This is a genomic window from Saccharopolyspora indica (assembly GCF_027853965.1).
Taxonomy (GTDB): domain Bacteria; phylum Actinomycetota; class Actinomycetes; order Mycobacteriales; family Pseudonocardiaceae; genus Saccharopolyspora; species Saccharopolyspora indica.
This window is the reverse complement of record NZ_JAQGLB010000008.1, coordinates 227,201-282,544: the sequence shown is the minus strand read 5'-3', so window position 1 is coordinate 282,544 and position 55,344 is coordinate 227,201. Positions and strand designations below refer to the sequence as shown.

59 protein-coding genes and 1 tRNA gene (2 of these 60 only partly in view) are annotated in these 55,344 nt (G+C 70.9%); 20 read left to right on the top strand and 40 right to left on the bottom strand.

Annotation, left to right across the window (positions count from 1 at the left end):
- From OU416_RS19985 to OU416_RS19965, 5 genes are all read right to left on the bottom strand, one after another.
- A protein-coding gene (locus OU416_RS19985) for a succinate dehydrogenase/fumarate reductase iron-sulfur subunit (protein WP_270928507.1) crosses the window boundary here: on the bottom strand, positions 1-165 show its start. It extends 579 nt beyond the left edge of the window; 165 of the gene's 744 nt are visible here — the first part of the coding sequence; its start codon is at positions 163-165; its stop codon lies off the left edge, out of view.
- Entirely contained in the window at positions 165-2,063 is a 1,899-nt protein-coding gene (locus tag OU416_RS19980; protein WP_270928506.1) for a fumarate reductase/succinate dehydrogenase flavoprotein subunit, read from the bottom strand. Before OU416_RS19980 ends, OU416_RS19985 begins: the two co-directional genes overlap by 1 nt.
- A gap of 10 nt (positions 2,064-2,073) precedes the next feature.
- A complete protein-coding gene (locus tag OU416_RS19975; protein ID WP_270928505.1) occupies positions 2,074-2,874 on the bottom strand; it encodes a hypothetical protein in 801 nt (266 codons plus the stop codon).
- A gap of 328 nt (positions 2,875-3,202) precedes the next feature.
- Complete coding sequence (locus OU416_RS19970) at positions 3,203-3,487, bottom strand: hypothetical protein (RefSeq protein WP_270928504.1); 285 nt, start codon at positions 3,485-3,487, stop codon at positions 3,203-3,205.
- A gap of 116 nt (positions 3,488-3,603) precedes the next feature.
- A complete protein-coding gene (locus OU416_RS19965) occupies positions 3,604-4,251 on the bottom strand; it encodes a TetR/AcrR family transcriptional regulator (RefSeq protein WP_270928503.1) in 648 nt (215 codons plus the stop codon).
- Positions 4,252-4,335: 84 nt separating this feature from the next.
- Between OU416_RS19965 and OU416_RS19960 the strand changes: the two genes are divergently transcribed.
- The 4 genes from OU416_RS19960 to OU416_RS19945 all read left to right on the top strand — a co-directional run bounded on the left by OU416_RS19960 (position 4,336) and on the right by OU416_RS19945 (position 9,067).
- Positions 4,336-5,337, top strand: a complete 1,002-nt coding sequence (locus OU416_RS19960) for an LLM class flavin-dependent oxidoreductase (RefSeq protein WP_270928502.1) — start codon at positions 4,336-4,338, stop codon at positions 5,335-5,337.
- A 98-nt stretch (positions 5,338-5,435) separates the two neighbouring features.
- A complete protein-coding gene (locus OU416_RS19955) occupies positions 5,436-7,694 on the top strand; it encodes a xanthine dehydrogenase family protein molybdopterin-binding subunit (protein ID WP_270928501.1) in 2,259 nt (752 codons plus the stop codon).
- A gap of 81 nt (positions 7,695-7,775) precedes the next feature.
- Entirely contained in the window at positions 7,776-8,249 is a 474-nt protein-coding gene (locus OU416_RS19950; protein ID WP_270928500.1) for a (2Fe-2S)-binding protein, read from the top strand.
- The gene (locus tag OU416_RS19945) at positions 8,246-9,067 is read left to right on the top strand and encodes an FAD binding domain-containing protein (RefSeq protein ID WP_270928499.1); all 822 of its coding nucleotides are present in this window, start codon (positions 8,246-8,248) and stop codon (positions 9,065-9,067) included. The genes OU416_RS19950 and OU416_RS19945 overlap by 4 nt, the downstream gene beginning before the upstream one ends.
- Before the next feature lie 158 nt (positions 9,068-9,225).
- Here OU416_RS19945 and OU416_RS19940 read toward each other — a convergent pair whose 3' ends face one another.
- From OU416_RS19940 to OU416_RS19895, 10 genes are all read right to left on the bottom strand, one after another.
- A complete protein-coding gene (locus OU416_RS19940) occupies positions 9,226-9,558 on the bottom strand; it encodes a hypothetical protein (RefSeq protein WP_270928498.1) in 333 nt (110 codons plus the stop codon).
- Between the two features lie 215 nt (positions 9,559-9,773).
- On the bottom strand, positions 9,774-10,607 hold the full coding sequence (locus tag OU416_RS19935; protein ID WP_270928497.1) for an inositol monophosphatase family protein: 834 nt from the start codon (positions 10,605-10,607) through the stop codon (positions 9,774-9,776).
- Positions 10,604-11,755 (bottom strand): alpha-D-ribose 1-methylphosphonate 5-triphosphate diphosphatase, encoded by a 1,152-nt coding sequence (locus OU416_RS19930; RefSeq protein WP_270928496.1) that lies wholly within the window; start codon positions 11,753-11,755, stop codon positions 10,604-10,606. The genes OU416_RS19935 and OU416_RS19930 overlap by 4 nt, the downstream gene beginning before the upstream one ends.
- A gap of 155 nt (positions 11,756-11,910) precedes the next feature.
- Positions 11,911-12,639 (bottom strand): phosphonate C-P lyase system protein PhnL, encoded by a 729-nt coding sequence (locus OU416_RS19925; protein ID WP_270928495.1) that lies wholly within the window; start codon positions 12,637-12,639, stop codon positions 11,911-11,913.
- 7 nt (positions 12,640-12,646) lie between these two features.
- Positions 12,647-14,425 (bottom strand): alpha-D-ribose 1-methylphosphonate 5-phosphate C-P-lyase PhnJ, encoded by a 1,779-nt coding sequence (locus OU416_RS19920; protein ID WP_270928494.1) that lies wholly within the window; start codon positions 14,423-14,425, stop codon positions 12,647-12,649.
- The gene (locus OU416_RS19915) at positions 14,422-15,543 is read right to left on the bottom strand and encodes a carbon-phosphorus lyase complex subunit PhnI (protein ID WP_270928493.1); all 1,122 of its coding nucleotides are present in this window, start codon (positions 15,541-15,543) and stop codon (positions 14,422-14,424) included. Before OU416_RS19915 ends, OU416_RS19920 begins: the two co-directional genes overlap by 4 nt.
- On the bottom strand, positions 15,543-16,121 hold the full coding sequence (phnH, locus tag OU416_RS19910; protein ID WP_270928492.1) for a phosphonate C-P lyase system protein PhnH: 579 nt from the start codon (positions 16,119-16,121) through the stop codon (positions 15,543-15,545). Before phnH ends, OU416_RS19915 begins: the two co-directional genes overlap by 1 nt.
- Positions 16,121-16,537, bottom strand: a complete 417-nt coding sequence (locus OU416_RS19905) for a phosphonate C-P lyase system protein PhnG (protein WP_093153383.1) — start codon at positions 16,535-16,537, stop codon at positions 16,121-16,123. The genes phnH and OU416_RS19905 overlap by 1 nt, the downstream gene beginning before the upstream one ends.
- The gene (locus OU416_RS19900; RefSeq protein ID WP_270928491.1) at positions 16,534-17,265 is read right to left on the bottom strand and encodes a GntR family transcriptional regulator; all 732 of its coding nucleotides are present in this window, start codon (positions 17,263-17,265) and stop codon (positions 16,534-16,536) included. Before OU416_RS19900 ends, OU416_RS19905 begins: the two co-directional genes overlap by 4 nt.
- A gap of 252 nt (positions 17,266-17,517) precedes the next feature.
- A complete protein-coding gene (locus OU416_RS19895; RefSeq protein ID WP_270928490.1) occupies positions 17,518-18,450 on the bottom strand; it encodes a phosphate/phosphite/phosphonate ABC transporter substrate-binding protein in 933 nt (310 codons plus the stop codon).
- A gap of 141 nt (positions 18,451-18,591) precedes the next feature.
- On the opposite strand from OU416_RS19895, the gene OU416_RS19890 reads away from it, so the two are divergent.
- Both OU416_RS19890 and OU416_RS19885 read left to right on the top strand, forming a co-directional pair.
- Positions 18,592-19,755, top strand: coding sequence for a cytochrome P450 family protein (locus OU416_RS19890; RefSeq protein WP_270928489.1), 1,164 nt, complete (start codon positions 18,592-18,594; stop codon positions 19,753-19,755).
- 43 nt (positions 19,756-19,798) lie between these two features.
- The gene (locus OU416_RS19885; protein WP_270928488.1) at positions 19,799-20,680 is read left to right on the top strand and encodes a DUF72 domain-containing protein; all 882 of its coding nucleotides are present in this window, start codon (positions 19,799-19,801) and stop codon (positions 20,678-20,680) included.
- Here the strand turns inward: OU416_RS19885 and OU416_RS19880 are convergent.
- The 4 genes from OU416_RS19880 to OU416_RS19865 all read right to left on the bottom strand — a co-directional run bounded on the left by OU416_RS19880 (position 20,654) and on the right by OU416_RS19865 (position 23,424).
- A complete protein-coding gene (locus OU416_RS19880) occupies positions 20,654-21,685 on the bottom strand; it encodes a hypothetical protein (RefSeq protein WP_270928487.1) in 1,032 nt (343 codons plus the stop codon). The two genes, OU416_RS19885 and OU416_RS19880, sit on opposite strands and share 27 nt — an antisense overlap.
- A gap of 96 nt (positions 21,686-21,781) precedes the next feature.
- Positions 21,782-22,501, bottom strand: a complete 720-nt coding sequence (locus OU416_RS19875; RefSeq protein ID WP_270928486.1) for a protein phosphatase 2C domain-containing protein — start codon at positions 22,499-22,501, stop codon at positions 21,782-21,784.
- A gap of 2 nt (positions 22,502-22,503) precedes the next feature.
- The gene (locus tag OU416_RS19870; protein WP_270928485.1) at positions 22,504-22,950 is read right to left on the bottom strand and encodes a MarR family winged helix-turn-helix transcriptional regulator; all 447 of its coding nucleotides are present in this window, start codon (positions 22,948-22,950) and stop codon (positions 22,504-22,506) included.
- Positions 22,951-23,013: 63 nt separating this feature from the next.
- On the bottom strand, positions 23,014-23,424 hold the full coding sequence (locus OU416_RS19865) for a MerR family transcriptional regulator (RefSeq protein WP_270928484.1): 411 nt from the start codon (positions 23,422-23,424) through the stop codon (positions 23,014-23,016).
- Positions 23,425-23,479: 55 nt separating this feature from the next.
- On the opposite strand from OU416_RS19865, the gene OU416_RS19860 reads away from it, so the two are divergent.
- The gene (locus tag OU416_RS19860; RefSeq protein WP_270928483.1) at positions 23,480-24,451 is read left to right on the top strand and encodes an SDR family NAD(P)-dependent oxidoreductase; all 972 of its coding nucleotides are present in this window, start codon (positions 23,480-23,482) and stop codon (positions 24,449-24,451) included.
- Between the two features lie 133 nt (positions 24,452-24,584).
- On the top strand, positions 24,585-25,283 hold the full coding sequence (locus OU416_RS19855; protein WP_270928482.1) for a DUF5710 domain-containing protein: 699 nt from the start codon (positions 24,585-24,587) through the stop codon (positions 25,281-25,283).
- Here OU416_RS19855 and OU416_RS19850 read toward each other — a convergent pair.
- The 3 genes from OU416_RS19850 to OU416_RS19840 form a co-directional block, all read right to left on the bottom strand.
- Positions 25,265-25,633 carry a hypothetical protein gene (locus OU416_RS19850; RefSeq protein WP_270928481.1) on the bottom strand — a complete coding sequence of 123 codons (369 nt, stop codon included), beginning with the start codon at positions 25,631-25,633 and terminating at the stop codon, positions 25,265-25,267. The two genes, OU416_RS19855 and OU416_RS19850, sit on opposite strands and share 19 nt — an antisense overlap.
- A gap of 63 nt (positions 25,634-25,696) precedes the next feature.
- Complete coding sequence (locus OU416_RS19845) at positions 25,697-26,125, bottom strand: hypothetical protein (RefSeq protein WP_270928480.1); 429 nt, start codon at positions 26,123-26,125, stop codon at positions 25,697-25,699.
- A 110-nt stretch (positions 26,126-26,235) separates the two neighbouring features.
- Positions 26,236-26,478: a hypothetical protein gene (locus tag OU416_RS19840; protein ID WP_270928479.1), complete on the bottom strand. Its 243-nt coding sequence runs from the start codon at positions 26,476-26,478 to the stop codon at positions 26,236-26,238.
- Positions 26,479-26,631: 153 nt separating this feature from the next.
- Here OU416_RS19840 and OU416_RS19835 point away from each other — a divergent pair, with 153 nt between their 5' ends.
- Both OU416_RS19835 and OU416_RS19830 read left to right on the top strand, forming a co-directional pair.
- Positions 26,632-27,549, top strand: coding sequence for an AurF N-oxygenase family protein (locus tag OU416_RS19835; protein ID WP_270928478.1), 918 nt, complete (start codon positions 26,632-26,634; stop codon positions 27,547-27,549).
- A 133-nt stretch (positions 27,550-27,682) separates the two neighbouring features.
- Positions 27,683-29,113: an FAD-dependent oxidoreductase gene (locus tag OU416_RS19830; RefSeq protein ID WP_270928477.1), complete on the top strand. Its 1,431-nt coding sequence runs from the start codon at positions 27,683-27,685 to the stop codon at positions 29,111-29,113.
- A gap of 35 nt (positions 29,114-29,148) precedes the next feature.
- Here the strand turns inward: OU416_RS19830 and OU416_RS19825 are convergent, their stop codons facing one another.
- On the bottom strand, positions 29,149-29,481 hold the full coding sequence (locus OU416_RS19825; protein WP_270928476.1) for a glyoxalase superfamily protein: 333 nt from the start codon (positions 29,479-29,481) through the stop codon (positions 29,149-29,151).
- 10 nt (positions 29,482-29,491) lie between these two features.
- The gene (locus tag OU416_RS19820) at positions 29,492-30,070 is read right to left on the bottom strand and encodes an AAA family ATPase (protein ID WP_270928475.1); all 579 of its coding nucleotides are present in this window, start codon (positions 30,068-30,070) and stop codon (positions 29,492-29,494) included.
- Positions 30,071-30,194: 124 nt separating this feature from the next.
- Here OU416_RS19820 and OU416_RS19815 point away from each other — a divergent pair, with 124 nt between their 5' ends.
- Positions 30,195-31,004 carry an SAM-dependent methyltransferase gene (locus OU416_RS19815; protein ID WP_270928474.1) on the top strand — a complete coding sequence of 270 codons (810 nt, stop codon included), beginning with the start codon at positions 30,195-30,197 and terminating at the stop codon, positions 31,002-31,004.
- A 141-nt stretch (positions 31,005-31,145) separates the two neighbouring features.
- Here the strand turns inward: OU416_RS19815 and OU416_RS19810 are convergent, their stop codons facing one another.
- Both OU416_RS19810 and OU416_RS19805 read right to left on the bottom strand, forming a co-directional pair.
- Positions 31,146-32,009 carry a hypothetical protein gene (locus tag OU416_RS19810; protein ID WP_270928473.1) on the bottom strand — a complete coding sequence of 288 codons (864 nt, stop codon included), beginning with the start codon at positions 32,007-32,009 and terminating at the stop codon, positions 31,146-31,148.
- Between the two features lie 279 nt (positions 32,010-32,288).
- Positions 32,289-33,821, bottom strand: coding sequence for an alpha/beta hydrolase (locus tag OU416_RS19805; RefSeq protein ID WP_270928472.1), 1,533 nt, complete (start codon positions 33,819-33,821; stop codon positions 32,289-32,291).
- 158 nt (positions 33,822-33,979) lie between these two features.
- Here OU416_RS19805 and OU416_RS19800 point away from each other — a divergent pair, with 158 nt between their 5' ends.
- Together OU416_RS19800 and OU416_RS19795 are read left to right on the top strand one after the other, a co-directional pair.
- The gene (locus OU416_RS19800) at positions 33,980-35,134 is read left to right on the top strand and encodes a sensor histidine kinase (RefSeq protein WP_270928471.1); all 1,155 of its coding nucleotides are present in this window, start codon (positions 33,980-33,982) and stop codon (positions 35,132-35,134) included.
- The gene (locus OU416_RS19795; protein WP_270928470.1) at positions 35,098-35,796 is read left to right on the top strand and encodes a response regulator; all 699 of its coding nucleotides are present in this window, start codon (positions 35,098-35,100) and stop codon (positions 35,794-35,796) included. Before OU416_RS19800 ends, OU416_RS19795 begins: the two co-directional genes overlap by 37 nt.
- Positions 35,797-35,939: 143 nt before the next feature.
- Here OU416_RS19795 and OU416_RS19790 read toward each other — a convergent pair whose 3' ends face one another.
- Positions 35,940-36,707 carry an IclR family transcriptional regulator gene (locus OU416_RS19790; RefSeq protein WP_270928469.1) on the bottom strand — a complete coding sequence of 256 codons (768 nt, stop codon included), beginning with the start codon at positions 36,705-36,707 and terminating at the stop codon, positions 35,940-35,942.
- Between the two features lie 126 nt (positions 36,708-36,833).
- On the opposite strand from OU416_RS19790, the gene OU416_RS19785 reads away from it, so the two are divergent.
- The 4 genes from OU416_RS19785 (at position 36,834) to OU416_RS19770 (ending at position 40,041) form a co-directional block, all read left to right on the top strand.
- The gene (locus OU416_RS19785; protein WP_270928468.1) at positions 36,834-37,241 is read left to right on the top strand and encodes a GlcG/HbpS family heme-binding protein; all 408 of its coding nucleotides are present in this window, start codon (positions 36,834-36,836) and stop codon (positions 37,239-37,241) included.
- Positions 37,242-37,329: 88 nt separating this feature from the next.
- Positions 37,330-38,598, top strand: a complete 1,269-nt coding sequence (locus OU416_RS19780; protein WP_270928467.1) for an MFS transporter — start codon at positions 37,330-37,332, stop codon at positions 38,596-38,598.
- A gap of 13 nt (positions 38,599-38,611) precedes the next feature.
- A complete protein-coding gene (locus OU416_RS19775) occupies positions 38,612-38,773 on the top strand; it encodes a hypothetical protein (protein WP_270928466.1) in 162 nt (53 codons plus the stop codon).
- Between the two features lie 200 nt (positions 38,774-38,973).
- A complete protein-coding gene (locus tag OU416_RS19770; protein ID WP_270928465.1) occupies positions 38,974-40,041 on the top strand; it encodes a hypothetical protein in 1,068 nt (355 codons plus the stop codon).
- Between the two features lie 59 nt (positions 40,042-40,100).
- Here the strand turns inward: OU416_RS19770 and OU416_RS19765 are convergent, their stop codons facing one another.
- The 8 genes from OU416_RS19765 to OU416_RS19730 form a co-directional block, all read right to left on the bottom strand.
- Positions 40,101-40,811, bottom strand: a complete 711-nt coding sequence (locus OU416_RS19765; protein ID WP_270928464.1) for an MOSC domain-containing protein — start codon at positions 40,809-40,811, stop codon at positions 40,101-40,103.
- Between the two features lie 38 nt (positions 40,812-40,849).
- Complete coding sequence (locus tag OU416_RS19760; RefSeq protein ID WP_270928463.1) at positions 40,850-41,950, bottom strand: DUF4037 domain-containing protein; 1,101 nt, start codon at positions 41,948-41,950, stop codon at positions 40,850-40,852.
- Positions 41,951-42,022: 72 nt separating this feature from the next.
- Entirely contained in the window at positions 42,023-44,563 is a 2,541-nt protein-coding gene (locus OU416_RS19755; RefSeq protein WP_270928462.1) for a DUF4132 domain-containing protein, read from the bottom strand.
- Positions 44,564-44,565: 2 nt separating this feature from the next.
- The gene (locus OU416_RS19750; RefSeq protein ID WP_270928461.1) at positions 44,566-44,988 is read right to left on the bottom strand and encodes a hypothetical protein; all 423 of its coding nucleotides are present in this window, start codon (positions 44,986-44,988) and stop codon (positions 44,566-44,568) included.
- A gap of 127 nt (positions 44,989-45,115) precedes the next feature.
- Positions 45,116-45,472, bottom strand: a complete 357-nt coding sequence (locus OU416_RS19745; protein ID WP_270928460.1) for a hypothetical protein — start codon at positions 45,470-45,472, stop codon at positions 45,116-45,118.
- A 68-nt stretch (positions 45,473-45,540) separates the two neighbouring features.
- The gene (locus OU416_RS19740; protein ID WP_270928459.1) at positions 45,541-46,107 is read right to left on the bottom strand and encodes a DUF305 domain-containing protein; all 567 of its coding nucleotides are present in this window, start codon (positions 46,105-46,107) and stop codon (positions 45,541-45,543) included.
- A gap of 59 nt (positions 46,108-46,166) precedes the next feature.
- The gene (locus OU416_RS19735; RefSeq protein ID WP_270928458.1) at positions 46,167-47,543 is read right to left on the bottom strand and encodes an LVIVD repeat-containing protein; all 1,377 of its coding nucleotides are present in this window, start codon (positions 47,541-47,543) and stop codon (positions 46,167-46,169) included.
- 192 nt (positions 47,544-47,735) lie between these two features.
- Positions 47,736-48,323 (bottom strand): TetR/AcrR family transcriptional regulator, encoded by a 588-nt coding sequence (locus tag OU416_RS19730; protein WP_270928457.1) that lies wholly within the window; start codon positions 48,321-48,323, stop codon positions 47,736-47,738.
- Between the two features lie 131 nt (positions 48,324-48,454).
- Between OU416_RS19730 and OU416_RS19725 the strand changes: the two genes are divergently transcribed.
- Positions 48,455-49,216, top strand: a complete 762-nt coding sequence (locus OU416_RS19725) for an SDR family NAD(P)-dependent oxidoreductase (protein ID WP_270928456.1) — start codon at positions 48,455-48,457, stop codon at positions 49,214-49,216.
- A 177-nt stretch (positions 49,217-49,393) separates the two neighbouring features.
- Entirely contained in the window at positions 49,394-49,597 is a 204-nt protein-coding gene (locus OU416_RS19720) for a helix-turn-helix domain-containing protein (RefSeq protein WP_270928455.1), read from the top strand.
- A 31-nt stretch (positions 49,598-49,628) separates the two neighbouring features.
- On the opposite strand, the gene OU416_RS19715 is transcribed toward OU416_RS19720, so the two are convergent.
- Positions 49,629-50,699: a DUF1266 domain-containing protein gene (locus OU416_RS19715; RefSeq protein ID WP_270928454.1), complete on the bottom strand. Its 1,071-nt coding sequence runs from the start codon at positions 50,697-50,699 to the stop codon at positions 49,629-49,631.
- Between the two features lie 351 nt (positions 50,700-51,050).
- Positions 51,051-51,123, bottom strand: a tRNA-Ala gene (locus OU416_RS19710).
- 149 nt (positions 51,124-51,272) lie between these two features.
- Here OU416_RS19710 and OU416_RS19705 point away from each other — a divergent pair.
- Positions 51,273-52,613, top strand: a complete 1,341-nt coding sequence (locus OU416_RS19705) for a phenylacetate--CoA ligase family protein (RefSeq protein ID WP_270928453.1) — start codon at positions 51,273-51,275, stop codon at positions 52,611-52,613.
- 111 nt (positions 52,614-52,724) lie between these two features.
- On the opposite strand, the gene OU416_RS19700 is transcribed toward OU416_RS19705, so the two are convergent.
- The 3 genes from OU416_RS19700 to OU416_RS19690 form a co-directional block, all read right to left on the bottom strand.
- A complete protein-coding gene (locus tag OU416_RS19700) occupies positions 52,725-54,068 on the bottom strand; it encodes an NAD(P)/FAD-dependent oxidoreductase (RefSeq protein WP_270928452.1) in 1,344 nt (447 codons plus the stop codon).
- Positions 54,061-54,300, bottom strand: a complete 240-nt coding sequence (locus OU416_RS19695) for a DUF6158 family protein (RefSeq protein ID WP_270928451.1) — start codon at positions 54,298-54,300, stop codon at positions 54,061-54,063. Before OU416_RS19695 ends, OU416_RS19700 begins: the two co-directional genes overlap by 8 nt.
- A gap of 337 nt (positions 54,301-54,637) precedes the next feature.
- On the bottom strand, positions 54,638-55,344 hold the 3' portion of the coding sequence (locus tag OU416_RS19690; RefSeq protein ID WP_270928450.1) for an MFS transporter. Its footprint extends 523 nt past the window's final position; the window shows 707 of its 1,230 coding nt (coding positions 524-1,230); its start codon lies beyond the right edge, outside the window; its stop codon occupies positions 54,638-54,640.

Below are 55,344 nucleotides of genomic sequence, written 5' to 3'. Positions count from 1 at the left end.
GCCCGCCTTGCAGTTCCACCGGACCGCCATGTCCGGGCACTGGGTGGCCTGCAGGCGGTGGATGATGTCGAGCACCACCTCGCCCTCGTTGACCTCCACCGCGTAGTCGCGCAGCCTGCCGTCGTCCGCGCCGCGCCACACCCGGAAGTGCGCCTGGTATCCCATCAGATCTCTCCAACCTGGACGTCCGCGAGCTCTTCCTCGGTGTAGTACTTGCGCAGCTCTTCCAGCTTGAACAGCTCCAGGAGGTCGCCGCGCATCGGCGGTTGCGGCTGCTCGGTCACCTCGACGCGGTCGGCCGCCAGCTCGCACACCAGCAGCTTGCGGCGCCACTTCGGTTCCATCGCCGGGTGGTCGTCGCGGGTGTGGCCGCCGCGGCTCTCGGTGCGCAGCAGGGCCGCGCGCGCCACGCACTCGCTGACCAGCAGCATGTTCCGCAGGTCGAGGGCGAGGTGCCAGCCCGGGTTGAACTGGCGGTTGCCCTCCACCGCGAGGTGCCGGGCGCGGGCCTTGAGGTCGTGCAGCCGCTCCAGCGCCTGCCGCATCTCCCCGCCGCGGCGGATGATGCCGACCAGGTCGTTCATCACCTGCTGGAGTTCGGCGTGCAGCGCATAGGGATTCTCGCCCACCGGCTCGGCCGAAGCGGTGAACGGGTCCTGCGCGCGCCGCGCCGCATCGTCCACATCGGAGGGTTCGATGCTCGGGCGGATGCCCAGCGCGGAGACGTACCCGGCGGCGCCGCTGCCCGCTCGGCGCCCGAAGACCAGCAGGTCGGACAGCGAATTCCCGCCCAGGCGGTTGGATCCGTGCATCCCACCGGCCACCTCGCCCGCCGCGAACAGGCCCGGCACCCGCGATGCCGCCGTGTCCGGATCCACCTCCACGCCGCCCATCACGTAGTGGCAGGTCGGGCCGACCTCCATCGGCTCCGCGGTGATGTCCACATCGGCCAGTTCCTTGAACTGGTGGTACATCGACGGCAGCCGCTGGGTGATCTTCTCCGCGGGCAGCCGGGTCGAGACGTCCAGGAACACGCCGCCGTGCTCGGAGCCGCGGCCCTCCTTGACCTCGTTGTTGATCGCGCGCGCCACCTCGTCGCGGGGCAGCAGCTCGGGCGGGCGGCGGTTGTCGTCCGGGTTGTCGTACCAGCGGTCCGCTTCGGCCTCGTTGTCGGCGTAGTTGTCCTTGAACACCTCGGGGATGTAGTCGAACATGAACCGCCGGCCCTCGGAGTTGCGCAGCACTCCGCCGTCGCCGCGCACCGACTCGGTGACCAGGATGCCCTTCACGCTCGGCGGCCAGACCATGCCGGTCGGGTGGAACTGGACGAACTCCATGTTGATCAGCGATGCCCCGGCGCGCATCGCCAGCGCGTGTCCGTCGCCGGTGTACTCCCAGGAGTTCGAGGTGACCTTGAACGACTTGCCGATGCCGCCGGTCGCCACGATCACCGCGGGCGCCTCGAACAGCACGAACCGCCCGGATTCCCGCCAGTAGCCGAACGCGCCCGCGATCCGGCCGTCGTCCTTGAGCAGCTCGGTGACCGTGCACTCCTGGAACACCTTGATCCGGGACTCGTAGTCGCCGGTCTCCGCGTGGTCCTCCTGCTGGAGCGAGACGATCTTCTGCTGCAGCGTGCGGATCAGCTCCAGCCCGGTGCGGTCGCCGACGTGCGCGAGCCGCGGGTACTCGTGGCCGCCGAAGTTGCGCTGGCTGATCCGCCCGTCCGGGGTGCGGTCGAACAGCGCGCCGTAGGTCTCCAGCTCCCACACCCGCTGCGGCGCTTCCGTCGCGTGCAGCTCCGCCATCCGCCAGTTGTTCAGGAACTTCCCGCCGCGCATGGTGTCGCGGAAGTGCACCTGCCAGCCGTCGCGGGAGTTGACGTTGCCCATCGACGCCGCGATGCCGCCCTCGGCCATCACCGTGTGCGCCTTGCCGAACAACGACTTGCACACCACTGCGGTGCGCAGGCCCTGCGACCGGGTCTCGATCGCCGCGCGCAGGCCTGCACCGCCGGCGCCGATCACGACCACGTCGTACTCGTGCCGTTCGATCTCCACCATCGACGTCCTTCTAGTTGAACAACCGGGGATCGGGGAATGCGCCGCTGGCGATCAGCATCACGTAGAGGTCGACCAGGGCCACCGAGACCAGGGACGCCCAGGCCAGGAGCATGTGCTTGCCGTTGAGCCAGGTGACCTTGGTCCAGAACCAGTAGCGCACCGGGTGCTTCGAGAAGTGGTTGATCCGGCCGCCGATCAGGTGGCGGCAGGAGTGGCAGGACAGCGTGTAGGACCACAGCAGCGCCACGTTGACCACCATCACCAGGCTGCCGAGACCGATGCCGAAGCCGCCGTCGGCGCCGCGGAAGGCGATCACCGTGTCGTAGGTGAGCACCGCCGCCACGATCAGCGCCGCGTAGAAGAAGTAGCGGTGCACGTTCTGCATGATCAGCGGGAAGCGGGTCTCGCCGGTGTAGCGGCGGTGCGGCTCACCGACCGCGCAGGCGGGCGGCGACGCCCAGAACGACCGGTAGTAGGCCTTCCGGTAGTAGTAGCAGGTCAGCCGGAAGCCGAGGACGAACGGCAGCACGAAGATCGGCGGCGGCACGAACGGCCCCAGGTCCGGGGCCGGCTGCCCCCAGTGGCTGGCGCCCGGCACGCACGCCGCCGACAGGCACGGCGAGTAGAACGGCGCCAGGTAGTGGTACTCCGGGACCCAGTACCACTGGTTCATGAAGGTGCGGATCACGCCGTAGACCACGAAGGCCAGCAGCGCGAGGAAGGTGATCAGCGGGGGCAGCCACCACCGGTCGGTGCGCAGGGTTCGCACGGAGATCCGTGCCCGGCCGGTGGCGGAGGGGGGAGCGGACATTCGCAGACCTCGTTGTCGTGGTTTGTCCGGCGGTGCTCACCTAAGAATCTGTCGGCGCATGCCGTCCGCGCCTTTAGAAGCGGCGTAAGCCGCTTGGGCCACCTACGCAGGTCGACCACCCGCGGGTTCTGAGTGCTTTCCTGGCGAGGACGGCCCCTCCGCCGTGCATCGGACATACATCAGGAGGGGCACCCGCAGTCCGGGGAAGCACTCAGGTTCCGCTAGGTGACCACCCACGCAAAGCAATCACCAACAGACTCCGAGGTCGCTCATTCTGGATCAGCTGGGCGACCGTCAGGTAGGCCCCAATCCGGTGCAACCAGTTGGGTCACTGGTTCGCCTGGCCGCCCAGGCCTTCGTCGTCGGCGTCGCGCCACAGCGACGGGTCGTACGGCGTGTCGGGCACCATCACGACCTCCTCGGACGGGCTCGCCTGCCGCTGCGCGGGCAGGGCCGCGGCGAGGTCGGCGACGTCGATGTCGAGGCGTTCCACGTCGTTGTGCAGGCGGCGGACGGCCGGGGCGTCGCCGTACCGGGTGCGCAGGGTGCCGACGCTGCTGCGCAGCTGCGCGAGCAGGCGCTGGAGTTCGGCAAGTTCGGTGGTCGTGGCCATGGTCGAACACCTCTTCCGCCTAGGAGGGCTCACTACGGCCCCGACTCTGCCGCGTGCAGCAAAGTGTGACAAGTGCCACACAGCCGATCTCGGCGAGGTTCCCCCGGCCGGGGCCGTCAGGCGGCCGCCATCGCGGCCAGGCCGGCGAGCAGCGGCTGGAGCCCCAGCTCGAACTGGTCGTCGAAGCTGAGCCCGCGGGTGAGCCGCGCACCGGCCACGATGTTCGGGAAGTCCGCCGCGGGCAGGGACTCCATCGGCGAGACCGCGTCGCCGGAATCGCGCGCGTTCATGTCGATCTGGGTGAAGCCGATCGCGTAGCTGAAGACCAGCCGCGATCCGCCCACGAGCGCGACGCCGCGCAGGCCCGCGTCGTGCAGCGCGAGCATCACCGCTTCCGGCAGCCGCAGCGACGCGGGGTCGCTGTACTCCCGGAGCGCGATCAGCGGTGTCGCGTTGGGGTGGCGGATCACCAGCGACCGGATGCTGCGCGCCAGCGCGCCGATCCGCTCGCGCCAGGGCAGGGCGGCGTCCGGGACGTCCAGCTCCGCCAGCAGGCGCTCGATGACCAGCCGTTCCAGCTCCGCGCGGTCGGCCACGTGGTGGTAGAGGCTCATCTTCCCGACGCCCAGCCGCTCGGCCACCGCGCGCATGGAGAGCCCGTCGTGGCCGGACTCGTCGAGCACCTCCAGCGCTGCCGCGAGCACCGCTTCGCGGGTCAGCTTCGGCGGCCTGCCGCGGCGGCGCGGGGCATCTGGCGTGGTCACGCCCCCAACGTAACCCAGTTCCTCGACGCCGCCCGCACTCCCCTGCTAATTTTTCGTACAGCAGACGAAAATAAGGAGCCGATCATGCGCACCCAGCACGGACTCGTCCTGTTCACCGACTCGTTCGGCGCCGCGGGCGATCGCGAGACCTTCGAATGGGCGCTCGACTACGCCCGCGTCGCCGAGCAGCACGGCTGGGACGAGCTGTGGACGACCGAGCACCACTTCAACCCCCGCGTGCTGAACTCCGCCGCGCTGGCGATGGCGGGTTTCCTCCTCGGCCGGACGCGACTGCACGTCGGCACGGCGGTGTGCGTGCTGCCCAACCACCACCCGGTCGCGCTCGCCGAGCAGGCCGCGGTGCTCCAGCACCTCTCCGGCGACCGCTTCACGCTCGGCGTCGGGCGCGGCCAGCCGCTGGTCGACCAGGAGGTGCTGGGCACCGGGATGGCCGGGTTCCGCGACATCACCGAGCCCGTGGCGCTGCTCGAACAGGCGCTGCGGCAGGGCCGGGCGAAGGGCGGCGGCGAGCGCTACCGGTTCGACGAGGTCCCGATCACCCCGGCACCGGCGGCGAGCCGGATCCCGTTCGTGCTGGCCTCCGGATCGCCCGAATCCGCGCGGCTGGCGGGCAGGCACGGCGTTCCCGTGCTGCTCAGCCCGTTCATCGACCTGGCGACCAAGCGAGCCGTGCTCGACGCGCACGCCGCCGCGGTCGCCGAGCACGGCCACCAGGTCGAACCGCAGGACAACATCGACTCGTCGTACTTCGCCATCGCCGACGACACCGCCACCGCGGAGCAGCTGCTGACCACCGGGATCGCGGAAGTCGAGCTGCAGATCGCCGAAGCGGGCAGGCCGCTGGTCGAGCGGCCGCGGCCGACCGAGGAACAGGCCCGCGCCGGCGCCGCGCGGCTCGTCGACTGCCACATCGCGGGCGACGTCGCGGAATGCCGCAGGCGGCTGGCCGAACGGGTGTCGGCGCTGGGCGTCGGCCGGGTGCTGCTGATGCCCGAAGGGGCAGGATCGCGCGATGCCGCGCTGCGCACGATCCGCGACGCGGCGCAGGTCTTCGCCCGGGACTAGCTCGCCGATCGAGCTCTGTCGAGTCTTGTGGATCAGCATTCGCACCAGCAGACTCACTTGCCGGTTCCCGAAACTGATCGTTTGACTGCGAGGCAGCATTGAGCATTCTCGGCACCAGGGTCGAACGCCGTGAAGACCCGCGCCTACTCACCGCCGGCGGGACCTACGTCGACGACCTGCGCGAGCCCGAGCTGACCGGCGCGCTGCACGTGACCTTCGTGCGAAGCCCGCTGGCGCACGCCAGGATCACCGAGATCGACACCGCCGAGGCCGCCGCCCTGCCGGGCGTGCTCGGCGTGTTCACCGGGGCGGACGTCGACCTCCCGGCGTTCCCACCGGACGGCGGCATCAGCGGCCCACCACCGGCGGCGATGGCGCGCCCGCACCTCGCCCGCGAGGTGGTGCGCTACGTCGGCGAGCCGGTGGTCGCGGTGGTCACCGAAACCCGCGCCCAGGGCGAGGACGCCGCCGAGGCGGTCTCGATCGACTACGACCCGCTGGACGCCGTCGTGGACGTCGACGACGCCCTGCGCGACGAGGTCCTGCTGTTCCCCGACGCCGGCACCAACACCACCGGCACCAGCGGCGAGCTGGACGATTCGCTGTTCGACGACTGCGAGGTCGTGGTCAGCAAGCAGATCGAGAACCAGCGGGTGGCCGCCGCGCCGCTGGAGGTGCGCACCGCGGCCTGCGCGTGGAACGGCGACAAGGTCACCCTGTGGCTGTCCAACCAGAACGCGCAGAGCTGCCGCGACGCGCTGATGGACAACCTCGGCCTGCCGCGCGAGCAGGTCCGGGTGATCACGCCCGACGTCGGCGGCGGGTTCGGCGCGAAGATCGGCGTCGAGCAGGAGGCCGCGCTGCTGGCGTTCCTGGCCAAGCGCGTCGGCAGGCCGGTCAAGTGGGTGGAGAGCCGCAGCGAGAACCTGGTCGCGATGACCCACGGCCGCGCGCAGCGGCAGGTGGTGACCATCGGCGGCCGCCGCGACGGGACGGTGCTGGCCTACCAGCTCGACATCGTGCAGGACGTCGGCGCCTACCCGCGGATGGGCGCGTTCCTGCCGCTGTTCACCCGGTTCATGGTCAGCGGCGTCTACGACATCCCGAAGGTGCAGTCGCGGGCCCGGGCGGTGGTCACCAGCACCACGCCGATCGGCGCCTACCGCGGCGCGGGACGGCCGGAGGCGACCGCGGCGGTCGAGCGCGCGATGGACCTGTTCGCCGCCGAGATCGACGTCGACCCGGCCGAGGTGCGGCGGCGGAACCTGGTGCGGCCCGAGCAGTTCCCGTACACGACGCCGGGCGGGATGACCTACGACACCGGCGAGTACGTCAAGGGCCTGGACGCGGTCCTGGAAGCCGCCGACTACCCGGCGCTGCGCGAGGAGCAGGCCAAGCGCCGGGCCGAAGGCGCCGCGCGCCAGCTGGGCATCGGGCTGGCCAGCTACGTGGAGATCACCGCGCCGAACAACGCCGAGGGCGAGACCGGGCACGTGGAGGTCCGCCCGGACGGCAGCGTCCTGGTGCTCACCGGCAGCTCCCCGCACGGGCAGGGCCACTGGACCTCCTACGCGATGCTGGTGTCCGACCAGCTGGGCATCGACCTGGACAAGATCGAGGTCGTGCACGGCGACACCGACCTGATCCCCGAAGGCGTGGGCACGATGGGCTCGCGATCGCTGCAGCTGGGCGGATCGGCGGTGCACCGGGCGGCAGTCGACGTCAAGGAGAAGGCCCGCAAGCTGGCCGCCGAGCTGATCGAGATCGACGAGGCCGACCTGGAGCTGGCCGAGGGCAAGTGGCAGGTGCGCGGCACGCCGAACGTCGCGCTGTCGTGGGCGGAACTGGCGGCGAAGGCCGAGGACGGGCTGGCCGCCGACGTCAGGTTCACCGAGGACCGGCCGACCTTCCCGTTCGGCTCGCACCTCGCGGTGGTCGAAGTGGACACCGAGACCGGCAAGGTGGACTACCTGCGGCACGTGACCGTCGACGACGCCGGGACGATCCTCAACCCGGTCCTCACCGAGGGCCAGCGCCACGGCGGCATCGCCCAGGGCGCCGCGCAGGCGCTGCTGGAGGAGATCACCTACGACGCCGACGGCAACCCGCTGAACGCCAGCCTCGCCGAGTACGCCTTCATCACCGCGGCCGAGCTGCCCAGCTTCGAGCTGCTCACGATGGAAACTCCCACGACGCTCAACCCGTTGGGCGTGAAGGGGATCGGCGAAGCGGGCACCATCGGTGCCACCCCCGCGGTGCAGAACGCGGTGGTGGACGCGGTGGCCCACCTCGGCGTCCGGCACATCGACATGCCGACCACACCTGAACGGGTGTGGCGGGCCATCAACGAGGCATAGAAGACCGCTGGAATTGGTTCAGGCAGAGCGACGGTTGTTCCCGACGGCCGCTCATCCGCCACTTGCTTAGGAGTTCCTTTCGTGCAAGTTTCGATCAACGTCAACGGCGAGCAGCGCAGCCACGAGGTCGAGGACCGCACCCTGCTCGTCCACTACCTGCGGGACGACTGCGGGCTGACCGGCACCAACATCGGGTGCGACACCACGTCCTGCGGGGCCTGCACGGTGCTGCTCGACGGCGAATCGGTGAAGTCGTGCACGGTGCTGGCCGCGCAGGCCGACGGCCAGCAGGTGACCACCATCGAGGGCCTCGCCGACGGCGACGAGCTGCACCCGATGCAGCGGGCCTTCCAGCGCAAGCACGGCCTGCAGTGCGGGTTCTGCACCCCGGGCATGGTGATGGCCTCGGTGTCGCTGGTCGAGGAGAACCCGAACCCGACCGAGGCCGAGGTGCGCGCCGGGCTGGAGGGCAACCTCTGCCGCTGCACCGGCTACCACAACATCGTCGAGGCCGTGCTGTCCGCGGCCGAGGAGAAGCAGGGGGCCGCAGAATGATCCCCGCCGCGTTCACCTACAAGAAGGCCGGTTCCGTCGAGGAGGCGCTGAGCCTGCTCGCCGAGCACGGCGACGACGCGAAGCTGCTGGCCGGTGGGCATTCGCTGCTGCCGCTGATGAAGCTGCGGCTGGCGGTGCCGGAGGTGCTGATCGACCTCGGCGGCCTGCGCGAGCTGTCCTACGTGCGCGAGGACGGCGACGAGATCCGCATCGGCGCGCTGACCCGGCACCACGACCTGGAGCACTCGGAGCTGCTGGCTCGGGAGGTCCCGCTGCTGGCGCACGCGGCGGGCACCATCGGCGATCCGCAGGTCCGCCACCGCGGCACCATCGGCGGTTCGCTGGTGCACGGCGACCCGGCGTCGGACCTGCCCGCGGTGGCGCTGGCGCTGGACGCGGTGCTGGTCGCGCAGGGCCCGTCGGGCAGGCGGGAGATCCCGGCGACGGCGTTCTTCACCGACTTCTTCGAAACCGCGCTCGGCGAGGACGAGCTGCTGGTGGAGATCCGGGTCGCGAAGAACCCCGCGCAGGGCTGGGACTTCCAGAAGTTCACCAAGCGCGCGATCGACTGGGCGGTGGTCGGCGTGGCCGTCGCGGGCGACCGCGTGGCGCTGGTGAACATGGGCCCGGCGCCGATGCGGGCGCGCGGCGTCGAAGCGGCGCTGGCGAGCGGCGCGAGCCCGGCCGAAGCCGCGGAGCGCGCGGCGGAGGACACCTCCCCGCCGGACCAGGCCAGCGCGACGGCGGACTACCGCAAGCACCTGGCGAAGGTCCTGGTCCGCAGGGCTCTGGAAGCCGCCGCGACCCGCAGGGCATGACGAGGTGAAGGGCACCTTTCGCCAAGTAAGTTGGCGAAAGGTGCCCTTCACTCATCCCCCGGACGAGCTACTCGTCCACTGTGGAGCTGAGCTCGTCGATCCCCGAGCTCGCGGTGCCGTCCGCCCCGTGGGCACCGCCGGTTGCGTTCGTGCTGGTGTCAGGCGGGGTTGGTCGTCACGTGGGTGACGAGCAGGGTCACGCCCGCCTCGCCGCCGCAGTCGACCAGGATGGGCCCCACCCCGTTGCCGATCGTCTCGCGGAGCTTCGCCCTGGCCTCGAACCGATCGGGTCCGGACTCGATGATCTCGACGTCCTCCAGGGCCGGATCCCCGCCGAAGTGGCTGAAGATGGCGCGCAGTCCGGTACCGCCGCCGCAGTGGCCGGTGATCGTCACCTCCTGACCTCGTTCGGTCGTCGGGTTCGGCGTCACCTGCACCGTGGCACGGGCGCCCTTGGGCATCGAGGCACTGCTCTCCTGCGTGAAAGCCACGCACTCTCCTTCTCGTGATGAGTTCGGATCGCATCGGCCGCCGCTCTCCGGCCGCCGACACCGCTCAGTCTTCGCGATCCGGGTGCCGCCCGGCATCAGGGATCTCCCGGGGACGCCCCCTGATCAGCCCCGAGAACTCGGCCGGATCTCGCGGGCGCCATTTCCGCAGGTGGGGACCCGTGAGTGTTTTGGGGGGTTATAGCACCACAAAACACTCACGGTCTTTGACCTGCGCAGACGGAGCCCCTGATGGTGTCGGCGAGCTCCTCGGCGAGTTCCGGGGTCGCCGCCACGACCCCGGACCAACGGCGGCGGAGGTCCGGGTCGACCTCCAGCGGGCGGCCGCGGACGTCGAGGACCGCGCCGCCCGCGCCGGGCAGGACGACCATGGCCGCCACCAGGTCGACGATGCGGTGGGTGTCGGAATCCGCATCGGCGAAGGCGTCCGTCGACCCCTCCGCGACCAGCATCGCCTCCAGGCACGTCGTGGACAGGATCCGCACCCGCGCCGCCCGCTTCGCCACCCGCCACCACGCGTCCGCGCTGCGCTCGTGCGGGCGCAGCAGGCTGACCGCCGCGCCGTCGAGCGTCGTGCGCCCGCTGGTGCGGAACTCCGCGCGCTGCCCGGCCACCGCGTGCCAGCAGCGACCGGTGTCCAGCCAGCTGGTCAGCGCCTCCACCGGTGCGCCGTCGACCACGATGGCGCCGGAGAACGCCGAGAGCGGCACTCCGGCGGCCGCGTTGGCCGTGCCGTCCACCGGATCGGCCACCAGGGTCACCGCGGATCCGTTGTCGACGAATCCGGCCTCCTCGCTGAGCAGGTTGATCCGGTGCGCGTCGGCGACCTCGGCGATCGCGGCCTCCACCAGCAGGTCCAGCCGCATCGACGGGGTGCCGTCCGCGCCGGTCGACGACGTCTCGGCGAGCTGCTCGCGGCCGAAGCGGGCCCGTGCGTCGCGGAAGGCGGCCGACGCCGCCTTGGCCGCCGCCGCGAGGACCGCGTGCGCCGCGGTGGGGATCTCCGGATCCGGCACCGGCCACCCGATCACGCCGCACCTCCCGGCAGGACGGCGCGGACCTGCGGCCACTGGCCGCCCGGGTCGACGAGCGCCAGGTCCGCGCGCAGGCCCGGTTCCACGCGGCCGCGGTCGGTCAGGCCCGCGACTTCGGCCGGGCCGGCGGTCACCAGGGCGATCGCCGCGGGCAGGCCGAGGTCGTCGACCAGCCGGAACACCGCGGCCAGCAGGCCCGACGGCAGGTAGTCCGAGGCCAGCGCGGTGACCAGGCCGCGGCAGGCCAGCTCACGCGCCGAGACGTTCCCGGCGTGCGAGTGTCCACGTAGGACGTTCGGGGCGCCCGCGACGACCGGCAGGCCGTGCTCGCGCGCCGCGACGGCGGCCGCCGCGGTGGTCGGGAACTCCGCCACCGCACCGCCCCTGGTGCACAGCGCGCCGATCTCCTCCGCCGACTCCGGATCGTGGCCGAGCAGCCGGATCCGGCCGGATCGGGCCAGTTCGCCCAGCCAGGCGAGGTTCTCGTCCCGGACCTCCAGCAGCTCGCCGCGCTCGGCGATCATCTCGGTGACGTGCTGCTCGGCTTCCTCCGGCGTCAAGCCGTCGGCGCCGACGAGGTAGCGCTCCAGCTGCCGCCGGTCGACGTACTGGCCGATGCCGGGCGTGTGGTCCTCGTGCGAGACCAGCGCGCCGTCCTCGGCGACGGCCAGCTCCGCGGCCAGCGCTTTCGCACCTTCCGCCGACCGCGCGTCCAGGCGGTACAGCACGCGGTGGTCCACCGGCCCGGCTCCCCTGGCGCGCACGGTCTCGCACAGCTCCGCCGCGCCGCCGACCGTCCGCTCCGTCCCGCGCGAGGTCTTGTGCTGGAACGCCGCGCCGTGGAACACCGTCGTGACGGCCGCCGCGCGCAGCTTGCCCTCCAGCGACAGCAGCGCGAAATCCCAAGGCAGCACGGCGGAAGGCCGCGGCAGGCGCTCCCGCTCCAGCGCGTCGCTGTGCACGTCGATCAGCCCGGGGATGCACAGCAGCCCGCCGCCGTCGACGTCGCACGACGCACCCGCCGGGTGGTCCTCCACCGCCTCGATCCGCCCACCGCGCACCACGATCCGGCTGTCGTCGGTGACCCGGCCCGGCAACACCGCGCGCACGTGCCCGAGCACGTAGTCCTGCGGCGTGTCGGCCAACGGCCAGCTCTGGAGCTGAACAGTCCCGCCTCTCCGCGATTCACAGTGGTGGTTGCGCCCGGTACCAATCTCGCCTTTTGCGGTTTCTTGTGGCTGGTCTGCGTCACGGTCCCCTGAGGTCCCGTCGAGCGGAACTGAAGTTGGCACAACACTGCTCATGCCGCGAGCACCTCCTCCGCCGTTCCGGAGCGGGTGATGCGGCCGTCGGCCATCTCCACCACGCGGGTGGCCAGGCGGCGGATCGCGTCGAGGTCGTGGAACACCGCCAGCACCGCCACGCCCTGGTCGGTCAGGGACGCGATCAGCTCCAGCGCGCGTTCGCGGTTGGCCGGGTCCAGCGCCGAGACCGGCTCGTCGAGCAGCAGCAGGCGGGGTGGCCGGACGGTTCCGGCCGCGAGGTTGACCCGCTGCCGCTCGCCACCGGACAGGACACCGCAGTCCACGTCCCACAGCGCCTCGTCCAGGGCCAGGCGGCGCAGCGACTCCGCCGCGGCGTCCTGCGCCTCGGCCCGGTCCAGGCCGCGGCGGCGGGCCGCTGCCGCGACGACCTCCAGCGGCCCGGTGCGCGGCGGAGCGGCGAGGAACTGCGAGACGTAGCCGAGCTGCCTGCCGCGCAGGCGGGCGAGCGTGCGGTCCGGCAGGCCGACGAGGTCCACCGGCCCGTCGTCGGTGTGCAGCACCACCGATCCGGCGTCCGGCAGGTAGCTGCGCTGGGTGCAGCGCAGCAGGCTGGACTTGCCCGCGCCGCTCGGCCCGGCGATGGCCACGTGCTCGCCGGCGTGCACGTCGAGGTCCACGCCGCGCAGCGAGACCACCGTGCGGCCGTCGATGGTGTGCAGGGTGAAGGTCTTGCGCAGACCGCGCACGGTCAACACTGTTTCCACTGTGGACTCACCTCCGGGCGGCCGCGACGAGCCGCTGGGTGTAGGGGTGGTGCGGGTCGGCGAAGAGCTGGTCGGTGAGGCCGCGCTCGACGACCCGGCCGAGCTGCATCACCAGGCTGCGATCGGTCAGCGCCTCGATCACCGCGAAGTCGTGGCTGACCACCACCGCCGCGATGTCGCGCTCGCTGAGCAGCCCGCGCAGCAGGTCGAGGACGCCGGCGGCCACCGAGGCGTCCAGCCCGGTGGTGGGCTCGTCGAGCAGCAGCACCGGCGGTTCGGTGGCCAGCGCCTTGGCGATCTGCACGCGCTGCCGCATGCCGCCGGAGAAGGTGGCCACCGGGTCGTCCATCCGGGACAGCGGCACCTCCACCCGGTCCAGCAGCTCCGCGGCCCGCTTGCGGATCGCGCGGTAGCCGCGCCAGCCCGCGGCGGTCAGCCGCTCGGCGACGTTGCCGCCCGCGGTGACGCGCAGGTCGAGCCCGGCGGCGGGGTCCTGGTAGACCACGGCCATGGTGTCCACCCGCAGCTTCCGGCGCTGCGCGGAGTCCAGCCGCAGCAGGTCCGTCCCGCCGCCGTCGACGCTGGAGAGGTAGACGCTGCCGCCGGTCGCGGGTTCGTCGCCGATGACGCAGCGCAGCGCGGTCGACTTCCCCGACCCGGACTCGCCGATGATGCCGAGCGCCTCACCGGGTGCGACGTCGAAGGAGACGTCCCAGGCCGCGACCACCGCTCCGGTGCTCGGGCTGGTCGCGGTGCCGTGCTCCGGGCCGGTCCCCGGCACGGCGTCCGCGCCGCCCGGGCCGTAGACGCGCCCGATGCCCTCCACCCGGAGCGTCCACTCAGGACCGTCGACCGGCCGCGGCGCTTCGACGACCTCCACCGGGCGGCGCTCCACCGCGGGCAGCAGCTCGGCGGGCAGCCGGTGCCCGGTCACGTCGGCGTCCCCGGCCTCGACGCGGGAGCACCAGTCCGAGTCGCTGCACACGTACTCGCCCGCGCCGCCCTCGACCAGGAAGCTGGTGGTGGAGCCGCAGTACTTGCAGCTCGCACCCGGCACCTGCTCGACCTCGAACGGGATGTCGTCGAAGGTCAGCGGCGCCACGTCGGTGTGCGGCGGGATCGCGTAGATCCGCTTCTCCCGGCCCGCGCCGTAGAGGTTGAGGTGCTCGCACCGGTGCAGCTTGGGCACGTCCCAGCGCGGCACCGGGCTGGTGGCCAGCACGTACCGGCCGTCCACCAGCACCGGGTAGCCGGTCGACTTGGTGATCACGCCGTTGCGGACCACGTCCTCGTACAGGCTGACCCACATCGCCGAGTAGTCGTTCTCGGCGTGCATCCGGGCGCACTCCACGACGGACTTCTGCACGCCGCGCAGCGGTTCCGGCACCGGCACCTGGTAGACCAGCACGTGCTGCCGGGTCAGCTTCTCCTCGGGAATCCGGTGCCGGGTCTGGATGACCGTGGCCTCCCGGGTGTCGGTGCTGGCCGCGCAGCCGGTGGTCGCGGAGATCATCCGGCGCAGGTTGACGGCGTTGACGCCGCCGTCGTCGCCCTGGTCGATCACCTTCACCACGTCCGGCTCGCCGATGACGGCCAGCGTCACCTGCAGGCCGCCGGATCCCCAGCCGCGCGCCACCGGCATCTCCCGGGAGCCGAACGGCACCTGGTAGCCGGGCACGCACACCGCCACCAGCGCGGCCCGGCGGATCTCGCGCTTGGCGCCTTCGTCGAGGATCCCGGCGGCGTTGTCGTCGTCCACCAGCAGATCCCGCACCGCCGTGCTCATCGGCACTCCTCCCCGAACGGCTCCGGCACGCGCGGCCCGGTCGAGCCCCGCGCCTCCCGCCGGGCCAGCTTGCGGTCCACCATGGACCGGAACGTCACGTAGTGCGGCAGCTTGAGGTGCTCCAGGAAGCCGCCCGAATCGAGCCCGTCGGTGGTGAGCAGCAGCAGCTGCTCCAACGGGCTGTCCTCCTCGGCGCGGCGCCAGGCGATGTCGAGGTTGGCCATCGCGATCGCCTTGCGCTCGTTGTGCCCGAAGCAGAGCCCGTAGCCGACGTCGAAGCGGGTGCGGTCCTCCTCCGCCCCGTCGAGGTCCTCGATGCCCTCCGCCTCGGTCACCCGGATCTCGCCGATCTGCACGGGATTCCCGGTGTGCGGGTGCACGACCCGCAGCGGCACGCGGCCGTGCCTGGTGTCGCCGAGGGTGATCTCGTGGACGTCGCCGTCCGGGCCGAGGATCGACCGGTACCAGAGGCCGACCAGCGCACCGGTCTCGGCGCGGGCCATGCTCGACAGCACCGCCGAGCGCGGCGCGGGCGGGCGGGCGGCGCGGCGGGTGATGTCGAACGGTTCCGGGTCTTCGGCCGGTTCGCCGTGCTCGACGACCAGGTCCAGGTCGCGCAGCAGCTGGTAGAAGCGGCGCGGGTGCCGTTCCTCCGGCGTGCGATTTCGCGCGGAATCGGCGTCCTCCGTGGGGGGCTCGACGCGATTTCGCGCGAAATCGGCTTCCCGCTCCAGCAGGCGACCGGTGTAGTCGGTGGTGCGGCCGAGCAGCTGCGGGCCGTCCGGCGTTCGGTTGGCCGGGACGATGCGGCGCAGCACCACCATCTCGTCGGGATCGACGGGCTCGGTGACCGCCAGGCGCGGCAGCGTCGAGCGGTGCGCCCGCACCAGGTGCGCCGCCTCCAGCACGTCGCCCTCGGCCTGCCGGAACGCGTCCGCGGCGATCGGCGAGTGGTAGAGCCCGGCCTCGCCCATGATCCGGTCGACGGCCAGCCGGAAGCGCAGCACGATCTGCTCGGTGCCGGCCCACTCGGCGGGCGCGTGGTCGCGCGAGCGGCGCACCAGCCGTTCGGCGGCGAGGATGGCCTCCATCCCGCCGCGGACTCCGGAATATCCCATCAGGCACCTTCCTCGACTCGGGTGGAACGCGGCAGCCCGACGACCTCGCCGTCCGGCGCCACCAGCAGCAGGTCGAACCCGGCGGGGAAGGCGATCAGGTCCCGCCGTTGCGCGGCGAAGCCCGCGGGCAGCCCGGAGACCCGCAGCTCGCGGTGCCCCGGCACGCCCGGCCCGGACAGCCGCAGCAGCGGCCCGTCGCCGAAGCCCCGCACCGCGAGCGCGACCAGCGCGGCCTCCTCCGGCGCCCCGGCGCTGCCGACCGGGAATCCGGCCAGGTCCTCGACCGGTTCGAGCAGCGCGGCCAGCCGAGCGCCGGTGCGCTCGACGATCGGCGCGGAGGTCTGGGTGCGCACGAGATCGGCCCAGCCGTCGACGTGCACCGGGGTGTCCAGATCGGCCAGCGCCAGCACCGGCAGCAGCGCGGCCGGGACTCGGGTCGACGCGATTTCAATGGAATTTCGCGGTCCAACTTCCATTGAAATCGCGGGAAGACGCAGCACCTCGCCCGGCCGGGAGAGGGCGTCCAGCACGGTGCGGAACACCTGTTGCGCCTGCCGCGGCGCCAGGGACGCGGTCATCACAGCTCCTCGAATTCGACGATCGTCGGGGCCAGCTCGGCCCACTCGGCGTGTTCGGCCGCGCGCTGCCGCTCGCGGACCCGCGCGCACAGCTCGTCGACCTCGTCCCCGGCGCGTCCGGCCTCCACCGCGGCGTCCAGGATCGCCGCGGCCAGCGCGGCGGCCCGGTCGTCGCCGAGGCGCATCGACCAGCCCCGCGAGCCGTCCAGCTCCACCTCGGCGCGGCAGGCGAGCACGTCGCCGAGCAGGAACCGGTCCCGCACGACGGGCTCCCGCACCTGCACCGACACGCACCCGACCTCCGGCGCCACCAGCACCGTCGGCGCGGAGCCGGTGGCGAGGCAGGCATCGGCCAGCTCGATCAGCTCGTCCGGTTCGGCCACCGCGAGCAGCGCGGCCCGCTGTTCCCTGTTCACTCGTCCTCCGGTTGGTACGGCCCGTCCATCTCGACGACGATCCGGGCGGAATCTGGGCGTGACCAGGAGCGGCTGCACAGCACCGGCCGTCCGCTGCCCGCGTCCCGGCTGACGCTCTCCACCAGCCACACCGGCCGGCCGGACTCGACCTCCAGCCCGGCCACCACCTCGGGTTCGGGCAGCGCGTAGCTGACCCGGCACCAGGACCGGACCGGCTGCACGCGGCTCATCTGGCGCAGGATCGCGTCGACCGACTCGACGGCGTGCACGGCGATGTCGACGTCGGCCAGCACGTCGGCCGGGATCCACTCGTTGGACCAGCCGTGCAGCAGGTCGTCCACGTAGTACTGGCGGACCAGCAGGCTCGCCGCGCTGCCGACCGGCCGCTCCAGCCGCTCGGCCGCCTCGGCGGGCAGCGGCGCGCGCCGCACGTCGCGCACCACCGAGCGCGGCTCGGCCCCGGCCTCGCGCACCGTCTGGTGCCACGACGGCGCCCGGCGCTGGGAGATCACGTAGTCGATGCGCTTGTTCACGAACGTCCCGGACCCGCGCACCCGGCGGACCAGCAGCCGCTGCTCCAGCTCCTGCACCGCCGCCCGGGCCGCCGCCCGGCCGACCTCGAACCGCGCGGCGATCTCGTGCTCACCGGCGATCCGGGTGCCCGCGGGCAGCCCGGCGAGTTCGGCGGCGAGCACATCGGCCATTTCCACGTACCGGCTCCTGACCACGACCGGAAGCCTGCGCGCCGAGCTTGTCCGGACAACTTCGGTCAGCCCAACGCCGAGGACCGCCCAGGTGAACACCCCCACCACTTGTCGCAAGGCCCGGCGAACAGCTCCGTTTCCCCTGGTAAAAGCCCGTGAGCGTTTTGTGGGGCTATGGCACCCCAAAACGCTCACGGGTCCTGACCTGGGAAAACGGAGCGCATAGCAGTGGGGACCGCGGTTCCCACCGGAGCCGCGGTCCCCACCGGCGCCGGGTCAGCCCTCGGTGCACTGCTCGGCGCGGGTGACCTCGCAAACCTGGCGGACGCTGTCGAAGGTCGCGTCGTCGGCCGGGGCGAAGCCCCAGTAGCCGCCCACCTCGCAGTCGTCGGTGCAGAAGCCGTTGGCCTTCAGGTAGTCCGCGTTGGCCTTGGTGCGGAAGGCCTCGACCACCTTGGCCTTCAGCGCCGGGTCGAGGTCGTCGGAGATCGCCGCGGGTGATCCGGGGATCACCTCCGAGCGCCACACCACCCGCAGCTCGCCCGGCGCGATGCTGCCCTTCTCCGGCAGCAGCTCGTCCACCATGGTGTCGTAGGCGAAGCCCGCATCGCACTGCCCGCTCCGCACCGCCAGCGCGGAGGCGTCGTGCCCACCGGCCATCACCGGCCGCACGTCGCGCTCGACGTCGAGGCCCGCGGTCCGCAGCGCGGCCTTCGGGTAGAGGTAGCCGGAGGTCGAGTTCGGGTCGACGAAGCACACCTGCTTGCCGCGGAAGTCCTCGACGCGCTGGATCGGCGAGTCCGCCCGGACCAGCCCGTAGGCGCGGTAGCCGGGCACGCTGCCCGGTGTCTCGACCTGCGCGCCGACCGGTGTGACCCGCACCCCGCTGTTGCGCGCCACCACGTAGGACAGCGGGCCGTACATGGCGATGTCGATCTTCCCGGTGCGCTGGCCCTCGATGACGGCCGCGTAGTCGGTGGCCTTCTCCACCCGGATCTTCTTGCCGGTCTCCGCCGCCAGCATGTCCACCAGCGGTTTGAACTCCTGCTCCAGGCTGGTGGACTCCTCCGACGGGATCGAGGCGAACACCAGCTCGTCCGGGTTGCGCGCACCGGCGTCGCTCGCCGCGCTCGGGCCGCAGGCGGCGAGCCCCAGCGGCAGCGCCGCGCAGGCGAGGACGGCGAGCAGCCGCCGGGAAACGTTGAGCATTGCTGGTCCTCCGATCGCGAAGTTGCGCCGAAAGCGTGCGCAAGGCAGGTGGAGGAGCCGTCGGCTGCGGGTTACGCCCAGCGGAACGCTGCGGGACGCTCTGCCGCATCTGACCCCACAACTCGGGTAGGTTGCGGCTCCGTGATCGAGATCGATTCCGCCTTCATCACCGAACCGCGCGCCACCTACGCCCGCCTCCGCGAGCAGGGCCCGGTGCACCGGGCCACCGCCCCGGACGGCACGTCGGTCTGGCTGGTCACCCGCTACGCCGACGTCCGCGCGGCGCTGGCCGATCCGCGGCTGTCGCTGGACAAGGCGAACTCCAACGGCGGCTACCGCGGTTTCTCGCTGCCGCCCGCGCTCGACGCGAACCTGCTGAACATGGACGCCCCGGAGCACACCAGGCTGCGCCGGACCATCGGCAAGGCCTTCGCCCCGCGCCGCATCGAGCCGCTGCGCCCCCGCGTCCGGCAGCTCGCCGACGCACTGCTCGACGAGCTGGCCGGGCAGCGGGAAGCGGATCTGATGCCTGCTTTCTGCGGCCCGCTGCCGATCGCGGTGATCTGCGAGCTGCTCGGCGTCGGCGAAGCCGACCGGCCCGACTTCCGCGCCTGGACCGACGGCATGCTCGCCCCGGAAACCCCCGATCAGGCCCGCAACGCCCTCGCCGCGCTGCACTCCTACCTGCTCGACCTGATCGCGGCGAAGCGCGCCGACCCCGGCCCCGACTTCCTGAGCGCGCTGGTCGAGCTGCGCGACGAGGAGGACCGGCTCACCGAGGACGAACTCACCTCGGCGGCGTTCCTGGTGCTGTTCGCCGGCTACGAGAACACGGTGAACCTGCTGGGCAACGGCCTGATCGCGCTGCTCACCGACCCGGCGTCGCTGGCCACCGCGCGCCGGGGAATCACACCGGCCACAGTGGACGAACTGCTCCGCTTCGACCCGCCGCCCCAGCTCGCGATCCGCCGATTCCCGCGCCAGGACGTGGAAATCGGCGGTGTGACCATCCCGGCGGGCGAAACGGTCCTGCTGTCCCTGATCTCCGCGCACCACGACCCCGACCGCTACCCGGCCCCGGAGCGCCTGGACCTCGACCGCGCGGACAACCCGCACCTGGCCTTCGGCCACGGACCGCACTTCTGCCTCGGCGCCGCACTGGCCCGGATGGAGGCGGAGATCGCGCTGAACGCGCTGCTCAACCGCTTCCCGAAGCTGGCCCTGGCCGTCCCGGAGCAAGACCTCCAGTGGCGGAACTCCTTCCGGAACCGGGGTCTCCGCACCCTCCCGGTCGCCCTGCGGTGAGCGGATCGGTTCGGTCCGGGCCCTGGCGGGTATCCGGGCGGTCATGCGAGCCCGCTCGACGTCGCGCCGGATCCGGATCGGCACCTCCGGCTGGGTCTACGGGCCGTGGCACGGCCCGTTCTACCCGCGCGACCTGCGCCGCGGCGGCGAGCTCGAATACCTGTCCCAACGCCTCGGATCCACCGAGATCAACGCGTCCTTCTACTCCCTGCAACGCCCCGAGCACTACCGCCGCTGGGCCGAGCAGACCCCGGACGACTTCCTGTTCGCGGTCAAGGGAAGCCGCTACATCACCCACATGAAGAAGCTCCGCGACGCGGAAACTCCGCTGGCCAACTTCTTCGCCAGCGGAGTCCTGGCCCTCGGCCGCAAGCTGGGCCCGCTGCTCTGGCAGCTGCCGCCGTCGCTGCCGTTCGACGCCGACCGGCTCACGACGTTCTTCCGCCTCCTCCCCCGCAGCACCGGCGCGGCGGCCGAACTCGCCGCCCTGCACGACGATCGTCTGGCGGGCCGAGCCCTCACTGAAGCCGACACCGACCAGCCGATGCGCCACGCCCTGGAGGTCCGCCACCCCAGCTTCGCCGATCCCGAGCCGGTGGAACTCCTCCGCGCCCACGACATCGGCCTGGTGGTGGCGGACGCAGCAGGCAACTGGCCGCACCTGGAAGACGTCACCAGCGACTTCGTCTACCTCCGCTTCCACGGCGCGGAAGAGCTCTACGCGAGCGGCTACACCTCGGACGACCTGGACCGCTGGGCGAAGCTGATCAAGGCCTGGCACGCGGGGAAGTCCCCGGCAACACCCCGCACGGTGGCCCCGCCCGCCCCGGAGTCGCGGGGCCGGGACGTCTACGCCTACTTCGACAACGACGTGAAGGCCCACGCCCCGGCCGACGCCCTATCCCTCGCCGAGCGCTGCTCCTGACGACGTGCCGGGCAGCTCCTGCCGATCGCCGAAGCGGTCGCGCACCTGCTGCGCCAGCTCGCGGTGACCGTGGGCGGCGAGCGCCTCCGCCAACCGGTGGCTGAGCGCGGCCCGCTCGTCACCGCTGGCCAAGCGCTCGATGGCGGCGAAGACGTGCTGCTCGGCGCCGACCTCGAACTCCTCCACGACGAACGAGTGCACCGGGTGGATCCAGTTCGGCGCATCGCCGTCCGGCTCCGGGATCCGCCGGTCGTGCGCGGCGGCGGTCAGCTTGCGCAGGTTGCTGATCTGGCGCACGGCTTCGTCGAGGTCGCCGTCCTCGCGCCGCGCGAGCCACCAGACCAGCGCGCTGCCCGGCGATTTCAGCACGTCCTCGGCGAAGTACGCGCGCTTGTTCCGCTCGTGGGCGCGCTTGCGCTCCCAGAGCTCTTCGTCCTTTCGGGCGGCGGCCAACTGGCGCAACCGCTCCGCGTCGGCGTCCGGCAGCGCCAGCCGCACATCGCTCGCCCAGGCCACCACGTGCCCGGACTTGTCCGAGCGAGGAGTGCCGAGCAGTGCGTTCAGCCGGTGCTGCGCCAGCTCGCCATCCTCCGGCGAGGTCTCCGCCACCAGCTCACCCGCCTGCTCCAGCAGCAGATCCACCGCCAGCCCGCCCGGATTCGCGTGCGGCAGCCCGGGCGCATCGGGCTTGACGTACCAGAAGATCGTGCCGGAGAAGGAGAACCGGTACTCCGGGTGCGCGCTGCGCAGCGGCGCCCCGGACACCGGCTGCTCGGTCGGTTGCGGCGCCGCGGGCGGCTCGACGGGCGCCTCCACCGGCGGCGCGAGCTTGCGCCCCACCCGCCCCAGCAGCCACCAGCTGACGGCCCACGGCCCGGCGATCGTCAGAACCACCAGCGCCACCCACAACCACGCTGGCCACCCGTAGCGCAGCCCGAGCAGGACCCAGATCAATGCCCCGATCACCGACACGACCTTGACGGCAGTGCGTTGATCCTGATTCATCGCGCGTCCTCCACACCGGGCCGATCCCACCCAACTGACTACCGGGTGCGGAGGCCGCTGCGAACAGTCCAGCCGGATTTGCCCTCGAACAGAGCACTAGAACGACAAGAACACCGCGGTGGCGTCGTCGTGGTGCTTCTCGCGCGGGGGTTTCGGGGCCGAGCTCTCCGCTTTCCGGACCTGGGTGAGGAGTTCGGCCGGGCCGGCCTGCTCCAGCAGGTCCAGGAGGTCCGGCCAGTCGCCGAGGCCGAACATGTCCGCGTAGCGGGAGGCTCCGTCGCTGAGCAGGGCCGCTCGGCCGACGTCGCGCAGCGTGCCCCGGACCGCTTCGTAGGCCGCTTCCGGTTTCGTGCTGGCCACCCAGAAGCCGCCGGGCTGATTGCGGAGGTCGCGCACGGCCTGCTGGGTGTAGCTCGGGAGCCGGTCCACGCGGTCGTCGACGATCGCGCCGTGGTCGAAGACGATCGGGCTGTCCGCGAGCACCAGGTACTCGATCTCGTCACCCGCGCGCAGGATCGACACCGTCGACGACGGGCTGGACGGGTTGCGCAGGTCGCAGGTGTCCGCGTGCGCCGCGCAGGTCGACTCGACGGCCTCCGCCAGCAGGTCCGCCAGCGGCTGGTCCGACACCGCGAGCCGCCCGGCGAGCTCGGCGCCGAGGCGGTGCACCAGCCACGGCACGTCGTGCGCGCACCCGCTGTCCACATCGGACGGAGCGGTCGCGCCGTCGAGGACGAAGGCCCAGTCCGGGCCGACGGCGTGGTAGTCCTCGTTGATCCGCCCCGGCGTCGCCAGCGTCGCGCACGTTGCCTGCACGCTCAGCTGCCCGGCAGCTGGTGCAGCGCCGTCACCAGCGGCGCCAGCTCGGGCGTCTCGCAGGCCTCGGCGAGCGACTTCTCCAGGACTTCGTCGTGGGTCGGGCGGGCCTTCTCCAACAGCTTCCGGCCGGAGTCGGTCAGCTCGGTGTAGATGCCGCGGCGATCGTCCTTGCACAGCACCCGGGTGAGCAGCTCGCGGTCCTCCAGCCTGCTGACCAGCCGGGTCGTCGCGCTGCTGCTCAACGCGGTGGCGCGGGCGAGCTGCTGCATCCGCATGTGCCACCCGTCCTGGCGGCTGAGCGCGTCGAGCACGGTGTACTCGACGACCGACAGGCCGCACTCGGCCTGCAGCGCCTTCTCCAGCGCCGTCTCGAGCCTGCCGTGCAGGGCCGCGAGCGTGCGCCAACCGCGCGCCCGGACCTCCACGGCATCGTCAGCGATCCCCATCCCGCACCTCCCGATCGCCATACTACCAGCTCACGCAGTTATGGAGCGCGCGCAAATATCCGTTCAGCCCGTCGGATCCCACAACCCGCCTGCCGCGCCGCGAGCGAGGTGCTCGGCGTAGACGCCGACCTTCCACGCGATGAGGGAGCGGCACTCCTCCAAGGCCGCCATCTGCGCGTCGACGCGCTGCCGGTGGTCGTCGAGCAGCCGCAGGCGTTCCGCCTCGTTGCCCGGACCGCACCGCACCAGCTCGGCGAACCGCTTGAGGTCGGCCAGCGGCATCCCGGACTCGCGGAGCTTGACGCAGATCAGCAGCCAGTCGACATCGGCACCGGTGTAGCGCCGCCGCCCGCCCGCGGTGCGCTCGACGGGCCCGACCAGCAGCCCTTCCCGCTCGTAGAAGCGCAGCGCGTGCACGCTGAGCCCGGTCCGCTCGGCCACGTCACCGATGCTCAACCGCTCCTCCACAGCCATGCCGGACAGCCTAGGACTTGATCTAGACCGCGCTCTAGCTCGTAGCGTCAGCGGCATGACCGCCACCGATCAGCAGCCGCTCGGCTCGCCGTTCTCCGCCACCAGCACCGCCGAGGAGGTCACCGCCGGGCTCGACCTCCGCGGCGCGACCGCCGTGGTGACCGGCGGCTACTCCGGGCTCGGCCTGGAGACCACCCGGAACCTGGCCGCCGCCGGAGCCCGGGTCATCGTCCCGGCACGCCGCCCCGACAGCGCCCGCACCGCGCTCGCGGACCTCGCGGGCTGCGAGGTCGTTCCCACGGACCTGACCGACCCCGCCAGCGTGCGCGCCGCCGCCGCGCGGATCCACGACTCCGTCGACCGGCTCGACCTCCTGATGGCGATCGCGGGCGTGATGGCCACCCCGGAGCGCCACGTCGGCCCCGGCTGGGAGAGCCAGCTCGCCGCCAACCACCTCGGGCACTTCACCCTCACCTGCGAGCTCTACCCGCTGCTGGCCGCCGCCGACGGCGCGCGCGTCGTGGTCAACAGCTCCGCCGGGCACACCTTGACCGACATCCGGTGGCACGACCCGCACTTCCGCACCGGCTACGACAAGTGGCTCGCCTACGGCCAGGCCAAGACGGCCAACGCCCTGTTCGCCGTGCACCTGGACGCCCTCGGCCGCAACGACGGCGTCCGCGCGTTCGCCCTCCACCCGGGCAAGATCATCACCGGCCTCCAGCGCGAGATGCCGCTCCAGGAGCAGATCGACCGGGGCTGGGTGGACGAACACGGCAACGTGATCGGCGCCGACTTCAAAACACCCTCCCAAGGCGCGGCAACCGGCCTGTGGGCGGCCACATCGCCGCTCCTCGACGGCCGGGGCGCCCGCTACCTCGAAGACTGCGACATCGCGACCATCTCCACACCCGACCAGCACATGGACGAAGGAGGAGTCCGCGAGTACGCCATCGACCCGGACTCCGCGGCCCGCCTCTGGGACCTCTCGCTCGCCACGACCGGAGCCACCCCGATCCCCCGATGACCACGCGTCCACCTGTTGGCCGAACACCCGGCGATGCGGAACCGCGCATCGCCGCGCTCCGCTACCGTTCCGCCGGGATGCAGGGCCGAACTGCCGGTGCAGCGCGGCTGTCGACCACGGCGGGAGCGGGAAGATGCCGCAGCGAATATGGCTCGATGTGCCGTTCGCGGAGAAGGACGAGGCCAAAGCGCACGGCGCGCGGTGGGATCCGACGGTGAAGCGGTGGTACGCGCCTCGCCCCGGTATTGCCGAGCTGGAGCGCTGGGCCGCGCTCCCCGACATCCCCGACCTGCTGCCCGGTGAGGACCGCGCGTTCGGTTCGGGCCTCTTCGTGGATCTGGTGCCCTCGTCGTGCTGGTTCACCAACGTGCGGTCGTGCGTGGCCAAGCGCGACTGGGAGCGGCTGCGGCGGATGATCACCGGCCGGGCCGGCCAGCGCTGCGAGATCTGCCTGCGCGGCGAGGACCGCGGCAGCCGGCGCTGGCTGGAAGCGCACGAGCGCTGGGCTTACGACGAGGGCGCGCACACCCAGGTGCTGCGCCGCCTGATCTGCGTGTGCACCGACTGCCACACGACCACCCACTTCGGGCTGGCCCAGGTCAGGGGGATCGACGACCGAGCGCTGGCGCACCTGCGCGAGGTCACCGGGATGTCGGAGCTCGAAGCCGACGAGCACGTCGCGGCGGCCTTCGACCTGTGGCGCAGGCGTTCCGCGACGGAGTGGGCCCTCGACCTGAGCATCCTCACCGATGCCGGGATCACCATCACCCCGCCCCCGACCGCCGCGGAACGCGCCGCCGCCGAGCAGCACGATCACGAGCCCAGGCGGTAGAAGCCGGTCAGGTGCGGGGTGTACTTCACGTCCGGGCCCAGACCGGCGCGAACGCGGCCGTCCGGATCTCCGAAGACCTCGAAGTCCTGGACGACGCAGTGCTGCATGACGCCCTGGATGTAGGGGTCGGCGAGCTCCCAGTGCCGGAGGATCGCGTCGGAATCCCGGTAGAGCTGGAAGCTGGTGCACTCCAAGCGGTCTTCGTCGATGAAGACCTCCACCATGAGCTGCGGGCCGTGCTCGGTGGCGAAGTCCACCGCCTCCCGGATCGCCGCCTTGAACTCCACCAGGTGGCCGTCGGTGATCCGCATGGTGTTCCGGAACAGGATCGGCGCGTTCGTCTCGGTCATGCGGAGATCGTGCGACCTCCACCATGCTGGAGGTCAAGGGCTCCGCGACCTGGAACCCGCACTTCAGTGGTCGTCGTCGCGGAAGAACATCTCTTCCAGGTGGTCGGCCGTCTCCGCGATGAAGTTCAGCGGGTCGGTGAACTCGTTGATGTCCAGGTTCAGCAGCGGGACCGAGTGGCGGAGCAGGACGTGGTCGCCCACGATCACCGCGCCGCAGACCACCGAGACCTGGCCCAGCTCCCACAGGAGCTTCTGCAGGTCCACGTCGGCCGCGCGGCCGATCACCGAGACCACCTGCACCCAGTCCTCGCGGCCGTCGAGCCGCTCCCGGCAGATGATGACGATCTGACTCCGGTCGTCCTCGTACTCGACGAGCACCCGGATCTCGTCGTCGCCGTCCTCGATGATCCGGTACTCGGTCTCGGTGTCCAGGTCCTCGGCCACGGCGTACTCGGCCCGGACGAACGCCGCGAGATCTTCCCAGGTCGCCACGCAACCTCCCCAGTCGCAAAGCGCGCTCCCCGCGCGATTTCCGACCGTGATCGTGCCACGACCGACCGTCACGTGGGCGCGTTTTCCGCCCAAGCGGTGACGGCGGCGGATCAGACCCGGGCGAACAGGACGTAAGCCTCCACGATGCCCTTGTCGTTCGCGGCGACGGAGAAGTGCTCGACCCGCCAGCCGACCGCTTCGATCGCCTCGATCCGCTCCGCCCACGGGTCGATCGCATCGTCCTTGGTGCTGCTCAGCGCGATCAGCCGCGCCACGAACCGGGCCCGTCCCGCGGCGTGCGCTTCGGCCGCCATCGCGCCGAGATCGGCCGCGCTGTTCTTGAAGAGTCCCATGCCGGACATCCAACCAGCCCCGACGGCCGGCCCAATCTTGCCAACGACCATTGACACGATCGGCGATGTCATCGATCCTGGGAACCGTTACCCCGGGTAACACCTACCCACCGGGTGGGGATCGCCTCCATCGTCACCCCGCAGGGAGCCCTCATGACCAGCAGCATCGCCAAGGACGACGAGACCTCGCAGCAGGAAGACCGGCAGGACATGGCCGACCGGCTGCTGCGCTCCTCGGAGATCCTGTCCTACGACCCGGTCCAGGAAGTGGACTGGGAGACGCCGCTCGACACCGACTACCACGGCACCAGCCCCGAGTGGAGCACGCTCTACGGGACCGCGTACTGGGCCGAGATGACGCCGGAGCAGCAGCGGGAGCTGACGCGCCAGGAGGCCGCGTCGGTGGCCAGCACCGGCATCTGGTTCGAGATGATCCTGCAGCAGATGGTGCTGCGGGACTTCTACGCCAAGGACCCGACCGACCCGGCCTTCCAGTGGGCGCTGACCGAGATCGCCGACGAGTGCAGGCACTCGATCATGTTCGCCCGCGGCGCCGCGAAGCTGCGCGCGCCCGCCTACCGGCCGACCCGCCTGGTGGTGGAGCTGGGCCGGGTGTTCAAGACGCTGGCCTTCGGCGAGGCCGCCTACGCCGCGATCCTGGTCGCCGAGGAGGTCCTCGACGTCATGCAGCGCGACTGGATGCGCGACGAGCGGGTGGTGCCGTTCGTGCGGACGGTGAACAACATCCACGTCGTGGAGGAATCGCGGCACATGAAGTTCGCCCGCGAGGAGACCAAGGCGCGGCTGGAGGGGGCGAGCTGGCTGCGGCGGCAGATCAACGCCGTGGTGGTCGCCGGGGCCTCCTACTTCATCGTCACCAGCATGTGGAACAAGAAGGTGTACAAGAACGCGGGCCTGGACAGCAAGCGCGCCATCCGCGAGGCGAAGGCCAACGAGCACCACAAGTCCATGCTGCGCTCCAGCTGCGCGGGGCTGATGGAGTTCCTCAACTCCGCCGGGCTGCTCACCAAGGCCTCCCTCTTCTTCTACAAGCGCGCCAACCTGATCTGAGCGAGCGGCAGGCCCGCGCGGTGGTCGCGGGCAGCGGAACCTCAGGCGCCGTCCGGCATCCCGCGTGCGGGTTGCCCCGCCGGGCGGCGCCTGAGAACCCGCAGCGGTGCAAGTGAAAGGACCCCCGAACCCCATGCCGTACGCGATCACCCAGACCTGCTGCAACGACGCGACCTGCGTGAAGGTCTGCCCGGTCAACTGCATCCACCCGACGCCGGACGAGCCGGACTTCGGCACCACCGACATGCTCTACATCGACCCGGCCACCTGCATCGACTGCGGCGCGTGCGCCGATGCGTGCCCGGTCGACGCGATCTTCCCGGTGGAGCGCCTGACCAAGCAGCTGCGGCCCTACGCCGAGGTCAACGCCGCCTACTACGCCGACCAGGCCCCACCGCAGCAGGATCCGACGCCGAACTTCCACCGCTGGGGGCCGCCGGTGTTCCACCGCGACATCCCCAGCGACTTCGCGCCGCTGGACGTCGCGGTCGTGGGCACCGGCCCGGCAGGCATGTACGCGGTGGAAGACCTGCTGCTGCACACCAATTCCCGCGTCACGCTGATCGACCGGCTGCCGGTCGCCGGTGGCCTGGTGCGCTACGGCGTGGCGCCGGACCACCCGTCCACGAAGAAGATCGGCGAGACCTTCAGCCGCTTCCACGCGCACCCGAGGCTGCGCCTGCGGCTGGGCGTGGAGGTCGGCAAGGACGTCACCGCCGACGAGCTCGCCGCCAAGCACGACGCCGTGATCTACGCCGTCGGCGCGTCATCGGCCCGCAGCCTCGGCATCCCCGGCGAGGACCTGCCCGGCAGCGTCGCGGCCACCGAGGTGGTGGCCTGGTACAACGGCCACCCCGACGCGGGCGCGGTCGACCTCTCGGCGGAGCGGGTCGTCGTGGTGGGCAACGGGAACGTCGCGCTCGACGTGGCCCGGATCCTCACCGCGGACCCCGAAGCCCTGGCGGGCACCACGATCGCGCCCGCGGCGCTGGCGCAGCTGCGGTCCAGCAAGGTCCGCGAAGTGGTGCTGCTGGCCCGCCGCGGGCCGGACTCGGCCGCCTACACCGCGCCGGAACTGCTCGCGCTGGCCCAGCAGGACGACGTCGACCTGGTCGTGGACGACCACGACCCGCGGGTCGCCGAAGCCATCGCCGCGGCGAGCGCGAAAGCCGCGCTGCTCCAAGGAGTTCCGCGCGAAGCGGTCGACTGGTCCGCGCCGCCGCGGCACGGTGGGCGCCGCATCGTGCTCCGCTTCAACTCCGCTCCGCAGGAGATCCTCGGCGACACGCAGGTCCGCGCGCTGCGGGTCACCGGGGACGTGGAGATCGCCGCGGGACGGGTGATCCGCGCGGTCGGCTACCGCGGCACCGAGCTGCCCGGCCTGCCCTTCGACGCCGGAACCGGGACCATCCCGCACGAGGGCGGCCGGGTCCGGCCGGGCACCTACGTCGTCGGCTGGATCAAGCGCGGCCCGTCGGGCGGCATCGGCGCCAACCGGACCTGCGCGCAGGAGACCGTCGGCAGCCTCCTGGAGGACGCGGTCGCCGGTCGGCTGGCGAGGTGACGTGGCGCGGAAAGCGCCGGGGGGTGCTTTCCGCGTCAGTCCGCGGGAGTGCCGATGCGCAGGCGGTTGCCGTCGGGATCGCGGAGCTCGAACTCCCTCCCCCACGGCACTTCCTCCACCGGCACGGCGAACTCCGCGGCGAACGCGTCGACATCGCGAACGCGCAGGTAGATCAGGGTGTCCGGCCGAGCGTCGCCGCTGTGCTCGGACAGGAACAACCGCATCCGCCCGCGAGCGATCTCGACGAACGCCGGGAGGCCGGGCTCGAACCGGTGCTCCCACTCCTTGCCGAAGCCCAGCCGCTCGTACCAGGCGACGGCCGCCGCGGCGTCCGCCACGTGCAGGATCGGGATGACCTCGTCGTCCACTCCGCGCTCCTCACAAACCTGTTGCGGGCCAGGTGACCGCGCCCCAGCCGTTGAGCCGCACATCGGCCCGGCGGGCCGTGCCCTCGGCCTGGTAGACGGCGCGCTCCGCGGCCATCCAGGCACGCAGGTGCCCTTCCGCACCTTCGCCATCACGCGCCAGCGTACGCGTCAGGCGCAACGCCTCCCCGTCCTCGACCCACACGAGCAGCGTGCTGAGTCCGTCGAACCGCCGCGCTCCCGCACCGCAGCCCTCGACGATCAGGTGATCGGCGTGCGGAACGTCGTGCCACTCGGCGTATTCGCCCGCGTACCAGTCGTAGCGCTGGTAGCGGCCGTCCCGCCCGGCGGCCATCGGTTCGAGCACCTGCCGCCCGAGCCGGTCCACCCCGGCGAGCATGCCGTTCCACCCGTCGTAGAGGTCGTCCATGTGCACGACCTGCGCGGTCAACTCCTCGGAGAGCTGGTCGGCGAGAGTCGTCTTGCCTGACCCCGACGGCCCGTCGATGATCACCAGCCGCGTCGTCCCGAGCCGCGGCGCCGCCTGCGCCCGCCGCACGAGTCCTTCGAGCACAACAGGACCGACGCTCACCGAACCTCCCGACGATTCACCGCCGCCATTCTCCCCGAAGCCGTCCGCTCGGTGGAAAGCCCGGGGGTGGACGCGATGTCGATCTCTGCGAAGATCGACATGCGTAGACGGAGGGAGCGCGGACATGAGCGACGGGCGCAGCAGCCTCGACCTGCAGACCGATCGAGCGCACGGCGCGCGGATCTACGACTACATCCTCGGCGGCAAGGACAACTACTCCGCGGACCGCGCAGCCGCGGAGGCCACCCTGCAGGTCTGGCCCGCGCTCCCGGTGCACATGCGCGCCAACCGCGAGTTCATGCACCGCGCGGGCCGCTACCTGGCCACCGAGTGCGGCGTCGACCAGTTCCTCGACATCGGCACCGGCATCCCCACCTCGCCGAACCTGCACGAGGTCGTGCAGGAGGTGCGCCCGGACGCGCGCATCGTCTACACCGACAACGACCCGATCGTCCTGGTGCACGCCCGCGCGCTGATGTCCAGCACCGAGCAGGGCCGCACCGCCTACGTCGACGCCGACCTGCGCGATCCGGACACCATCCTGAGCTCCCCGGAATTCCGCGAAACCCTGGACGCGGACCGCCCGATCGCCCTGCTGCTGATCGCGATAGTGCACTTCATCGAGGACGACGAGGAAGCCCTGACCGCCACCCGCCGGATCATCGACGTCCTGCCCGCGGGCAGCTACGTGGCGGCGACCATCGCCACCGCCGACTTCGCCCCGGAGGCGCTGGCCGAGGTCCGCCGGACCTACCACGAGCACGGCGAAACCCTCCGCTTCCGCACCAAGGCCCAGGCCGCCCGCTTCTTCGACGGCCTGGAGCTGGTCGAACCGGGAATCGTCCAGATGCACAAGTGGCGCCCCGACGAGCGCACCGAGCAGGCCGACGACACCGACATCGCCATGTACGCAGCCGTCGCCCGAAAGCCCTGAGCGGCGAGGCGCACACCGCCCGGCGATCTCCGACCAAGGCGCGGCAGCAGGCGGCAAACTCCTGCGCCCGGCGGGTCAGCCGCACGCCCTTGACCCGCGCGAGCGCGATCACCACCGTGCGCTACATCGTCCCGCGGTTGTTCACCGGCTCCAACCGCCAGCCATGTCGAACGCGAGGAAACCGCCGCGCCCCTCGCCGTCGGGGGTGGGGTGCTGACCCTGCCGTTGCGAACTGGCCCCGCCGGTGTTCCAGCCGATGGTTTCGAAGGGGGCGCCGCCGGCCGTGCCGTCCGAGCGGATCACGATCTCGTGCTCACCGGTGCGGTCGGCGGCGGTGACCACCAGCTCCCAGAGCAACCACCGACGCGCGCTCATCGCGGTCACTTCGAACCCGATCTGCTCGTGCTGCTCCAACGTGAGGTTCGCGGTGTCGAGGTACGGCTGGCTCGTTCCGGTCTCAGGAGAGACCTTCTGCGGGCTGAGGTCGGTGCTGTCCAGGTCGATGAGCACCTCTTCGAGCGGCTCACCTCCCTGCATCGGGGACCAGAGCAGCGTCCCGATCGCGGGCTTCTCCCCGACGATCCGCGCACGCATGTCCACGATGGTGATCGGCTCTCTCCGGTTGCCTGCGAGCGAGATCTTGTACCGCGATGCACCTCGGCAATCCTCGGGGCAGTGTTGCGCCGCACGGATTCCGCCCGCCTCGCGCACGATCGGGTCGACCGGGTTGTCGGTGCTGCCCGCATAGGCACCTTGTCCTGCCGCGTTGACGCCGTCGACGAATGTCCGTCCCATCGCGTCGGTCCGCTCTCGGGGCAATGCTTCGGAGAACATCCAGGACCAGCCGTCGACGTTGAACTGCGCTGGCAGTGCGCGGACCCGGGCGAGGGCTGCGGGGCGTGCTCCTAGTTCGCGGTCCTTGGCCTCGTCCACAGCTCGCTGCGACTGGACTTCCTTTGCCGGGGCGGTGAAGTACCCGAACCCTTCCGTGATCAGCGCTGTCACGATGATCCCGGCGATCCCCAGTCCGCCGACCCAGGTGCGCAGACGTCGCTGCCACCGTTGATTCCCGGTTCCCGGCGAGTCCTCCTCATCGACCTTCCGCGCACGGGGCGGCCTGAGCCGATTCGGACGTTCTTCGCGCACCGCGGCTCCTCCCGTAGTTCCCGAGCCGGAAGCTAACAGCTCCGAGCTCCGCCCACGGCCGCTTCGGCAAGTTCGCCCCGTTCAGCACCCCGTGAGCGGCGACAGCGCTTTTCGCGACCATCGCCGCCCAGGACCGGGTCATGCGTCGCAGCGGACGCCTTCGGGTGGTGTTCGCAGGTCGATCAGGTAGCCGGCGACGATGTCGTCGACGCACTCGCTCTGGCCCAGCAGCGCGATGCCGTGCTGGGAGCCGTTCACCGTCAGCAGGCTGCCGCCCAGCACGCGGGCCAGGTTGACGCCGCCCTGGTACGGGGTGGCCGGGTCGCCGGTGATGGAGACCGTCAGGGTCGGCGGCACGTCGACCGGGCCGGTGATCCACGGCTGCGGCATGGTCGGCGGCTCGGGCCAGGCCTCGCACTCGTGGTGCGATTGCGGCACCGGCAGGCCGGGATCCGCGAACGGGACGGCGGCGTTGACCTGCCGGGCGAACTCGGCCTGCTCGGCGGGGGTGCGGCGCGGTGCGTCCATGCACCGGATCGCGTAGACCGCGTCGCCGGAGTTGCTGTACCGGCCGTCGGGCCCGCGCCCGGCGGAGATGTCGCGCTGCGCCAGCAGGAGGTCACCGCGTCCGGCGGCCAGCTCGGCGAGTCCTTCGGTGGCCTTCGGCCACAGCGACGAGGAGTACAGGGCGCTCGTCACCGCGGTCATGGCGGCGTCGTAGGTCAGACCGCGCCCGTCCGCGGTGGGTGCCGGGTTCTGCAGCAGGGGCCGCACGAGGTCCTGGAACGCCTCGGTCGCCCGGGTCGGGTCGGTGCCGAGCGGGCAATCGGCGCTGGTGGCGCAGTCTGCGGCGTACCGGTCGAAGGTCTGCTGGATGCCCGCCATCTGCGCGATGTTGAACTCCGCCGAGGTGAGGTCGGGGTCGAACGCGCCGTCGAGCGCCAGCGCGCGCACGTTCTGCGGGAACGCCTCGGCGTACATCGCGCCGAGCTGGGTCCCGTAGCTCCACCCCATGTAGGACAGCTTCTCGTCGCCGAGCACCGAGCGCAGCACGTCCATGTCCCGCACGACGTTCGTGGTGCCGAAGCTGGCCAGCGCCTGCGGCCCACCGGAGCCCTCGGCGCAGCGCCGCGCCACCTCCCGGGCCGCCTGCGCGTCGGGAACGTCGGGCACGAGTTGGCCGCCGAAGTCCTCGCCGCGGTCCTTCTCGGCATCGGTGAAGCAGTTGGCCTGCGGCGTGGACGCACCCACGCCCCGCGGGTCGAATCCGATCACGTCGAACCGCTCGTTCACCGGTCCCGCTGTCCACAGCGGCGCCAGCTGCGCGGTGAAGCTCATCCCCGACCCACCCGGACCGCCCGGGTTGACCAGCAGCGATCCGATCTTCTCGCCGCGCGCGGGCAGCCGCAGCAGGGCGACCTCGCCCCGCGGGCCGTCCGGATCGGTGTAATCCAGCGGGACCTGCACCCGCGCGCACTCGAAACGGGTGTCGGCGAAGAGCTTCTCGTCCACCGCTGTCGTCGCGTAGGGCGCGCACGGCTCGAAGGTGATCTGCTGGCCGTAGAACTCCGCCAGGTCGGGGCTCGGTCTCGACTCCGCCGGAGCGGCGCAGCCGGTCAGGGCGAGCGACACCACCCCCAGGGCGATGAGCGTCGCACGAACACGAAACACGTTGTCTCCTAAGGATGTCGCGAGCACTGCCGGGGACGGTAGGGAAGCCACCCGGTGGCGCGGATCGATCGAAAGACCCGGGTTGCCCGACCGAAGTCGGAGCAGCGCGGTTCCTCAGGTGGAGGCGATGGCGCGGAGTACTGCCTAAGCTCGCCACGGTGAACGACGCGGCGGGCAGGCGACGAGCAGCGATCGACGGCGGGCTGATCGCGCTCGCGCTCCTGGTCGGCCTGTTCACGGCGATGAGCTGGTGGGAAGCCTCTCCGCTGGAGCCCCGCTGGGTGTTGCACCTGGATCTGGTCGCTGGCCTGATCGGCTGCCTCGCGCTGTGGTGGCGCCGCCGCTTCCCGCTGGTGATCGCCGCCGGCGTGGTCGTGCTGAGCACCTTCGCCATGTCCGTCACGCTCGCCGGGTTCGTCGCGCTGGTCACGGTGGCCGTGCACTGCACGCCCAGGGTCATCGCGGTGGTGACCGCGGCCAACCTGCTCCCGTTCGAGATCTTCCTGGCGCTGCGCCCCGGCCCGACCACCTCGTGGCCCACCGCCCCGGGGATGACGCTGTTCGCGCTCCAGGTCGCGGTCGTCCTCTGCGTGGTCGTGTGGGGCCTGCTCCTGCGCAGTCGGCGGCAGCTCGTCGCATCGTTGCGCGACCGCGCCGCCGCCGCCGAAGTCGAGGCCCAGCTGCGGGCCGAGCGCTCCCAGCACGAAGCCCGCGAGGCCCTCGCGCGGGAGATGCACGACGTCCTCGGCCACCGGTTGTCCCTGCTCAGCGTCCACGCGGGCGCGCTGACCTACTACCGCGACGCATCACCGGAGGAGATCACCCGCGCCTCCGAGGTGGTCCGCGAGAACGCGCACCGCGCCCTGCAAGACCTGCGCGAGGTGATCGGCGTGCTGCGCGCCCCGGTGGGCGAACTGCCGCTGCCGAGGGTCGAGGACGTCGCCGAGCTGATCGACGAAGCAGCGCATGCCGGGACTCCGGTCGAGCTGCGCGACGACTCCGGGGCGACGACCGGCGAGCGAGACGTCCCCGCGACGACGGGCCGCACGCTCTACCGGCTCGTGCAGGAATGCCTGACCAACGCCCGGAAGCACGCACCCGGCGCAGCGGTCACCATCCGGATCACCGGCGTGCCGGGCGACCACCTGGCCGTCGAGATCACCAACGAACGGCCGTCCGCACGACCCACCGGCTCCGGCGAAGGTCTGCGCGGACTGGCCGAACGCGCCGTGCTCGTCGGCGGCAGCCTCGAACACGGACCGACCGGTACCGGCGAATGGCGGGTCGGAATGCGGCTACCGTGGCCGGTGTGACCGTCGACGTGCTGGTCGTGGACGACGACCCGATAGTCCGCTTCGGCCTGACCATGATGCTGCGCGGCGCCCCCGACCTGCGAGTGGTCGCCGAAGCCGGAGACGGTGCGCAGGCGGTGGAGCTGGCCGAGCGCCACTCCCCGGACGTCGTGCTGATGGACATCCGGATGCCCGGCGCGGACGGCCTCACCGCGACCGAAGCGATCCGCCGCCGCCCGCGAGCACCGCAGGTCGTCGTGCTCACCACCTTCGACGCCGACGAGCACGTGCTGCGCGCCCTGCGCGCCGGAGCGGCCGGATTCCTGCTCAAGGACACCCCGCCCGAGGAGCTCGTGGTCGCGATCCGCCAGGCAGCGGAGGGACGTCCGGTCCTCTCCCCGGAAGTGACCCGCAGGCTCATCGACCGCGTCACCGAGTCCGCAGCGGACACTCGCCGAGAAGCCGCCCGCCGCAAGCTGGACTCGCTGGCCGAACGAGAGCGCGCCGTGGCGATCGAGATCGGCGCGGGCCGGTCCAACTCGGAGATCGCGGCCCGCCACCACATCGGCCTGGCCACGGTGAAGACCCACGTCTCGGCGATCCTGACCAAGCTCGACTTCAACAACCGGGTCCAGGTGGCCATCCTCGTCCACGACGCAGGCCTCGACCCGCAGAGCAGCTGAGCTCTCAGCTCGATGGGCCGCCGAACGCTTCAGCCGTCGGCTCGTGGTGGCTGAGCCTGGCGCGCGGTCAGCGCTCGGCGCAAACAGCTAGGCACAGCGCTCGTCCCCACTCCGCAGTGCTCTGACTCGTTCCTGGTGCAGGATTACGCGAGGCGGAGTTCCGCGATGACTCCGGCTGCGAGGGCCGCCAGTTCGTGGAGGCGAGCTTCGGGCAGCCGTCCGGCCGGGCCGGCGATGCCGACGGCTGCCCGAACCCTGCCTCCTTGGGACACCGGCACCGCGACGCAGCACAGATCCGGCCGGTACACCTCCACGTCGAGTGCGTAGCCCTGCTCTCGCGCCACCGCGACGGCTTCCTTGTGGCGGTCCCACTCCTGCGGGTACCGCGCCGCCACGCGCTCTGCGGTGCCCGGCCGAAAGCCCAGCAGGATGTGACCGATCGCGGTTCCCAGCAACGGCTCTCGGGTACCTGGCGAAACACCGAGCTTCAACGGCTGGCTGGACTCGACGGCATCGAGGTAGCGGAAGTCGTGCAGCGTGGGGACGGCCAGGTAGCACGTCTCGCGACTTTCTTCGGCCAGCCGTTCCAGCGTGGGGTGCAGCAGTCCGCGCAGCGCGTCGTCGCCGGTGTCGCCGCCCCGCGCGAGCTCGGTGAGCTGCTCGGTCAGCACGTAGCGACCACCGCGGGAGGGCTGGTCGAGGTAGCCGAGCGATTCGAGGGTGGCGAGCAGGTTGTGGGTCGTGCTCCGGGACAAGCCGACGACCTGGGCGATCTCGCTCAATCGCGCGCCGTCGCGGTGCTGGGCGACCGCCTCGAGGATCGCGAAGGCTCGGGTCACCGACTGCACACGCCGCGGGCCGTCGGCGTCCGCCGCACTGTACGGCTGGGAGGACTGCGTATCGAGTTCCACGATGCCGAATTCTACCCCCGCGAAGAAGCCTCTTTCCAAGGATGCCGAAGGACGCTAATCTCTCCACGTTCCCCATAGCGGGATTTGAACGACAGATATGGCAAAAAATCCATCAATGGAGGAAACATGCGATCCGCTCTCGCCCAGCAGATCTTGACGGCAGTACAGGACGCGGCGACGGAAGGAGGATTCGCGGTGTGCGCCACCGTGGTGGACGAGGCCGCGCACCCGGTGGCCTTCGTGCGTATGGACGGAGCACAGCGCGGGCCCGCGGAGGTTTCGCTGCGCAAGGCGCGCACCGCCGCCCTGTTCGGGACCGACAGCGCCGAACTCGGGCAGGAGGCCCGCCCGGGTGGGGCCATCTACACCCTGGAGCACACCAACGGCGGCCTGATCAGCTTCGGCGGCGGAGTCGTCGTGCGCGACGCCGACGGCAACACCATCGGAGCGGTGGGAGTCGCCGGCGCCACCGTCGCAGCCGACGAGGAGCTCGCGCAGACCGGCGCCCGCACCGCAGCCGCGATCCTGGCCTGATTCGAGCGCTGGCACCGCACCCCGCGTCCGCCGGAGCGGCCCAGCCGGTCACTCCCGCACGTGACAACCGCAAGAGGAGTCCCGCGTCATGCCCGTGCGCTTGAGCGCGCTCACCCTGAGCGCCTTCGCCATCGGCGTCAGCGAATTCGTCCTGGTCGGCCTGCTTCCGGCCATGGCCGACGCCACCAACGTCTCCCTGGGCACGGCGGGACTGCTCGTCACCGCCTACGCCCTGGCGATCACCGTGTTCTCCCCGATCGCCACCAGCGCGCTGTCCCGCTTCGACGCCCGCTGGGTGCTGGTCGGGCTGATGGTCCTGTTCACCGCGGGAAACATCGCGGTGGCGCTGGCACCGACCTTCCCCGTTCTGCTGCTGGGCCGCATCGCGGCGGGAACCGCCCACGGCACGGTCTTCGCCATCGGCGCTCCGGTCGCCGCGTCGCTCGTGCCCGCCGATCGCGCCTCCCGGGCCATCTCGATGATGTTCCTCGGCCTCACCGCGGCGATGGTCCTCGGCGTCCCGCTCGGCACCGTGCTGGGCACGCACCTGGGCTGGCGCGCCACTTTCGGCGCCGTTGCCGCTCTCGGCGCTGCCGGCACCCTCGCCGTGCTCGCCCTGATCCCGTCCACCGTCGACGACGACCGCACCGACCTCCGCTCCCAACTCCGGCTGCTGCGCCTGCGCCCGCTGCTGCTCACCTACGTCGTCACCGGACTCGGCTTCGGGGCCAGCTTCGCGGTCTTCACCTACCTCGAACCGCTGCTGACCGAACACGCCGGGTACAGCACGGCCGGGGTGACCTGGCTGCTCGTCCTCTTCGGCGCCGCCACCGTGGCCGGAAACCTGCTGGGCGGCCGGATGGCCGATTCCGCCGGCACCGTGCGCACGATCCGCGTGGCCCTGATCGGGTTGTGCGCCTCCCTCACCGCGCTCCTGCTGACCGGCAGCAACCAGGTCGCCGTCGCCGTGAACCTCGCGGTGTGGGGAGTTTTCGCCTTCCTCATCTCGCCCGCCGTCCAGACCCACGCGGTGCGCGTGGCCGAACAGCACAGCCCGTCCGCGGCCAAGCTCGCGAGCGGCTTGAACATCGCCGCCTTCAACGCCGGGATCTCCGCGGCGTCCTTCCTCGGCGGTCGCGTGATCGAAACGTGGGACGTCACCGCGACTCCGTGGATCGGCACCTCGCTGACCCTCCTGGCCCTCGCTGCGACCGTCGGCATCACCGTCGGCGGGCAACGCGGCACGAAGCGCACCTCCCGGCACGACCAGTGCCAGGACGTACGCACCCCGCGCAGACGAGGCTGCCGACCAGAACTGCACCCGTACCCAGCACCTAGCCAGCCGCCTCAACCGTGAGGAGACCGGCACGATGATCACCGACTGGCGGCCCGGAAACCGGCACCACGCCCGAAGTTCGATCGCGGAAGAGCTGACCACGCCGCTGTGCGACCGAATCGACTCCGCCACCGGTGGGATCGCGAAGAACACCGGCAGCGGTCTTGCCATCCAACGGAGCACTGTCCGCACCTGATGCGCCACGACTGCCGCAACCGTCAATACCTCGAGTGACCGAAGTACTTGATCAGAACTTGAGAACGCCCGAATGGACTCGGAGTTCGTCATAAATCTCGTTTTCGCTGTCACGCTTCGAATTTCGCCGAAGCAGCGGTACGACCAGCACCCCGCAGACGGAACCATCCGACGCAACATCGCCGAGAATCCTGGGGGGGAATGTTGACGCAGGACGGAGAACATCCGGCCAGTTGCGCGAATGCCGTTGGCGAGAGGTGCGAGTGCAACCACTGCGCGGGCACGAAGCACGGCTGGGTCGGAAAGCTCTGCCTGGCCAGACGAGGAACGGCAGAAGATCTGCGCAAGCTCGAGCAGGTTGCCGACCAACGCTGGCGGAAGGAGTACGCCAAACAGCAAGCCAAGAAGCAGAAGAAGCCGAAAGCCACTCTGCCGCACAAGCGGGCGGCCATCGACACGGCCTGCTCTGATCTGGTCAAAGAGCTCCACCAGGAAGACCAGCGTGCGGAGCGGCCACGCATCTCCGGCACGGACTCAACCGGCAAGAACATCATTCAACAAGAACGCTCTGTTCCCGACGACGCCGAATCCTCCCGCCGCGCGGACCTCGAGGAGCGGGTGCACAGCTCTGCAGAACGCGCTGATGCTCCCGAACCGACCCCAGCGAGTACCGATCGCGCCCTCGGCAACCCCGTCTCGGAGGCTGAGCGGGTCGAAGCCCTCGGCCACTTGCTCGGGCAGGTGCTCAGCGAGGTTGAGAAGGACCTCGGACGAATCGAACCCGGAACTCGCCGGGCCATGGCGGACCACTTCTGGTGCGAATTGCTCGTGCGGCTGGTGGTGGCCATCGAGGAATCGAACCGCCTTCTCGACTCGGTACCCGGCATGGTGACCGACCAGATCATGAGATCGCGCCAGGAGAACGGTTACGCCGAAGTTCAGCGGAAGGTGATCACTGCCTGCGCAACGCAGGTCTGGAAACGACTCACCGACGCGCTCGGGCTGACCGTGATCAGCGATGCCAAGGTCCTGCTGCCCGCACTGCGCACATTGACGGTCCTGATGTGCAAGTCCCCACCGCGGCACCCGGCAGTCGTCGAGCATTGCGTGGACCCGCTCAAGGCCCACTTCGTCGAAGAGACCAAGAAGCGGCTAAAGCACGTCTTCGAAGGCCTTGTTCCACAGATCACAGCCGAGATCAGCGGTACCGGTCAGACCGCGCACGCCGGCGGAAGTAGCGGACAACCAACCACCAGTGCCGGAAACTGAGCCGGTATCGCTCGCACGCAGTTGTCGGCGAGGCCTGGGTGATTCTGACGGCGAACGTCTCAGAGCAGGGTGACGGGGTCGCCTGCCTGCACCTTGCCCGGGGTGGCGATGGTCGCCAGGGCGTCCAGGCGGGTGTCGTGGGCCTCGGCGATGGCGCGCAGCACCAGCGGCGAGCGGGGCAGGTCCTGCTGGGCTTCGTTGGTCATCACGCACCGTTCGCTGGATCGCACGAACTCGACGCGCAGCGCGTCGCCGATCGCCGCTCCGCTCCCGAACCACTCGTCCTCGACGAAGGGCCGAACACCCGGCGGAGTGCGCACCAGCAGGTTCGGGCGGAAGCGCCGCTCGTCGACGGGAACTCCGGGAACCGCTGACCGGACCCAGTCGAGGGTGGCGGTGGTCAGCACGCTCAGCGGGAGCTGGTCGAAGTGCGAGACAGCGCCCTCTCGCGCCACTTCGACGTCATCGCGGCCCAGGTATTCGCGGATGAAGGCGGTGGGATCCGGAACCGCGATTCCTCGCGGATCCAGCAGTTCGGGCTGGTCGCGGTTCTCGTCGTAGCGAGAGCGCAGTTCCAGCAGCCCGGGCATCCGGCGGAAGCGGCGGGTGTTCTTCCCCGACCCGAACTTGCCGTCGGCATCGCGAACCGCGAAGAGCCGGTCGCCCACCAGTCCGCGCGCATCCACGTCCACCTGGGTCAGCGGCTCACCACCGGTCGATTTGACCGGATACCGCCAGATCCGCTCGACAACACCCACGACCACTGTCACCCGAAAAGCCTACCGAGCAGCCGTTTCCACCGGAGCGCTCAACTCCGCTGCGGTTCGTGGACGGCCTTGGCCGCGGCCCGGCGTAGCTCGTGGTGGCAGAGCACGTCGGAGCTGTCGAGGAACTGATCGACGCTGCCCACCAGCGGCAATCCGCGCACCGCATCGTCGCTGATGCTCTCCCGCAGCGCGTGCGCGAAGCGCTCGGCGTGCAGCACCTGGAACGGCCGCTCGTGGTACGGGCGAGTGCGCGGATCGACGTCCTCGGTGAGGCCGAGCTCGTTGTGCATGCCTGCGACCGCTTCGCAGGCAGCGGCGAGGTGGTGCTCGCGATCCCGCCAGCCGGTCGCGGCCAGCGCAGCGGTGAAGACCGGCGTCAGCTCCGCCGCGACGGGCAGCTGCGCGAAAGCGCTGCCGAGCCACTTGCCGTACGGCGGATACCGCCGCCTCACGAGCAGGCACAACCGCATCAGGTCGCGAACCAGCCGACCGGCCACCACAGCCGATCCGACCTCGTCCCCGACCTCCCCGCACCGCCCGGTGAACGCCTCCTCCTGGCTGATCCGCTGCCACTGGCACGCCAGCAGGTACCGCCACAGATCGTCCGGGTACCACGCCAACCGCTCCCGCACCCGGTTCAGCAGCCGCAGCCCGTCGTGGAAGACAGCGCCGCGCGTGACCTCGGCAAGCGTCTGGGCAGGCGTGGCGAGCCAGTCGAAGTCGGTGACCTCGCCCAGCGGATCGAACCCGAGGTGCCGCGTCAACCAGCCTCCGAGCTCGGCGACCACGACCCCGTGCTGCAACGGCCCGCTGCCCATCCGCATGTGCCGCGCACCGTCGGCTCCGACCGGCTCGAGGTTCGTGGGGAATCCCGAGAAGACCCGAGGCAACCGCTCGGCGAGCAGCTCCGAGATCGAAGCCCCGTGCTCCCGGAAGTCCCACTCCTCCAAGAAAAGCTGGACCCGAGGCCCCCAGTTGTGATCGGTGGACCGCTCGGTGTCGAACCCGAGGACCTCCGAACCCCCGCCGATCAACGCCGCCGAGTGCACGAGCCCCGGCAATTCCCGCTCCAGCACCGGCAGCACGGCTTCCAGGTAGAACCGCCGCGAGAGCTCCGCGCCAGGAATGAAATCACCGACCACGTTGGCCGATGCTCCCAAACCGAGCCCACCGCGGCGACCGGTTTTCGGCCGACACCGCTCGGCGCGGTCGACCTAGGTGGTCGGCTCGGCGGTGAGGGAATCCAGTTGGGACAGGATCGACGGGTCGCTGATCTTCTCGTCCTCGGCGAGCAGGAGCACCTTGCTCAGAACTACGCTCGTCATCCGGTCCTCGTCCGAGAACGGCAGGAACAGGCGCCGGTGGGCCGTGGCGCCGAACGAAGCGGGCACCACGCAGAGGTGTCCGCCCGGTTCGACGTGGATGCTGCCGCTGGTCAGGTGCACCCGGTAAGTCGCACGGGTGCCGCGCACCACTGCCACGCGCCCCTCGACGGTGACCCGGGCCAGCCCCAGGTCAGCGATGAGCGCGGCGAGCAGCTGCGCCCGACTCGCCGCCTGCGCCTCGGACAGCTCCGCGTCCGGCTCGATTCCGGCGACCGACACCACCAGGTCCAGGTCTCGCATGACTTCGGAGAACACCACCGGCGGCACGTCGCCCAGCGGTACGGGTGCGCCGCCGGCGCGGTGGTGGGCGCCGGTCAGGAAGCGGAGGTCGCCGACGAGGACGTCCCCCATCCCGAAGTGGCCGTGGAACTCGCAGCGCAACGCGGCGGTGAGGCCGTCGCCGACGTCGCGGGTCGCCTGGTGGTCGGCGTGCTCGCCGTGGGTGGACCAGCCCCTGCCGGACAGCAGCTGGCCCGCCACCTTGCCGCTGACCTTCTGACCGGCGAACCGCCGCGACACCTCGCCCGCCTCGAGTTCGGCCGGGGTCAGCACGTACAACTCCCGGAACACCTGCTTGACGGGCTGCTGGAGGCGACGTCGCACGATCTCCGCCTGCCAGTCGGCGAACACCTGCCGCTCGTGCAGTTCGAGCGGGTGGACCGCGGTGATCGGGCCGGTGGTGTCGACCTGGTCGAGCAGGCCGATCACGTCGTTGCGGTCCTTCCAGAGCAGCGCGGGCAGCATCGCCGCACCGGCGGGCAGGGACAGCAACCGGGCCAGCTCGTCGGGCGCCAGTGCGCCTGCGGTGGCGACCAGCCGCTCCACCAGCCCGGTCCGCATCCGACGAGCCTGGTCCCGCAGTCGCTCCTGGTTCTCGCGCAGCTCCCGGTAGCCGGGGTCGGCGCGGACGGCGGCAGGTACCGACTTCAGCACCTTGCTCCCGCGGTTCACCGTCAGCGCCGGGTCGGCTCCGTCGAACCGCAGCGCGATCCGGTAGTCCCCGGCCTCCGCTTCCACCGGGGTCTCGGTGGCGATTCGCGCCTCGCAGTCCCATTCGAGGCGGCTCGCGTCCGGCACACCCGCGACCTGCGCCAAGTGATCGAGGGCGACCTCGATCGCGGCGGCGTGGCTGTGCCTGCGGTTGGGGCCGAGCTTGGCCCCCTTCTTCGCGGATTCGCGCAACGCCAGGTAGCGGTCGAGGACCGTCTCGTCCGGGGCGAGGGGCAGCAGCCCGAACGCGGCGATGCCCTGCAGCGCGTTGTGCTTGACGCGCTTCAGCACCGCGGCGCGGTTCCAACCCATGACGGCGGAAACCAGCTCGTTCGGTTTGATCTCCAGCAGCCGCTGGGCGACGTCCGCACCGGCCTCCTCGATCGCGCCGAGGATGACGGCCCGGTCTTGACGTGTGACCGCGTCGACCGGCATCGCGCAGATCAGGCGCAGCAACGGCGCGGCGCTCTCCAGACCGAACAGCGGTAACAACGCGTCGGCGTCACCGACGCCCAGTCGCCACTCGAATACCTGGCGCTGCTCCTCCACCGGCCGGTCCCGCAGCAGGTCGAGCAGATCGGCGCGTTCCTCGTCGGTCAGTTCGGCTGCCCCGAGGTGATCGGCCACCGGCGCGTCACCGTGCCAGGCCAGCGCGGCCCGCACGAACCGCAGGCCGCGCGGCAGCACCCCTTTGGGAAACTCGTGCCAGGCGGCGGGCGTCGGCGCGGAGACGAGTCGCCAGGTCAGCGCATCCGCGTGGTCCCGCACCGCATCCGCGCAGGCGAGCGGCGAGCTGGTCGCGTCATCGTCCGCGGGTGATCGGCCGATGACGGCGTAGCCGAGGTAGCGGTCGTCGGCGAAGGCCCGCTCGACCACAGCGGCGTCCAGAGCGCCCGACCGGTGCAGCGCGTCGAGAATCCGCGCCGCGGTCTTCCGGCGCAGGGTGCCGAGCGGCGTGAAGACGAGCACCCTCAGCAGGTGGCTGTCGGTGGCGGCGATGGCCTTCTCCGCCACCTCGTCCAACGACAGGTGGTGCCGGACGTCGCATCCGAGGAACTCGGCCAGCAGTGCTTTCCGGCGAGCTGTCGGCCACGGCGCGGCGAGCAGACCGGTGACGTCGTCCGGTCGCTCGACCGGGAAGCTCGCGTCGTAGAGCTCGTCGAGCTCCGCGACGATGTCGCCCACGTGCGGTTCGAGGTTGCCCAGCGCCTCGTCATCGCCCCGCTCGATCCGGAGCAGGATCTCCTCCGCGGTTGCCCGCAGACCCGCTCGGTCCTGGGCCTTCGCCAAGACCCGAGCCTGGTCGACCAACCGCCACAAGAGCTCGCGCTGCTCGCGAACGAGGTCGACGTAGTCCTCGGGGATGTCTCGCACCACCACGTTCAGCCTCCCGTCAGCGCGACCAGCCGGAGGAACACGACCGGTTCTCCGATCAGAAGCGTGATCTCCTGGTCCAGGCCGACGACCTGCCGTCCGCCGACGAAGACCACGAACGTGCCACGCGCGAAAGCCCGTTGCGCCCTGGCGACCTCCTCGGCCACGTCCGGGCCCGCCGTCATCCGCCGGGGCGGCCGGATCGCACCGGTGGCGGCCTGCGCCCGGATCTCGTCGTCGGAGAGGTACTGGCGGTCGAGGATTCGCCGGCAACGCGCGGCGTCGGCGCGCAGCTCCCGGATCTGCTCCTCGACCGCGCGCCGGATCAACTCCCCTGCTGTGGTCCGCTCCTCGGAGAGCCGGACCAGCACGGTCGGCAGATCATCGTCGGACCTGCCGTTCCTCCGGCCGCGCACCTCGATCTCGATCACGGCGGTCACCCTATAGTCCGAACGGTGTTCCGCCTCGCAGCCGGGCGGTTCGCGACGTGCTGCGCCCGAACACCGCTCCGCGGCCCCGGTCGGGCATTCCGATCGACGCGCGGAACCAGCGCTGCCCTCAGGGGTACTGCGCGATCGTGCCCTCCTGGGACGCGGACATCCTGGCGATCAGCCGGACCGGCCCCGCATCCGGCGGGAGGATGACCGAGGCGAACTGGGTTTGCATGTAGTCCTGCCCGCCGCTGCTCAGCAGGTGCACGCTGACGTGCACGTTGCGATCGGCGGGAACCTCGAACGAAACGGATCCCCACGTGACGACGTACTGGCGACCGTCGATGCTCGCGATCGGGGCGGCCCGCTTGGCCGAGTTCCCGACGAGGGGGATCTCCAGGACGAGCAACCGCCGAGCCCCGTCGTGGTCGTCGACGTACGGAATCACGCCCGGCACCGCGCTGAGCTCCGTCGAACCGGCCATCCGCACCTCCAGCCTCGAAAACCCCCGCGAATCCTAGTGGGTCTCCGAGGCCGGGGTGTCCGGTTCGCTCACGCGGTGGACTGCATCTCCCGCATGATCGCGAGCTGGGCCTTCTGGCCGGACATCATGTCCTGGGCCATCTGGTTCAGGTCCTGGTCGCTGCCGCGCAGGATCACGTCCTGCAGCATCCGGACCGCGCCCTCGTGGTGCGGGATCATCAGGTCCAGGAACATCCGGTCGAAGTCGGGCCCGGACAGCGTCGCGAGCTGCGCCATCTCCTCCCGCGTCGCCATGCCCATGTGCTCGATCATCTCGGGCATGCCGAGCATCTCCTCGTACGCCGTCGGCGCATCGGTCACCGGCAAGGCGTTGCGGCCCTGCCAGCCCTGCAGCATCTTGATCTCCAGGCCCTGCTCGGTGCGGATGCGGTCCGCCAGCGACTTCAGCGCGGGCTCCGCCGCGCGGTCCGGGGCCAGCTCGGACATCAGGATCGCCTGGTAGTGGTGCGGGATCATCATGGCGGTGAACTCGACGTCGACGTCGTTGCGCGCCTGCGCGGCCGCGCTCGCGGTCCCCGCGCCGAGCAGACCGGCCAGCAGCACCACCAGCAGTGCGAGTCTCCGTGGGAACATCATCTGCCGTCCCTTCCGAACGGCCGGCCGCCGGGCCGGAGCCCGGCCCGGCGGCAGACGGATCATTCGGGGTATGCGTACTGCGTCTGCGGGTTGAGGATGTCGAGCCGCACCTCGTCGGCCTCGTCCATGCCTGCGACCTTCATGACGTCCAGGCCGCGCGTGATGTCGCTGGAGTAGACGTGGCCGTTGTAGTAATACGCCGACCACGAACCGCCCATGACCAGGTTGGTCTCGTCGACCGGGCCGCGGTCGAAGTAGCCGATCTCGGCGGGCGCCGTGGTGTCGGTGAAGTCGAAGAACGACACCCCGCCCTGGTACCAGGACTGCACGTAGACGTTGCGACCCGGCATCGGGATCAGGTTCCCGTTGTGCGCCACGCAGTTCTCGGTGTCGGCCTGGTTGCGCGGGATCTTGAAGTAGCTCTGGAACTCCAGCCCGCGCTTGGCGCCCTCACCGGTGATGTTGTAGATCGCGTTCGCGCCGTGCGTCGGCCCGACCTCGTCGTTGCAGGTCGGCGCACCACCGCCGCCGAGTTCGTCGGTGAACAGCACGCTCTTGCCGTCGTTGGTGAACGTCGCCGAGTGGTAGAACGCGAAGTTCGGGTCCTGCACGGTGGCGACCACCTGCGGCTTGACCGGGTCGGCGATGTCCAGCAGCACCCCGTCGCCCATGCACGCGCCGCCGGCGAGGTCGAGCTCCGGGTACACCGTGATGTCGTGGCAGCCCGCGGTGCCCGCCGCGCCGCCGTCGGGGAACAGCACCGGCTCGGCGACCACCTTCGCGTTGGCCGGGTTGCCCGGGGGCACGCCGATGATGGAGATGGAGTCGTGCGGCGGCTGGCAGTTCGGGAACGCCGGGTCCGGGTTGTAGGACGACACGTAGATGAACACCTCACCGGGCTTCTTGCCCGGCACCATGGTGTTGGTGTGCGAACCGCAGCTGGTCTTGATCCCCTTGACGTACTGCGGGTTCGCGACGTCGCTGATGTCGAAGATCCGGACGCCCTCCCAGGCGTTCGGGTCCTCGTAGGAGCCCTGCTGGCTCTGGCAGGTGTCGTCGGTGCGCGCGTAGTCCACCGACAGGAACAGCAGGCTGCCGTCCGGGCTCACCGACACGTCGCCCTGCCCGCCCGGGCAGTGCGTCTGCGAAACCGTCTTCGGTGCTGCCGGATCGGAGATGTCGTAGACGGTGAAACCGTCGTAGCTGCCCTGGAACGCGTAGTTCTTGAAGAACGCCAGGTCGGTGTGCGTCGATTCGGCGAGCGGACCCTGCCGCGGCACGTTGGCCAGCGGCTGGACGTTGTCGCTGTGCTGCACGTCGTCGCCCGGTGGCTGCGCCCCGGCGGACGGCACCACCAGCGCCAGACCCGCGACCGCAGCGGCCACGCCGAGCACGAGCGTCCTGCGGGATCGCCGCGGGCCACGTAACTCCAGCATTCGGTCAACCTCCCTGAACTCCCCGATTGAGGACTTGCCTGGGATTTCCCGGCGGAGATCGTGACACGTGCGAAAGAGATCCAACAGGGAGCAGAGCCCCGGTTACGCAGGACGACCACCCACGACGAACAACCGCCGTAGTGCGGACTGAGCCGCACGGAGCAGAACGACGAGCCCGCACGTCCCGCCGCGTCAGCCCTGGGTGATCCCGGCCAGGACGTAGTCGACGATCTTGCCGAGGTAGTCGTGGTCCGGCAGGTCCATGTTGAGGACGAGCCGGTGGTAGATCGGGCCGTAGAACTGGTCCAGGACCACGTCCAGGTCGACGTCGGCGACGATCTGCCCCTCGTCCTGGGCCCGGCGCATCCGCTGGTTGAACGTCGCGATGCGCGAATCCACCAGGAGCTCCCGGATCTGCCCGGCCAGGCCCGGATCCTGGTGGCTCTCGATCAGCAGCAGGGCCCGCAGCGGGCGGCCGCTGCGCGGGTCCTCGAAGAGCCGGACGACCTGGGTCAGCTGGGCGTGCAGGTCGGCGGCGATGTCCCCGGTGTCGGGGAAGTCCGTGCTGGCATCGGCGGCGTCGACCACCGCCTCCAGGATGACGGCCCCCTTGGACTGCCACCACCGGTAGATCGTCTTCTTGCTGACCCCGGCACGAGCGGCGATGCCCTCGACCGTCACCGCCGCGTAGCCCTTCTCCGTGCACAGCTCCAGCGAGGCGTCCAGGATCGCCCGCCGGCTCTTCTCGTTGCGTCGCTGCTCGTTCGGCGGGTTGACCATGGGGACACCCTACCAAAGACACGACACGTTCCGTGTTGACGAATCCGCCTCGAGTGCTGCAAGATCCTCGACGGGAAACGACACGTGTCGTGTGATGTAGCGGCACACCCGAACAGAACAGGAACGTTCAGATGAGTTCACGCCTGCAGTCGAAGGTCATCGTGGTGACCGGTGGAAACTCGGGGATGGGCAAGGCGGTCGCCGAGCGGCTGACCGCCGAGGGCGCCGCCGTGGTCCTGGCCGCCCGCCGCAAGGACCTGGGCGAGCAGGTCGCCGAAGACCTCCGCGCGGCCGGTGGCCGGGCGTTGTTCGTGCCGGCCGACGTCACCGTCGAGGACGACGTGGCCCGCGTGGTCGACGCGGCGGTCTCCGAGTTCGGCCGGGTGGACGGCGCGTTCAACAACGTCGGCGGGATGAGCGCCTTCGGACCGGTGCAGGACATCGACGCCGCTGGCTGGCACTCGGACATCGAGGTCAACCTGACCAGCGTCTTCTACGGCCTGAAGCACCAGGTCCCGGCGATCCTCGCGGCCGGTGGCGGCGCGATCGTCAACAACGCCTCCAACCTCGGCGTGACCGGCCTCCCCACGGTCGCCCCGTACGTGGCGGCCAAGCACGGCGTGGTCGGGCTCACCCGCGCCGCGGCCCTGGAGAACGCAGAGCACGGCGTGCGGGTGAACGCCCTGGTCACCGGCGGAGTGGACACGCCGCTGTTCGCCCAGACCATGGGCGCCACCCCCGAAGGCCGCGCCCAGGTGGAGAACATGCTGCCGGTCAAGCGAATCTCCCAGCCGGAGGAGATCGCGGCATTCGTCGCCTTCCTCGTCAGCGACGAATCGAAGTTCATCACCGGAGCAGCCCTCGCCATCGACGGCGGAATCACGGCCCAGTAAGGAAGTCCGGCCCACCACGACGGACGGCCAGAACAGGTGGCCCCGGCCCAGCGCCGGGGCCACCCCTGGCGGCGCGCGGCTGGTCACCTGATCCGCTGGTGGTGCTTCTTCGCGGAGGTGGCCGCTGGTCGACGGGCCGGGGTGCGCGGAGGGGTCGACTTCGCGAAGTAGGTCTCCATGGCTGAGGTAATCGGGAAGAGGCTCCGCGAGATCCGCCGGGCTCGCGGCAAGTCGTTGACGGTCATCGCTGGCCTGGCAGGCATTTCCACGTCGTACCTGTCACGGCTGGCACGTATAACTCGATCGAGTGTTTGCCTCAGCGGCAAGGTTTTCGCCGCCACCGCAACGACAGTTCGGGCATGCGCGGAACGTCAGCGCTGATGTCGGTTCGGCACGACGAATCCGGGCGCCGTCAGTCGACGTTGAACGGGATGTTGCGCCACGGGCTGGACGGTTCGTTCAGCAGGATCCGGTGCGCCGCGACCACGGGGTGGTAGAACTCGCCGTACGACTCGTCGTCGAACCGGAGCACCCGGCCGAGGATGTAGCCGGCCGAGAAGTCCGCCCACGAGCGGTGCGCCTCGCGGCTCAGCTCGCCCGCTTCGAGGATCGCCTGCTCGGCCTCTTCTGAGGTCAGGTACCGGGCGCTCAGCCCCCACCGGGCGAAGTTGACCGCCCGGCCGTAGTCGTATCCCAGCGTCGACGTGACCCGGCCGTCCGGCGGCAGCACGCCGTCGGCGCGGAAACGCGCTTCGTACCGCAGGATTCGCCCGATCAGCTCCTGGATGGCGGGGATCCGGCCGGGATCGTTGCCGAGCGCCAGGAACTGGTCGGCGCTGATCTTCCGCCACGCCTCCGCGTCGTCCTGCGCGCCGGGCCACCGCCGCGTCATCGCATTGCGAACGCCGAGCAAGAACTGGATCTCCGCCGGGCTGTTCACGCCTCGCAGGAGAAAGGAGAGCTGAGCGAGGCAACCGTCCCGGTCGGTGACGTTCCACGCGTCGCGCAGCACCAGCACGTCTTCCGCGTAGTGGTCGTAGCTGTCGCCGGTGTCGTTCCAGACCACCTTGTTGTGCGTCGCGAGGAGGGCGCCGCACGCCAGGCCGTGCGCGAGCGGACCGCGGAGCGGCCCGGTGTACTTGGTGCGCAGGATCGCGTCCACATCGGCTCGCGGGGAGCTCTCCTTCAGCGCCTTCCAGCGCTTGCGCTGCTTGTGGACATTCGGGAAGTACGCCTCGGTCGGTGTTCCCGGGTTGACCACCACCCCGCGCCACTCCACCAGCACCACGTCGACCCCGGACAACGGGAGCTCGACCGGGTGCGCCACCACGTCCGGGCGGCGCGGGAGCAGTTCGCCTCTGGTGTACACGGGGAGGAGCTTGCGACCATCCGGCCCGCGGAGGTACTGCCAATGCGGCAACCCCAGCTTGCTGTTGTCGATCTGCTCCTTGGACGAATAGCTGAACAGGTCGTTGGCGAGCAAGATCCCGACATAACCGTCCCAGTCCCCACGGACCTTCGCGGCGTACAGCGCACGTTCGACGTCGGTCGGTAACGGAGGACCACCAGGCCCGGTCCCACCAGCACCAGTGATCATGTCCACCACAACGGCGAACCCTATCAAGCCAGCTGAAGCCGCCAGCAAGATCAGCTCACGGCCACCGCCGATTCTTGGAGGGCTGGTCGGTGAGCAGGCCGGGAACGACACCCATCGCAAGGAGTCCACGAAACGCGACCACCGCACCGCGGGGGCCCGCGGGGGCTCGGCCCCCGCGATAAAACGCGGAACGCAAAAATGGCGAGTGCTCAGTACGAGCACTCGCCACCCATTGCGTGGAGCTGACGGGATTCGAACCCGTGACCCCTTGACTGCCAGTCAAGTGCGCTACCAGCTGCGCCACAGCCCCTTGTTCTGTTGTCCGAGGTGTTCGGTCCGGGTTTCCGTCCCGCTCATCTCGTGTGCCAATACAGTACAACAGGCCTCCAGGGCCGCTTTCAGGGGGGTACCCCTAGTTGGATCTACCCCCGCTGACCTGCAGCTGGTACACCGAGGGTCGTGGCAACAGCACAGGGGGTTCGCCCTCCGCTGGTGGCGCCCGAGGTCGAGGGGGCTGCACCGGAGCGGCGTCGTGAGATGCAGGAGCAGCGGCTGCGCCGGTTGGTCGACCGGTTGCTGGCCGCGGGTGGGGTGCAGGGCCGCCGGTTGCGGGACTGCGGGGTCGAACGGGGGGACGACGTCTCGCTCGACCAGTTGCACCGGTTGCCGCTCCTCGCGAAGGAGGACTTCTGGGAGTCCTACCCGTTCGGGCTGCGTTCGGCGGCTGCCGAGGACGTCGTCTGCGTGCACGGGTCGTCGGGCACGGCCGGGCGGCAGACGCTGGTCGCCTACACCGCGCACGACGTGGACGTCTGGGCGCACGTGATGGCTCGTGCGCTGGGTGGGGCCGGTGTGACCCGGCGGAGCTTCGTGCACTGCTCGTACGGGTACGGGATGTTCACCGGCGGGCTCGGCGTGCACCACGGCGCGACGCGGCTCGGGGCGACCGTGCTGCCCGCGTCCAGCGGGGCCACCGACCGGCAGCTCCGGCTGCTGCTGGACCTGCGGCCGGACGTGCTGTGCTGCACGCCGTCGTACGCCATCTACCTCGGGGAGGCGTTCGCCTCGACCGGGATCACCGCCGAGCAGCTGTCGCTGCGGGTCGGGGTGTTCGGGGCGGAGCCGTGGACCGAGGAGATGCGGCAGGGCGTCGAGCGGCTGCTGGGGCTGCGGGCGATGAACATCTACGGGCTCACCGAGGTCATCGGGCCCGGGGTGGCGTGCGAGTCGCTGGATTCCGGCGGGTTGCTGAACATCGCCGAGGACCACTTCTACCCCGAGGTCGTCGGGCCGGACGGTCAGCCGCTGGCCGACGGGCAGCCCGGTGAGCTGGTGTTCACCACGCTCACCAAGACCGGCACACCGCTGCTGCGCTACCGGACCGGCGACGTCGCCGCGCTGCACGGCCCGGCTCCCGGCTCGGCCCGGACGCTGCGGCGGATGAGCCGGGTGCTCGGGCGCACCGACGACATGCTGGTCATCCGCGGCGTCAACGTGTTCCCGTCGGAGGTCGAGGCCGTGCTGCTGGCCGATCCCCGGGTCGCGCCGCACTACCTGATCGTCGAGGACCGCCGCGACCGGTCGCGGCCGGAGCTGCGGATCGCCGTCGAGCCGCGCGACCCGCAGGGCGATTCCGAGGCGCTCGAGCGCGATCTCACGGCCGCGCTGCACGCCCGGCTCGGGCTCGGCTGCATCGTGCGGGTGCTGCCGCCCGACCACATCCCGCGCGCCGAGACCGGCAAGGCCAGGCGGCTGGTGCGCTGGGACTACGGCGTGGTGCCGCTACCCGGCCTGGAGTGAGCTCCGTTTCCGCTGGTCAAGTGCCGTGAGTGCTTTGTGGGGCTATAGCACCCCAAAGTGCTCACAGGCCGCCACCTGCGGAAGCAGAGCCGCCGCGCGCAAGCCCACCCCTCAGCCGGCCGCGCGGCCGTTGGGGCCGGGCAGGCCCCGGGTGTTGGCCGCCTTGACGAACTCCGCGCGGGGATCGTGCAGTTCGCCGAGCGCGACGACCTGGCGTCGGAACGGCAGCTCCAGCAGCCAGTCGCCGAGGATGCGCGCCTTGTGCGACGCGGTGGGCATCTTCGCCAGGTGGTAGACGCGGTGCAGCAGCCAGGCCGGGAAGCCCTTGAGCTTCACGCCGTACACCTCCGCCGCGCCCTGGAACAGTCCCAGCCCGGCGACCGACCCGGCGTAGCGGTGCTTGTAGTTGGTCAGCGGTTCGCCGCGCAGCAGCGCCGCGATGTTGTCGGCGAGCACCCGCGCCTGGCGCACCGCGTGCTGCGCGGACGGGCTGCACAGGGCGTCCGGGTCGCTGCTGGTCAGGTCCGGGACGGCCGCGCAGTCACCGGCGGCGAACACGTTGTGCGTGCCGCGGACCTGCAGTTTCGCCGTGCACTCCAGGCGGCCCTTGGTGTCGCGCGGCAGATCGCTGTCCTCCAGCATCGGGTGCGGTTTGACGCCCGCGGTCCACACCACGGTGTCGGTGTCGAACTCGTCGCCGTCGGAGAGCACCGCGTGCCCGTTCTCGAAGGACTTCGCCGTGGTGTTGAGCTTGACCTCGATGCCGCGCTCCGCCAGCCGCTGCCTGGTGTACTCGCTCATCGGCGGGCTGACCTCGGGCATGATCCGGCCCATCGCCTCGACCAGCACCCAGCGCATCTCCTGCGGGGTCACCGGCGGGTAGCTGCGGGTCGCGTAGCGGGCCATGCTCTCCAACTCGGCCAGCGCCTCGATCCCGGCGTAACCGCCGCCGACGAACACGAACGTCAGCAGCCGGCGCCGCAGCTGCTCGTCGCGGGTGCTGGCCGCGATGTCCAATCTGGACAGCACGTGGTTGCGCAGGTAGATCGCCTCGCCGATGGTCTTGAACCCGACGCCTTGCTCGGCGAGCCCCGGGATGGGCAGCGCGCGGGAGACCGAACCGGGCACCACGACCAGGAGGTCGTAGCTGACGTGCTCGACCTTGCCGTCGCCCAGCATCGCCGTCAGCTCGCGCTGCGCGTGGTCGATGCTGGTGACCTGCGCGGTCAGCACCTGACAGCCGTGCAGCGCCTCGCGCAGCGGCACCACCACGTGGCGCGGTTCCAGCGAACCTGCCGCCGCTTCCGGCAGGAACGGCTGGTAGGTCATGTGCGGCTGGGTGTCGATCACGGTGACCGCGGCTTCGCCCGCGCGCAGCTTCCGCCGCAGCCGCAGCGCCAGGGTCAGCCCGACGTGGCCGCCACCGATGATCACGATGCGTGGCTGTTCAGGCATGCTGCGGTTCTCCCCTCGCTCCGGAGCGGGTGCGCCGCGGGTCGACCTCTCGCTCGGGGTGGCGCCGCAGGTACTCCTGCTCCAGCTCGAAGGTGCGCGCCGTGTGCTCCCGCAGCGCGTCGGGCGAGCCGTGCAGGAAGGTCTCGTTGCGGGTCAGGTGCAGGTGGCGCAGCTCCCGCAGCAGCAGGTCCTCGGTCAGCTCGTGGCCGGGTATCCCCGTCGTCGTGCTCATGTCGTCCTCCCGCTTCGGCAGGCAGGCGAAACCGGCGCGTCGTGGCGTCACGACGTCCACGCCGGAGTACCCGGCGGGCGGCGCCAGGACACCTGCGCGTCCAGATTGCGGCCGGTCTCGCCGGGCGGCGACTCAGGAGCCTGTCGGCGAATGCCGTCCGCGCCTTATAAGCGGCGCCAGCCGCTTCGAGTACGCACGCAACTCGCACCGCCGCGGCTTCTGAGTGCTTTCCTGGCGAGGACGGCCCCTCCGCCGTGTCGGACATACATCAGGAGGGGCACCCGCAGTCCAGGGAAGCACTCAGGTTCCGCCACGCAGATCAGCCACCAACAAGCTTTCAGGAGGTCTTGGCCGGGCGGGTTTCCGGGGCTCCGGCCCAGGCGACCAGGCCCAGCACCGCGGTGAGGCCGGTGACGGCGAACGCCGCCTGGTAGGAGATCACGTCGGCGAGCACGCCTGCGATCAGCGGCCCGAGGATCGCGCCGAGGTCGGCCGACATCTGGAACGCCGCCAGCACCGGGCCGCCCTTGCCCTTGGCGCCGATGATGTCGGCGACCGCGGCGTTCTGCGCGGGGTTGAGGATGCCCGCGCCCATGCCCGCGATCAGCGAGGCGGCGAGGAACCACGGGACGGAGTCGGTGAAGCCCAGCGACGCGGTGGCCGCGCCGGAGACGGCGAGCCCGATGAGCACCAGCGGTTTGCGCCCGCGCTGGTCGGCGATCCGGCCCGACACCAGCAGCACCGCGGCGTTGCCGACCGCGAACACCGACAGCGCGACGCCCGCCATGGCCTGGGTGGAGCGCATGATCTCGACCACGAACAGCGGGACCAGCGCGATCCGGACGCCGAAGACCGCCCAGCCGTTGCTGAAGTTGGACAGCATCGCGGCCCGGTAGGTGCGGTTGCGCAGCGCTTCGCGGACGGTCAGCGACTGGACCTCCTCCGCGTCGGTCCGCGGCGCGGCCAGCGTCGACTTGCGCAGCATCAGCCAGCCGAGGAACGCGGCGATGAACAGCGCGGCGCCGTAGGTGAGGAACGGCAGGC

What these genes read in the sequence shown, in the direction of transcription:
- OU416_RS19980 (WP_270928506.1), bottom strand. Translation starts at nt 2,063, where the DNA reads ATGGTGGAGATCGAACGGCACGAGTACGACGTGGTCGTGATCGGCGCC.
- OU416_RS19975 (WP_270928505.1), bottom strand. Translation starts at nt 2,874, where the DNA reads ATGTCCGCTCCCCCCTCCGCCACCGGCCGGGCACGGATCTCCGTGCGA.
- OU416_RS19970 (WP_270928504.1), bottom strand. Translation starts at nt 3,487, where the DNA reads ATGGCCACGACCACCGAACTTGCCGAACTCCAGCGCCTGCTCGCGCAG.
- OU416_RS19960 (WP_270928502.1), top strand. Translation starts at nt 4,336, where the DNA reads ATGCGCACCCAGCACGGACTCGTCCTGTTCACCGACTCGTTCGGCGCC.
- OU416_RS19945 (WP_270928499.1), top strand. Translation starts at nt 8,246, where the DNA reads ATGATCCCCGCCGCGTTCACCTACAAGAAGGCCGGTTCCGTCGAGGAG.
- OU416_RS19920 (WP_270928494.1), bottom strand. Translation starts at nt 14,425, where the DNA reads ATGAGCACGGCGGTGCGGGATCTGCTGGTGGACGACGACAACGCCGCC.
- OU416_RS19915 (WP_270928493.1), bottom strand. Translation starts at nt 15,543, where the DNA reads ATGGGATATTCCGGAGTCCGCGGCGGGATGGAGGCCATCCTCGCCGCC.
- phnH (WP_270928492.1), bottom strand. Translation starts at nt 16,121, where the DNA reads ATGACCGCGTCCCTGGCGCCGCGGCAGGCGCAACAGGTGTTCCGCACC.
- OU416_RS19895 (WP_270928490.1), bottom strand. Translation starts at nt 18,450, where the DNA reads ATGCTCAACGTTTCCCGGCGGCTGCTCGCCGTCCTCGCCTGCGCGGCG.
- OU416_RS19885 (WP_270928488.1), top strand. Translation starts at nt 19,799, where the DNA reads ATGCGAGCCCGCTCGACGTCGCGCCGGATCCGGATCGGCACCTCCGGC.
- OU416_RS19880 (WP_270928487.1), bottom strand. Translation starts at nt 21,685, where the DNA reads ATGAATCAGGATCAACGCACTGCCGTCAAGGTCGTGTCGGTGATCGGG.
- OU416_RS19870 (WP_270928485.1), bottom strand. Translation starts at nt 22,950, where the DNA reads ATGGGGATCGCTGACGATGCCGTGGAGGTCCGGGCGCGCGGTTGGCGC.
- OU416_RS19865 (WP_270928484.1), bottom strand. Translation starts at nt 23,424, where the DNA reads ATGGCTGTGGAGGAGCGGTTGAGCATCGGTGACGTGGCCGAGCGGACC.
- OU416_RS19860 (WP_270928483.1), top strand. Translation starts at nt 23,480, where the DNA reads ATGACCGCCACCGATCAGCAGCCGCTCGGCTCGCCGTTCTCCGCCACC.
- OU416_RS19855 (WP_270928482.1), top strand. Translation starts at nt 24,585, where the DNA reads ATGCCGCAGCGAATATGGCTCGATGTGCCGTTCGCGGAGAAGGACGAG.
- OU416_RS19850 (WP_270928481.1), bottom strand. Translation starts at nt 25,633, where the DNA reads ATGACCGAGACGAACGCGCCGATCCTGTTCCGGAACACCATGCGGATC.
- OU416_RS19840 (WP_270928479.1), bottom strand. Translation starts at nt 26,478, where the DNA reads ATGGGACTCTTCAAGAACAGCGCGGCCGATCTCGGCGCGATGGCGGCC.
- OU416_RS19835 (WP_270928478.1), top strand. Translation starts at nt 26,632, where the DNA reads ATGACCAGCAGCATCGCCAAGGACGACGAGACCTCGCAGCAGGAAGAC.
- OU416_RS19830 (WP_270928477.1), top strand. Translation starts at nt 27,683, where the DNA reads ATGCCGTACGCGATCACCCAGACCTGCTGCAACGACGCGACCTGCGTG.
- OU416_RS19815 (WP_270928474.1), top strand. Translation starts at nt 30,195, where the DNA reads ATGAGCGACGGGCGCAGCAGCCTCGACCTGCAGACCGATCGAGCGCAC.
- OU416_RS19795 (WP_270928470.1), top strand. Translation starts at nt 35,098, where the DNA reads ATGGCGGGTCGGAATGCGGCTACCGTGGCCGGTGTGACCGTCGACGTG.
- OU416_RS19785 (WP_270928468.1), top strand. Translation starts at nt 36,834, where the DNA reads ATGCGATCCGCTCTCGCCCAGCAGATCTTGACGGCAGTACAGGACGCG.
- OU416_RS19780 (WP_270928467.1), top strand. Translation starts at nt 37,330, where the DNA reads ATGCCCGTGCGCTTGAGCGCGCTCACCCTGAGCGCCTTCGCCATCGGC.
- OU416_RS19775 (WP_270928466.1), top strand. Translation starts at nt 38,612, where the DNA reads ATGATCACCGACTGGCGGCCCGGAAACCGGCACCACGCCCGAAGTTCG.
- OU416_RS19770 (WP_270928465.1), top strand. Translation starts at nt 38,974, where the DNA reads ATGTTGACGCAGGACGGAGAACATCCGGCCAGTTGCGCGAATGCCGTT.
- OU416_RS19745 (WP_270928460.1), bottom strand. Translation starts at nt 45,472, where the DNA reads ATGGCCGGTTCGACGGAGCTCAGCGCGGTGCCGGGCGTGATTCCGTAC.
- OU416_RS19740 (WP_270928459.1), bottom strand. Translation starts at nt 46,107, where the DNA reads ATGATGTTCCCACGGAGACTCGCACTGCTGGTGGTGCTGCTGGCCGGT.
- OU416_RS19735 (WP_270928458.1), bottom strand. Translation starts at nt 47,543, where the DNA reads ATGCTGGAGTTACGTGGCCCGCGGCGATCCCGCAGGACGCTCGTGCTC.
- OU416_RS19730 (WP_270928457.1), bottom strand. Translation starts at nt 48,323, where the DNA reads ATGGTCAACCCGCCGAACGAGCAGCGACGCAACGAGAAGAGCCGGCGG.
- OU416_RS19725 (WP_270928456.1), top strand. Translation starts at nt 48,455, where the DNA reads ATGAGTTCACGCCTGCAGTCGAAGGTCATCGTGGTGACCGGTGGAAAC.
- OU416_RS19720 (WP_270928455.1), top strand. Translation starts at nt 49,394, where the DNA reads ATGGCTGAGGTAATCGGGAAGAGGCTCCGCGAGATCCGCCGGGCTCGC.
- OU416_RS19700 (WP_270928452.1), bottom strand. Translation starts at nt 54,068, where the DNA reads ATGCCTGAACAGCCACGCATCGTGATCATCGGTGGCGGCCACGTCGGG.
- OU416_RS19695 (WP_270928451.1), bottom strand. Translation starts at nt 54,300, where the DNA reads ATGAGCACGACGACGGGGATACCCGGCCACGAGCTGACCGAGGACCTG.